The organism is Pseudomonas maioricensis (genome assembly GCF_022790535.1).
In the GTDB taxonomy this organism is placed as follows: domain Bacteria; phylum Pseudomonadota; class Gammaproteobacteria; order Pseudomonadales; family Pseudomonadaceae; genus Aquipseudomonas; species Aquipseudomonas maioricensis.
In genome coordinates this window covers 1-41,696 of record NZ_LOHG01000032.1, presented here as the reverse complement: position 1 = coordinate 41,696, position 41,696 = coordinate 1, and the positions used below count along the sequence as shown (strand labels likewise).

39 protein-coding genes are annotated in these 41,696 nt (G+C 59.0%); 13 read left to right on the top strand and 26 right to left on the bottom strand.

Going from position 1 to position 41,696, the window contains the following annotated elements:
• Positions 1-63: 63 nt before the first annotated feature.
• The 3 genes from AUC61_RS25935 to AUC61_RS25925 all read right to left on the bottom strand — a co-directional run bounded on the left by AUC61_RS25935 (position 64) and on the right by AUC61_RS25925 (position 2,072).
• The gene (locus tag AUC61_RS25935; protein WP_243249111.1) at positions 64-1,032 is read right to left on the bottom strand and encodes a L,D-transpeptidase family protein; all 969 of its coding nucleotides are present in this window, start codon (positions 1,030-1,032) and stop codon (positions 64-66) included.
• An 84-nt stretch (positions 1,033-1,116) separates the two neighbouring features.
• Entirely contained in the window at positions 1,117-1,410 is a 294-nt protein-coding gene (locus tag AUC61_RS25930) for a hypothetical protein (protein ID WP_122664605.1), read from the bottom strand.
• A gap of 56 nt (positions 1,411-1,466) precedes the next feature.
• Positions 1,467-2,072, bottom strand: coding sequence for an arylesterase (locus AUC61_RS25925; protein WP_243249110.1), 606 nt, complete (start codon positions 2,070-2,072; stop codon positions 1,467-1,469).
• A 10-nt stretch (positions 2,073-2,082) separates the two neighbouring features.
• Between AUC61_RS25925 and AUC61_RS25920 the strand changes: the two genes are divergently transcribed.
• The 3 genes from AUC61_RS25920 to greB are packed head-to-tail and all read left to right on the top strand — an operon-like array spanning position 2,083 to position 5,807.
• Positions 2,083-2,766: an ABC transporter ATP-binding protein gene (locus AUC61_RS25920; protein ID WP_243249109.1), complete on the top strand. Its 684-nt coding sequence runs from the start codon at positions 2,083-2,085 to the stop codon at positions 2,764-2,766.
• Positions 2,766-5,273 (top strand): ABC transporter permease, encoded by a 2,508-nt coding sequence (locus AUC61_RS25915; protein ID WP_243249108.1) that lies wholly within the window; start codon positions 2,766-2,768, stop codon positions 5,271-5,273. Before AUC61_RS25920 ends, AUC61_RS25915 begins: the two co-directional genes overlap by 1 nt.
• Before the next feature lie 36 nt (positions 5,274-5,309).
• The gene (gene greB / locus AUC61_RS25910; RefSeq protein WP_243249107.1) at positions 5,310-5,807 is read left to right on the top strand and encodes a transcription elongation factor GreB; all 498 of its coding nucleotides are present in this window, start codon (positions 5,310-5,312) and stop codon (positions 5,805-5,807) included.
• A gap of 135 nt (positions 5,808-5,942) precedes the next feature.
• On the opposite strand, the gene AUC61_RS25905 is transcribed toward greB, so the two are convergent.
• The 3 genes from AUC61_RS25905 to AUC61_RS25895 form a co-directional block, all read right to left on the bottom strand.
• A complete protein-coding gene (locus tag AUC61_RS25905; protein ID WP_243249106.1) occupies positions 5,943-6,245 on the bottom strand; it encodes a class I SAM-dependent methyltransferase in 303 nt (100 codons plus the stop codon).
• Positions 6,246-6,526: 281 nt separating this feature from the next.
• On the bottom strand, positions 6,527-6,961 hold the full coding sequence (locus AUC61_RS25900; RefSeq protein ID WP_243249105.1) for a DoxX family protein: 435 nt from the start codon (positions 6,959-6,961) through the stop codon (positions 6,527-6,529).
• Between the two features lie 97 nt (positions 6,962-7,058).
• Entirely contained in the window at positions 7,059-8,483 is a 1,425-nt protein-coding gene (locus AUC61_RS25895; protein WP_243249104.1) for an MltF family protein, read from the bottom strand.
• A 190-nt stretch (positions 8,484-8,673) separates the two neighbouring features.
• Between AUC61_RS25895 and AUC61_RS25890 the strand changes: the two genes are divergently transcribed.
• The 4 genes from AUC61_RS25890 to AUC61_RS25875 all read left to right on the top strand — a co-directional run bounded on the left by AUC61_RS25890 (position 8,674) and on the right by AUC61_RS25875 (position 12,028).
• On the top strand, positions 8,674-9,495 hold the full coding sequence (locus AUC61_RS25890; protein ID WP_243249103.1) for a TatD family hydrolase: 822 nt from the start codon (positions 8,674-8,676) through the stop codon (positions 9,493-9,495).
• A gap of 93 nt (positions 9,496-9,588) precedes the next feature.
• The gene (locus AUC61_RS25885) at positions 9,589-11,070 is read left to right on the top strand and encodes a methyl-accepting chemotaxis protein (protein WP_243249102.1); all 1,482 of its coding nucleotides are present in this window, start codon (positions 9,589-9,591) and stop codon (positions 11,068-11,070) included.
• A 344-nt stretch (positions 11,071-11,414) separates the two neighbouring features.
• The gene (locus tag AUC61_RS25880) at positions 11,415-11,648 is read left to right on the top strand and encodes a hypothetical protein (protein ID WP_422765745.1); all 234 of its coding nucleotides are present in this window, start codon (positions 11,415-11,417) and stop codon (positions 11,646-11,648) included.
• Positions 11,649-11,782: 134 nt separating this feature from the next.
• Positions 11,783-12,028 carry an acyl carrier protein gene (locus AUC61_RS25875; protein ID WP_243249101.1) on the top strand — a complete coding sequence of 82 codons (246 nt, stop codon included), beginning with the start codon at positions 11,783-11,785 and terminating at the stop codon, positions 12,026-12,028.
• A 58-nt stretch (positions 12,029-12,086) separates the two neighbouring features.
• Here the strand turns inward: AUC61_RS25875 and AUC61_RS25870 are convergent, their stop codons facing one another.
• The 6 genes from AUC61_RS25870 to AUC61_RS25845 all read right to left on the bottom strand — a co-directional run bounded on the left by AUC61_RS25870 (position 12,087) and on the right by AUC61_RS25845 (position 18,306).
• Positions 12,087-12,881, bottom strand: a complete 795-nt coding sequence (locus AUC61_RS25870) for an acyl-CoA thioesterase (protein ID WP_243249100.1) — start codon at positions 12,879-12,881, stop codon at positions 12,087-12,089.
• 270 nt (positions 12,882-13,151) lie between these two features.
• A complete protein-coding gene (locus AUC61_RS25865; protein ID WP_243249099.1) occupies positions 13,152-13,916 on the bottom strand; it encodes a CHAD domain-containing protein in 765 nt (254 codons plus the stop codon).
• 3 nt (positions 13,917-13,919) lie between these two features.
• The gene (locus tag AUC61_RS25860) at positions 13,920-15,938 is read right to left on the bottom strand and encodes a transglutaminase TgpA family protein (protein ID WP_243249098.1); all 2,019 of its coding nucleotides are present in this window, start codon (positions 15,936-15,938) and stop codon (positions 13,920-13,922) included.
• The gene (locus AUC61_RS25855) at positions 15,935-16,918 is read right to left on the bottom strand and encodes a DUF58 domain-containing protein (protein ID WP_243249097.1); all 984 of its coding nucleotides are present in this window, start codon (positions 16,916-16,918) and stop codon (positions 15,935-15,937) included. Before AUC61_RS25855 ends, AUC61_RS25860 begins: the two co-directional genes overlap by 4 nt.
• Complete coding sequence (locus tag AUC61_RS25850) at positions 16,888-17,805, bottom strand: AAA family ATPase (RefSeq protein ID WP_243249096.1); 918 nt, start codon at positions 17,803-17,805, stop codon at positions 16,888-16,890. Before AUC61_RS25850 ends, AUC61_RS25855 begins: the two co-directional genes overlap by 31 nt.
• A gap of 222 nt (positions 17,806-18,027) precedes the next feature.
• Complete coding sequence (locus AUC61_RS25845; RefSeq protein WP_027901763.1) at positions 18,028-18,306, bottom strand: hypothetical protein; 279 nt, start codon at positions 18,304-18,306, stop codon at positions 18,028-18,030.
• A 186-nt stretch (positions 18,307-18,492) separates the two neighbouring features.
• On the opposite strand from AUC61_RS25845, the gene AUC61_RS25840 reads away from it, so the two are divergent.
• Positions 18,493-19,548, top strand: coding sequence for a patatin-like phospholipase family protein (locus tag AUC61_RS25840; RefSeq protein ID WP_243249095.1), 1,056 nt, complete (start codon positions 18,493-18,495; stop codon positions 19,546-19,548).
• Between the two features lie 296 nt (positions 19,549-19,844).
• On the opposite strand, the gene AUC61_RS25835 is transcribed toward AUC61_RS25840, so the two are convergent.
• From AUC61_RS25835 to kdpF, 6 genes are all read right to left on the bottom strand, one after another.
• On the bottom strand, positions 19,845-20,534 hold the full coding sequence (locus tag AUC61_RS25835) for a response regulator (protein WP_243249094.1): 690 nt from the start codon (positions 20,532-20,534) through the stop codon (positions 19,845-19,847).
• 32 nt (positions 20,535-20,566) lie between these two features.
• Entirely contained in the window at positions 20,567-23,227 is a 2,661-nt protein-coding gene (locus AUC61_RS25830) for a sensor histidine kinase (RefSeq protein ID WP_243249093.1), read from the bottom strand.
• A 9-nt stretch (positions 23,228-23,236) separates the two neighbouring features.
• Positions 23,237-23,809, bottom strand: coding sequence for a potassium-transporting ATPase subunit KdpC (kdpC, locus tag AUC61_RS25825; RefSeq protein ID WP_243249092.1), 573 nt, complete (start codon positions 23,807-23,809; stop codon positions 23,237-23,239).
• A gap of 124 nt (positions 23,810-23,933) precedes the next feature.
• Positions 23,934-26,015 carry a potassium-transporting ATPase subunit KdpB gene (kdpB, locus tag AUC61_RS25820; RefSeq protein WP_422765744.1) on the bottom strand — a complete coding sequence of 694 codons (2,082 nt, stop codon included), beginning with the start codon at positions 26,013-26,015 and terminating at the stop codon, positions 23,934-23,936.
• Positions 26,016-26,025: 10 nt separating this feature from the next.
• A complete protein-coding gene (gene kdpA / locus AUC61_RS25815; protein ID WP_243249091.1) occupies positions 26,026-27,720 on the bottom strand; it encodes a potassium-transporting ATPase subunit KdpA in 1,695 nt (564 codons plus the stop codon).
• A 13-nt stretch (positions 27,721-27,733) separates the two neighbouring features.
• Entirely contained in the window at positions 27,734-27,823 is a 90-nt protein-coding gene (gene kdpF / locus AUC61_RS25810) for a K(+)-transporting ATPase subunit F (RefSeq protein WP_243249090.1), read from the bottom strand.
• Between the two features lie 352 nt (positions 27,824-28,175).
• Between kdpF and AUC61_RS25805 the strand changes: the two genes are divergently transcribed.
• From AUC61_RS25805 to AUC61_RS25790, 4 genes are all read left to right on the top strand, one after another.
• Positions 28,176-28,928 carry a response regulator gene (locus AUC61_RS25805; RefSeq protein ID WP_243249089.1) on the top strand — a complete coding sequence of 251 codons (753 nt, stop codon included), beginning with the start codon at positions 28,176-28,178 and terminating at the stop codon, positions 28,926-28,928.
• Positions 28,925-29,983: a sensor histidine kinase gene (locus AUC61_RS25800; protein WP_243249088.1), complete on the top strand. Its 1,059-nt coding sequence runs from the start codon at positions 28,925-28,927 to the stop codon at positions 29,981-29,983. The genes AUC61_RS25805 and AUC61_RS25800 overlap by 4 nt, the downstream gene beginning before the upstream one ends.
• A gap of 115 nt (positions 29,984-30,098) precedes the next feature.
• Positions 30,099-30,833: a XopAW family type III secretion system calcium-binding effector gene (xopAW, locus tag AUC61_RS25795; RefSeq protein WP_243249087.1), complete on the top strand. Its 735-nt coding sequence runs from the start codon at positions 30,099-30,101 to the stop codon at positions 30,831-30,833.
• Positions 30,834-31,147: 314 nt separating this feature from the next.
• Positions 31,148-32,410, top strand: a complete 1,263-nt coding sequence (locus AUC61_RS25790; protein WP_243249086.1) for an arsenic transporter — start codon at positions 31,148-31,150, stop codon at positions 32,408-32,410.
• A gap of 6 nt (positions 32,411-32,416) precedes the next feature.
• Here AUC61_RS25790 and pcaC read toward each other — a convergent pair whose 3' ends face one another.
• The 8 genes from pcaC to AUC61_RS25750 all read right to left on the bottom strand — a co-directional run bounded on the left by pcaC (position 32,417) and on the right by AUC61_RS25750 (position 40,069).
• A complete protein-coding gene (pcaC, locus tag AUC61_RS25785; RefSeq protein WP_122666151.1) occupies positions 32,417-32,827 on the bottom strand; it encodes a 4-carboxymuconolactone decarboxylase in 411 nt (136 codons plus the stop codon).
• A gap of 14 nt (positions 32,828-32,841) precedes the next feature.
• Positions 32,842-33,630 (bottom strand): 3-oxoadipate enol-lactonase, encoded by a 789-nt coding sequence (gene pcaD, locus AUC61_RS25780; RefSeq protein WP_243249085.1) that lies wholly within the window; start codon positions 33,628-33,630, stop codon positions 32,842-32,844.
• 132 nt (positions 33,631-33,762) lie between these two features.
• Entirely contained in the window at positions 33,763-35,115 is a 1,353-nt protein-coding gene (locus AUC61_RS25775; RefSeq protein ID WP_243249084.1) for a 3-carboxy-cis,cis-muconate cycloisomerase, read from the bottom strand.
• 16 nt (positions 35,116-35,131) lie between these two features.
• Positions 35,132-36,481: a 4-hydroxybenzoate transporter PcaK gene (gene pcaK / locus AUC61_RS25770; protein WP_243249083.1), complete on the bottom strand. Its 1,350-nt coding sequence runs from the start codon at positions 36,479-36,481 to the stop codon at positions 35,132-35,134.
• Between the two features lie 152 nt (positions 36,482-36,633).
• Positions 36,634-37,236 carry a protocatechuate 3,4-dioxygenase subunit alpha gene (gene pcaG / locus AUC61_RS25765; protein ID WP_243249082.1) on the bottom strand — a complete coding sequence of 201 codons (603 nt, stop codon included), beginning with the start codon at positions 37,234-37,236 and terminating at the stop codon, positions 36,634-36,636.
• 12 nt (positions 37,237-37,248) lie between these two features.
• A complete protein-coding gene (gene pcaH, locus AUC61_RS25760) occupies positions 37,249-37,968 on the bottom strand; it encodes a protocatechuate 3,4-dioxygenase subunit beta (RefSeq protein ID WP_243249081.1) in 720 nt (239 codons plus the stop codon).
• Between the two features lie 109 nt (positions 37,969-38,077).
• Complete coding sequence (gene pcaQ / locus AUC61_RS25755; protein ID WP_243249080.1) at positions 38,078-39,007, bottom strand: pca operon transcription factor PcaQ; 930 nt, start codon at positions 39,005-39,007, stop codon at positions 38,078-38,080.
• Positions 39,008-39,196: 189 nt separating this feature from the next.
• Positions 39,197-40,069 (bottom strand): helix-turn-helix domain-containing protein, encoded by an 873-nt coding sequence (locus tag AUC61_RS25750; RefSeq protein ID WP_243249074.1) that lies wholly within the window; start codon positions 40,067-40,069, stop codon positions 39,197-39,199.
• A gap of 122 nt (positions 40,070-40,191) precedes the next feature.
• Between AUC61_RS25750 and pobA the strand changes: the two genes are divergently transcribed.
• Positions 40,192-41,376 (top strand): 4-hydroxybenzoate 3-monooxygenase, encoded by a 1,185-nt coding sequence (gene pobA / locus AUC61_RS25745; protein WP_243249072.1) that lies wholly within the window; start codon positions 40,192-40,194, stop codon positions 41,374-41,376.
• Positions 41,377-41,696: the final 320 nt, after the last annotated feature.

Below are 41,696 nucleotides of genomic sequence, written 5' to 3'. Positions count from 1 at the left end.
AATATCAGCCGTTACCTGACAACGGATATGTACGCCAGAACAGCTACTCCAACGCAAGAACCATCACTGCAACGGAATCGAATCCTGCAGACTAGCAGCCACCGCAGCACCCGGCACCGCGATTTCAACCGGCATACCATCCTCAGCCGCAACCACATCACGTACCAGATCCCAATTCATGCGCAGGTTATTAGCCAGGTCTTCACGCTTGAGCAGCGCATTGATCACCGCCGTGTGCTTATCAACCACGGACGGGTTACCGTTGTCATCCACCGGCGTATGCGCCTCCAGATAAACCTTGCCACCGCTCAAACCAAACTTGTAAGGCTCGGCAATAATCCGCACGGTAGTCCCCACCGGCGCCATATCAGCCAGCTCCAGCACGTTGTTGTTATACATACGGAAGCAGCCGTGACTGGTGCGCATGCCAATACCGAACTTCTTGTTCGAACCGTGGATCAGGTAACCCGACATCCCCAGACCAAACTTGAACGGCCCCAGAGGATTGTCCGGACCCGCTGGCACCACGTTTGGCAACGGATCGCCATCAGCAGCGTGCTCTGCGCGGATCGAAGCCGGTGGCGTCCAGGTCGGATTAGGCGTCTTGGCGATCACCTTGGTGACGCCGATAGGCGACCCCCAACCTTCACGACCAATACCCAGCGGATAGGTGTGAACGACGTTCTGACCTTTTGGGTAGTAGTACATCCGGTATTCGGACAGGTTGATCACAATGCCCTCGCGCGGGCCGGGCGGCAGTATGAAACGGGTCGGCAGCACAATCTGGGTACCCGCGCCCGGCAACCAGGGATCGACGCCCGGGTTGGCCGCGATCATTTCCAGATACCCCAGATCGTACTTAGTGCCCAGGTCAGCGAAGGTATCTTCGTATCTGGCAGTAACGGTCTGTACCTGGCCGATGATGTCTTCGCCCGGTGGCGGCAAAGGGAATTCCAAAGCGGAAACGGAGCCCGCCGCACACAGTGCAGCAAGCGACAGGCAGCGGGTAACGGCTGGAATGCGCAACAACATCCGGAAATCCTTGGGCAATACGGCGGGTAGTGAAAGTGGCAAATTGTACACCCAGACCTGCTGGACCGGGAGCCAACCCGCAATTTACTCCATGAATCGCAATTCAGGCCAGATCGGTCTGGTGCCCCGCTTCTGCGCTTCGACGATGGCGCGACACAGCGAGCATAGCCGCTCATCACGGAAAACCTCGCGTGCGACCAGTGACCAGCGTGGCTGCGCGGGCAACAACGTCCCGCACAGCGTGCGGTCTACGGTGCCGCCCAGTTCAAGCTGACGAGCAACCAAATGCACCTTGACTTCCTGGCACGCGAACAGGTCGAGCTGCTCATCGGGCTCGATCATTTGATAGGCAAACAGCGACCAGGCGGGACGTGGCATGGAGGGCTCCAGATTGGGGGCGCCACCTTAGCCGAAAGCCCCCCGCTAGAAAAGCCTCAAAGCAGCGGTTTTAGCGTCGGCCAGACATTTTCCAGCAACTTTTGCTGGGCACCTGCCGCTGGATGCAATCCGTCAGCCTGCATCAGTTCGGGGACACCGCCCACGCCCTCGAGAAAGAACGGCACCAGCGGCACTTTCTTCTCGTCAGCAAGGTTGCTGTAAACCGCCTTGAATGCATTGGTATAGCGCGGCCCGTAGTTCGGCGGGATCTGCATCCCCAGCAAAAGCACCCTGGCGCCAGCGTCCCGGGAGCGATCAATCATCGATGCAAGGTTTTGTTGCAATTGAGTTGGCTGCTGGCCACGCAAGCCATCATTGCCCCCCAGTTCAAGGATCACCAGTTCTGGCTTGTGCTCTGCAAGCAGCGCAGGTAGCCGCGCCTGGCCTCCTGCACTGGTATCACCGCTGATAGAGGCATTGATCACTTTATCGGTGAAACCCTCTTGCTTCATGCGCTGCTCAAGCAAGGCTACCCAGCCTACGCGGGTATCCAGGCCGAAAGCCGCGCTGATACTATCCCCAACGATCAATACTGTGCCCGCCGCTGCGCCTTGTGACAGCAACAGCAAACCCAGGCCAGCACTTAAAAACCACGCACGCATCGGATTCTCCATGAGTGAAAGTATTCTCAGTGCTCTGAGCCTCAACAAAGTGGTCCCCAGCACCGAAGGTGACCTGACCATCCTGCACGAACTCTCTCTGGAACTAAACAAGGGCGACAGTCTGGCCATCGTCGGCGCGTCCGGCTCTGGCAAATCAACCCTGCTCGGCCTGCTGGCCGGTCTCGACTTGCCCAGCTCCGGTGCAGTGATTCTGGCGGGACGCAACCTGAGTGAGCTGGACGAAGATCAACGCGCCCGGGTTCGCGCGGAACACGTGGGTTTTGTATTCCAGTCATTCCAGTTGCTCGACAGCCTAAACGCGCTGGAAAACGTCATGCTGCCTATGGAACTGGAAGGCCGCAAGGACGCTCGCGATCAGGCCAGAGTCCTTCTTGAGCGTGTCGGGCTGGGCAAGCGCCTGACTCATACGCCCCGCCAGTTGTCCGGAGGCGAACAGCAACGGGTCGCCATCGCTCGTGCATTCGCGGCCGACCCCTCGGTGCTGTTCGCTGATGAACCTACCGGCAACCTGGACAGCCAGACCGGCGAACGTATCAGCGACTTGCTGTTCGAACTGAATAAGGAGCGCGGTACCACGCTGGTACTGGTCACCCACGACGAACGTCTGGCACACCGCTGCCGACGCCTGATCCGTCTTGAAGGTGGCCGTCTGGTCGCCCCACTGGAGCCTTGATGGTACGCCTGCCGTTTCTGCGCCTGCTCACCCTCGCCACCCGTCAACTACTGCGCGACGCCCGCGCGGGTGAATTACGGGTTCTGTTCTTTGCGTTGCTGGTCGCCGTAGCCGCCAGCACCGCCATCGGCTACTTCGGTGCCCGCCTGAATGGCGCGATGCTGTTGCGCGCCACCGAGTTTCTCGGTGCCGATCTGGTGGTGGAAGGCTCAAGCCCGGCCAAGCCTGAGCAGATCCAGGCAGGCGAAGCACTCAAGCTCGACCACGCACAAATCGTCGTATTTTCCACGGTCATTGCAACAGACGCCGGGATCCAGTTATCCAGCATCAAGGCGGTCGACGGTTCATATCCGTTGCGCGGCGAGCTGAAAAGCGCTGCCGACCTTTACCAGCCGGAAGAAGTCAGCCGTGGCCCGAAACCCGGCGAAGCCTGGGCCGAGTCCCGGCTGTTTCCGGCAGTGGATCTGAAAGTTGGCGACGATATTGATGTGGGTTCCAAAACGCTCAAGCTGACTCGCGTTCTGACCTACGAGCCTGATCGTGCCGGTAACTTTTATAGCCTGACGCCGCGGGTCATGATCAACATGGCCGACCTGCAAGGTACCGGAGTCGTGCAGCCCGGCAGTCGCGTCAGTTATCGGGAAATGTGGAGCGGCCCGCCTGAAGCGCTTGCCGCGTATCGCAAAGCTATAGAGCCTGGCCTGGAGCCGCATCAGGAAATCAAGGACGCCCGTGACGGCAGCCAACAGATTGGTGGCGCGCTCGGCAAGGCTGAACGTTATCTGAATATGGCCAGCCTCGTTGCGGTGCTGCTTGCCGGTGTCGCGGTTGCGCTGTCGGCTGCACGTTTCGCCGTACGCCGTTTTGATGCCAGCGCGCTGATGCGCTGCCTGGGCCTGTCGCGCAATGAAGCGTTGGTGCTGTTCAGTTTGCAGCTGGCCATGCTCGGCCTGCTCGCGGCATTGAGCGGCGCATTGCTGGGCTGGCTGGCGCAACTGGCGCTGTTCGGTCTGCTGCATAACCTGCTGCCAGCTACTGTTCCGCCAGGTGGCTTGATGCCCGCCTTGGCGGGTATCGGCACTGGTCTGGTCGCACTCGCAGGTTTTGCCCTGCCACCGCTTGCAGCGTTGGGCCGTGTTCCCCCGCTGCGCGTACTGCGCCGTGACATGCTGCCAATCCCGGCCAGCTCATGGCTGGTGTATGGCGCCGCCCTGCTCGCCCTGGGTTTGATCATGTGGCGCTTGAGCCTTGATCTGGTGCTGACGTTTGCCTTGCTCGGTGGCGGCGTAATTGCTGCGGTAGTGCTTGGCGGCTTATTGTTGCTGGCCCTGAAAAGTCTGCGACGCCTGTTGGCCCGCGCTTCTCTGCCATGGCGCCTGGGACTGGGGCAGTTGCTACGCTACCCCATGGCTGCGGCAGGGCAGTCTCTGGCGTTTGGTTTGATTCTGTTGTCCATGGGCTTGATCGCACTGCTGCGCGGCGAACTGCTGGACACCTGGCAAAACCAGCTACCCAAGGATGCGCCAAACTACTTCGTGCTCAATGTGCTGCCGGATCAGAAAGACGCCTTCAGTCAGCAGATCAGCAAGCTTTCACCTCATGCAGCTCCCCTCTATCCGGTGGTACCCGGTCGTCTGTTGAACATCAACGATAAGCCGGTGAGCGACTTCGTGACCAAGGATTCCCGCGGGGAAAACGCCACACGCCGCGACCTGAACCTGACCTGGTCGGCAACCATGCCGGAAGGCAACACTCTGACCGCGGGCAACTGGTGGCCTGCCAACGGTGAAACCAGCACAACTCCAGGGGTTTCGGTAGAGACCAAACTGGCCGAGAGCCTGCAGATCAAGCTGGGCGACCGGCTGAACTTCATGGTCGGCGGCATGAGTCGCGAGGCCGTCGTCACCAGCCTGCGTGACGTTAACTGGGACACCTTCCAGCCGAACTTTTTCATCATCTTCCAGCCAGGCACCTTGCAGGATCTGCCTACCACCTACATGACCAGCTTCTATCTGCCTGCTGGCAACGACAAACAGATCGTCGAACTGTCACGCACCTTCCCGGCTATCAGCATTCTGGGCGTCGAAGCACTGCTGGCGCAGGTACGCAGCATTCTGGATCAGGTCACGCTGGCAGTGCAGTTCGTTCTACTGTTCGTTCTGGCAGCCGGCATCGCCGTGCTGTTTTCCGGATTGCAGGCGACCCTTGATGAGCGCATTCGCCAAGGTGCGCTCGTACGGGCTTTGGGTGCGGAACGAGCATTGCTGATCAAGGCACGAAGAATCGAGTTCGGCCTCCTCGGCGCAGTCAGCGGTCTGTTGGCTGCACTGGGTTGCGAATTGGTGACGTTCGCGCTGTACCGCTACGCCTTTAACCTGGATTGGGCTCCTCACGCCTGGCTGCTGTTGCTGCCAGTGATTGGCGCGTTGCTGGTCGGTGGTGCAGGTGTATTCGGTACCCGCAGAGCACTGAATGTCAGCCCGCTGACGGTGTTGCGCGATGGCTGATAGACTGCGCGCCCGTGTTTCATACAACGACAATCCATGAGCCGCTATCGCCCTCCCCGCACCGCTGGCACCGCGCTGATCACTCCCGAGGGTGAAGCGCGGATGCGTGCCGAGCTTCATGAGTTATGGCATGTACGTCGCCCACAGGTGACTCAGTCGGTCAGCGAGGCGGCGGCCCAAGGCGATCGCTCGGAAAATGCGGAATACACCTACGGCAAAAAAATGCTCCGCGAGATCGACAGTCGCGTGCGCTTCCTTACCAAGCGGCTGGAAAGCCTGAAGGTCGTCGACGCTCACCCGAGCGACATCAACAAGGTTTACTTCGGCGCCTGGGTGACCATTGAAGATGAGGACGGCAAGGAATCGCGCTACCGAATCGTCGGCCCTGACGAACTGGACCTGAAGCTGAACATGATCAGCATCGATTCGCCGTTGGCCCGCGCCCTGATCGGCAAGGCGCTGGACGCTGAAGTGAAAGTTCAGACACCAACCGGCGAACAGCTTTGCTACATCGTGGCGATTGATTACCTCTGAAAGAGCAGCTCAACCACCGCGCTGTACCTCACCCGCCGACCCTGTAGGAGCTGCCGAAGGCTGCGAAGCATTTAACCTGACACGCCGCCATCGCAGCCTTCGGCAGCGCCTACAAAAATCAGGCGCTCAGACACCTCAACACCGCGTAATCAAACCCTGCCGGGCAATGCGCGTCAGATCACGCACCACTTCTTCCACACGCTCGGCAGACGGCGCCTGAACCACCGCCAGGTCGAACTCGTTGTCTTTGAAGCTGGCCAGAGACTGTAGCGGATCGACGAACTGAATCAGAAACGCGTGAGGTCCGCCGTTGCGACGTGGACGACCGTCCAGGTAACGCAGCAAGGTGGGCTGGTGTGAACCGCACAGCAGAATTTTCGGGTTGCGACGGGAGAACTGGGTGGCAATCGGGGAAATGCGAACGACGGGGTGGCTCATGATGTTTTGTCTCAGCCTCAAATGCTCCGCTGGGCAGCGGTGAGAGGCAACACCGAACCAACGCTTTAGCGGTATTTCGAAGCCCCTGAGGACTTCTATCGACAAGCTTCATGCCTGTCTGGCGCCCCGCAAGTAGTTGTTTAAATCGGCGCATGAGCAGCATCGTAGAGAAGCAGCCCGTTGATTGTCAATTGCCATTAACACGCGTCTGATTAGCTTCTGAATAAAAAAGACCCGCACTGGGCGGGCCTTTCAAGCACTGCATTGATCAGTTGTGCGGATCAGTTGCCGATAGTGCGGTCAATGGACAGCTTGCCTGCCCCTTCGATAAGCACTGCAATCACGCCACCCAGCAGCGCCAGTGCAAACTCGTAACCATTATTGGCCATGAACAGACCGTTGCTGATGTGCACCGAGAAGATTGCCACCACCAGCGTAGCGGCCAGCACCAATGCTGCGGGACGTGCCAGCAAGCCCACCACCAGACCCAGACCACCGAAGAACTCCGCGCTCCCGGACAACAGCGCCATCAGATAACCCGGCGTCAGACCCAGGCTCGCCATGTATTGACCAGTGCCTTCCAGACCATAACCACCAAAGGCGCCAAACAGTTTCTGGCTGCCATGGGCGACAAAGATGATGCCAACCAGAATCCGTACAACTGTCAGGCCGTAGCCAGCACGAGTGGTGAAAAGCGATTTGATCTGAGTGTTCATGTGGTGCGTTCCGTGAATGAAGGTGATGGCGCCATAATAATCGGATTCACAAATGTAACAATCGCAAAAAACTCGCCATCAATATCTATTTTTTCGATTACTTCTTGACGGTAACTTTATTGGAAGACGAGCTTTCCAGTGAGTCCCGTTCCCGATCAAACGCCAGATAGTACTTATTGACACTGTTAACGTAGCTCACCACACCCATACCTGCCTGATCCATGGCCACCCGCTCGGTCTGGAAGAACCATTGATCCGGGTTGAGGCCTCGCCGCCTGGCTTCTTTGCGCATGCCCTGCACACGCTCCGGCCCAAGGTTATAGGCCGCCAGGGTAAACGCCATACGTTCACGCTCATTGAATCTGGAACTGGCGAAAAACTTGCGCCGAATCAGGGCCAGATACTTCGCCCCGGCCTGCACATTGCTATCGGTGGACTGGATGTTGCCTACGCCCACCCGCTTGGCAGCGGACGGCGTGATCTGCAACAAACCGGTTGCCCCGCCGCTGCCCTGCGCTTGCGGCTCAAGCCCTGATTCCTTGAAGGCCAGCGCGGCCAGATTCAACCAGTCCATGCCCTGCGCGTCAGCATGACGCTGCAAGGTCGGGCGCAACTCCTCAAGACGTTGGCGATCCGCACGGGCCAGCGGGTTGTGCACTTTGTAGAGGTTTTTGTAGGCCTTCTGGAAAGCCAGATCCTGATTCGCAGGCGGCTTGTAACCTTTCAGGAAACCGTTGATGGTTGCGCGCAGCATCGTGGCATCCTGACGCACAAACCAGTTCATGTCGCTGTTGGTGCTCAACGTCAACGAACGGTCCACTCGCAGTTTGGGCATAACCCGGGCCCAACGCTCGGCGATGGGCTGCTCGACTACTGTCAGGTGAAAGATGCCCGCCTGAACCATCTCCAGCACGTCCTCTACAGCAAGACTGGGATCGACCCACTCGATTTTCACCGGCGCCAGTTTGCGCAGGGCCAGTCGCTGATTCAGAAGATGCACCGCCTCATCGGCCGCGCTGCCCGCGGACAGGCTCAAGGTTCGTCCGGAAAGTTGCTCGATATGCTTGAAGCTGCGCGCGCCCCTGACGCCGACTAAAACCAACGGCACATGACTGATGATCGGCTCGCTGGCTTCGATGCCTTTGGCTTCACGGGTATCAAGCAGTTCGCCTGGAGCAACAAGATCGCCTTCGCCCCGCTGTAAGGCGGTGAGCAACTGGTTCTTGGCTCTGGGGATGACTTTGAAAACGACTTGCTGACCATTCCGGGAATGGCCGTTGAGGTATTTTTCGAAAGCTTGCAGTCGATGGTATTCGACGCCAATTTCCTCTCCTTTCGCATCGCCCGAGCTGTTGCGACTCTGATTAACGAGCACGCGCAATACTTTGCTGCTGCGAATAGCCGGCAGATCGCGCACAGCCGTTTTGTGCTCGGCAACTTGTGGCCCTGCCTGACGGGCGCTGACCGAAAACGGTAATAGCACCAGTGCGAAAACAATGAGGTAACGGGAGGCTCGGATCATTCACTCTCCAGGGAAATGCCGGTCGAAAATATAAAAAAAGAGATTTGTGAAGCTGGGCAGATGAAATTCACTTCATCTGTTTTTTGCGAAAACCTGTCAGAAAAGCAGCTCAAGAGGCTGATTGTATTACCTTTTATTATTAGAACCGAAGCTCTGATATCCTCAGCGGTCTTCGGCCAGAGGTAGCACCATGCAACTCATCGACATCGGCGTCAATCTGACAAATGCCAGCTTCGACTCGCAACGACAGGCGGTGCTCGATCGCGCCTATGCTGCAGGCGTCTGCCAGTTGCTGCTGACAGGCACCAGTGTCGAGGGCAGCGAGCAGGCTTTGAAGCTCTGTCATGAACTGGATGAAAGCGCTCAGCGGCTGTTCAGTACCGCAGGGATTCACCCCCATTCAGCGGTTGACTGGAACAGCGACAGCGAGCGCCAACTACGAGCCCTGCTGCTGGAAGATCGTGTGCGCGCCGTGGGCGAATGCGGGCTGGATTTCAATCGCGATTTTTCGCCGCGTCCTCAACAGGAGAAAGTTCTTGAGGCTCATCTGGCGCTGGCAGTGGAGCTGCAGATGCCGGTGTTCCTCCACGAGCGCGATGCGAATCAACGCTTACTCGAAATCCTCCGCGATTATCGTGATCGTCTGCCCGCGGCCGTGGTGCACTGTTTCACCGGGGAACAACGGGCGCTCTACAGTTATCTGGATCTGGACTTGCACATTGGTATTACCGGCTGGATTTGCGACGAGCGTCGTGGCACTCACTTACACCCGCTGGTTCGCGACATTCCCCGCGGCCGGTTGATGCTGGAAAGCGATGCGCCCTACCTGCTGCCACGCACCCTGCGCCCCAAACCCAAAAACGGTCGCAATGAACCCGGCTTTCTTCCGGAAGTCCTTCGTGAAGTCGCACTGCATCGCGGCGAAACACCTGAGGATCTTGCCAGCCACAGCAGCGCTGCCGCACGCGAGTTTTTCTCATTACCCCAAATACCTGCCGCCGCTCAAGAATAGGTTGATCCACGTCAAGGAACGCTTTGTTCAGTGGGAGATGATGATGGCACCTTGCTGCATTTCTCCTGCTGACTCACCAAAGAAGACCTTCATATGGGCACCTGGCTTAGCAATCTTTCTCTGAAGTACAAATTCTGGGCCGTCAACGCGGTGGCGTTTTTTACCACCTTGATGCTGGTCATCTACGCCTTGCAACTGGAGCAACAGGCGCGGGTCGACAGTGCCCGGCAATCAGCCCAGGCCGAGGCCCGACTGCTCGGCAACTGGCCGGTGTCTCAGCCGCTGCCCACGCATCCGCAGCTGTTGATATGGAACGCCGGACAAACACCGACATTCAAGGACCAGCCGCTACCCGAGCTCGCCTCCGGCACAGACTGGGTGCCTTTGAACTCACAACCGGTGACGGACCAACAGCCCCTGATTGGCGCTCAGCTCGTGGCTCGACCTGACGGGCAAAAAATCGCCGTGCTGGCTTTTGCCCCAAGCCTGATACAAGTACTCGAGGACCGCTTCGCCAACTATGCCATCGCGGTATTCGTATTGATGCTGGCGATGCTCGGTGCCTCGCAGTTGCTGATCCGCTTTCTGCTGAGCCAGCTCAACACCCTCAAGGACGTCATGCTGCACGTGGAAAAAAGTGGTGACCTTTCGGCTCGCGTGCCGTTGACCGGCGAAGATGAAGTGGGCCAGATGGCCAAGGCGTTCAATGCCATGCAGGCAGGTTATCAACGCGTCGTCAGCACCGTATCCCAGACCGCAGCACGTCTTGATCAAGGCGCGGCGCATCTGGCAGCAGGCATGAGCGACGTACGCCATGGCATGCTGGGTCAGCAGAGCGAGACTGACCAGGTGGCCACTGCCATCAATGAAATGTCCGCAACGGTTTACCACATCGCCCAACACGCCAGCACCACCCGGGATCAGTCCCGGACGGCTGATACCCTGGCGGGCGACGGCAAAGCGGTTGTTGATCGTGTTCAAACCTCGATTGCCGGCCTGTCCAGCGGCGTACAACAGACCGCAGGCATGATCCAGCGCCTGGCCGAAGACAGCCAGAAGATCAACGGTGTGGTCAGTGTGATCCACAGCATTGCCGAACAAACCAACCTGCTGGCATTGAACGCAGCGATCGAAGCAGCCCGGGCCGGAGAAATGGGTCGCGGCTTTGCCGTGGTGGCCGACGAAGTACGCAATCTCGCGAAACGCGTGCAGGTCTCCACCGATGAAATCACCACCATGGTGTCGGCGCTGCAATCCGGTACACGGGATGCCGTGGACTTCATGCAGGACAGCTCGTTCAAGGCGGACGAGTGCGTGCAGCAAGCGCATGAGGCCGGTGAAGCCCTGGCGGCCATTGCCGACGCGGTGGCGCAAATGCGCGAGAGCAATACGCAGATTGCCGTTGCCGCACAGCAACAAAGCCAGGTTGCAGAAGAAATGAACCGTGCGGTGGTCAGCATTCGCGACGTGACCGAACGCACCGTTAACCAGACCGTAGACTCAGCCAGCACCAGCGACGAACTCGCCACCCTGGCGGGCGAGCTGAGCAAAGCGATCGGGCAGTTGAAGCTTTAAAGCCGAACTGGCTGGGCGTTCATTTGCATCGCCCTCCCGGCTAAAGCCAGTACTCCTCAATGGCGTAGCACCTGTGGAAGCTCGCCCGCGACAAGAACACAGCGGTGTGTCAGGCCTGACGTCTCGCGAACAAGTTCGCTCCTACCACGCAACGCGCTGGTCAGACCTATCGCTTCACGGTAGGAGGCAACTTGTTGGCGAAAGGGGCTGGCGCGGTGTGTCAGGTCTGACTCTTCACTCCTGTCTCCCTCCCTATTACACCGATAGTCAGGCTTGATTCGCCGCCACCGCGAGTCAGGCCTACTCTTCAGGCATTCACACAGTTTTTGTAGAGGAATGCAGTCATGGGCAAGCGCTTACTCAATCTCCAAACGTGGCAATGGCGTGGCTACACCGACAATCATCGCCAACTGCCCAATCTTTCTCTGTACCTGATTACTGTGCCGTTTTTCATTCTGGCGGTGCTGCTGATGCTCGATGGCGTGTTTTCCCTGAGCCTGTCTTCGCTGGCCATTGGCATGATCGGGCTGATCGCAGCGCTGGGCATCCACTTGAAAACCAATAACCCGAGCCCTTAGATGGGCGGCGCGGCCCGTTTGTCGGAACGCGCTGATTTTGAGGGTTAACCTGTTACTTATGACAGTTGTCCGATCCGGTGTTTAGGCACAGCATCAATGGCGTCGCACCCCTGAATACAAAGTGGAGGCAGGCCATGGAAAGGTCGGAAATAAGTATAAAGTTCAAGCAAATTGTTGCTGATGAACTCGAAACTGATGTCGATGTCGCTGAACTTCAGGACTACAAGACATTCCGCACACTGGGGGCAGATTCCATCAATGTTTTAAACCTGGTAGTAGAAGCTGAAAAGGAGTTTGACATTCAAATACCCGACGAAGACGTCGAGAAGCTGGACACCATTGGGAAAACGATCGATTACATTCAGCAAAAAGCAAAATAGCTCAGGCCATCGCGGGCAAGCCATAGATTTCCTGCTCACCCGCGATCAAGCCGCACTCTTACCCAAACACGGTCACCGTCTGCCGACTGATCGCAATCAGCTCGCCCGTCGGCGACCAGAGCATCGCGGCGGTGTGTCCGTAACCGTCGCGGGCATGCTCAATCACTGCCTTGTACGAGCACCAGTCACGTGTACTCAATGTCGGCATTGGCTGAACGAATTCGATGGTCCAGGTCAATGAACTGCCCGGCGCGGGTTTGCTCAGGTGAGGCAACAGCGCCGGTGGCCAGGTGTCGACCAGCGCCAGTACGTGCGCTTCGCTGCAAGGCCCTTCTTCCATGTCGCGAAACCGCACATAACCGCCAATGGCCGGGGATGGCGTGTTGCTGAATGGCATCCCGCCCAACGCCCAACGCAGCTCCATGAACCGCAGGTACTCGGGCATCATGCCGCTGATAAAGGGCAGTTGCGGACACTCTTCCAGCGGTTTGAGCGTTGGCGCAGGATCAGCCTTGACCGAAATCACCGACTCACGGGACGCACCGAAGCTGCCCTGAATCAGCGTCATCACCTGACCATTTTGCGTCGCGCGCCCTAGCACTTGGCTGACGGCTTTGCCTTCACGCAAGACTTCTACTTCAAACGCTATGGGAACGCTTGGCTCAGCAGGCCCCACAAAGGTGATCGCCAGCGAGCGCACGGGTCGTCCCTCAGGCACTTTGGCGCGCATCGCCTCGTATTGCAGCGCCGCCATCAAACCACCAAAACTGGCGCGGCCCTGCGCCCATTCAGCCGGGATTGTCACGGCCAGCGAATTGCTGTGCACCGCGTCGATCAGCTCGGAAAACTTCATGTAGACCCCGTAGTACCGGTAATAAAAGACCCGCACAGTGGCGAGTCAGCAGACAGGGATTGATCTTAACCAGCGCCCCTGCGCTGCGCATACGTCATATCGGCCATAGTTGCGGCCGGATCAACGCCATGATGTCTCTAGGCGAATATTGAATCTGTAGGAGCTGCCGAAGGCTGCGATGGCGGTATCACAGGTTGAATGCTTCGCAGCCTTCGGCAGCTCCTACAGAAAGCGCGTTCAATCTGTGATTTGTGTGTTCCGTTATGCGCGTCAACCGAAGCAGGTCTTGCTCAAGCGCAACAGCGCCACATCGGCCTTCTTCTCGGCCCGCACAATACCGGTTTGCCAGCCCGCGATGCACGGTGCCAGATCACTTTCCTGCCCGGCTTGAGCCAGCCATTGCAGATGATCGTGCCAGTCACCCAATGCGCCTTGAGCGGCTTTCAACCGCGACTGCATTTTCTTGGGTTGGTGGCTCAACTCGGGGTAAGCCTCAGCGGCGTAGCGCACCCGTTTGATAAGCAAGCGCAGTCGATGTCGATCATGAGCCGGGTCGGCAATGGCTTCGCGGAGTTTCTTCCACTGTTTGTCCATGCCTTTCTCAATCGTTTTGCGCAGACCACGCAGCAACCGCTGACGCTGCTGCGCTCGCAAGAAACCAGGGAACTGGTCCAGCGTGCCGAACAAGCGATTCAGCTCGGTAGAGGTAGCGACCTGCCCATAGGATTTGTTGACCTTATTGATACGCACAGTCGCGGCTTCCGTCAGGCCCTGATCAGCTAGGTGCGCGGCAAGCACCTCCATGTCACGCAGCGGCGTCGTCAGCTCTCCTACCGCTTTAGCCGCAGCCTCCAGCTGTTCGACACCGGCGATGCCGCGTAATGGGCGCAGCAGGCTGCGCAAACGACGCACCGTAGTGCGCAGGTCATGCAGGGCTTCCGGGTCAGTGGAGGCAGCAAGACGCGCCTGACAGGCCAGCAGTTTTATCTGCAAGCCCAGGACTTGAGCAACCAGATGGTCAACCATCGATGACATGAACTAATCCTTCTCGTTAACCGTGGGTTCTTTAGCCGCCGACATACGCCAGGGCAGACGGCGCCGCAGGTACTTCAAACGCCGCCGCAATTCGCCCGGTGAGGAATCGCTACCCGCATAACGTTGCGCCTGGAACTCTTTAGCAAACGCACCGATAGCGGCGGCATGCACAGGCAACGACAGCGCCGCACGTCGCGAGAACTCTTCAGCGCCCTCGCCAGGCAAACGCCGTAAACCGTGGCGGGCCAGCAGTCTTTCGAACACGTTGAACAGGCGAAGTTGCGAATCACTTTCCCGCTGCCAGGGCTTGAACACCCACAACGCAAACAGCCCCAGAATCAGACCCAGCCCACCAATGAAGGCCGGCGTTTCCAGCCCCGAGAACCAGCGATTGAGCACCCGCAACTGCTCCTGCCCCTGATAGCCGAGGACCCAGCGCTGCCAGCCATAGTTGAGATTGTCCCAGCTCAGGCGCAGCGAATTGAGCCATGCGACATTGCGATAGCGCAGGGCCGACATGGGTGAGTCTTCGAGAAATGCTTCATCTGCAGCAAGTGCCTGTTCAAGGCCTTGCTCGATGCGTTGCGGCGCGACGGCAGCGGTCGGGTCAACGCTGCGCCAGCCTACACCGGGCTGCCAATACTCGACCCAGGCGTGTGCATCGAACTGGCGCACGGTCAGGTATTGCCCGTCCGGGTTCAATTCGCCGCCCTGATAACCGGCCACCACCCGTGCTGGAATCCCCGCAGCGCGCAGCACAAAGGTCATGGCCCCGGCGTAGTGCGCACAAAAACCACGGCGGCTGTCGAACAGGAAATCATCGATGCTGTCAGGCCCCAGCGTCGGCGGCTTGAGGGTGTAGTGATAAGGCTCGCGGGCGAAGTAATCGAGCATCGCCTGTGCCAGGGCTTCAGGTTTGGGGTAGCGTCGCGCCAGATCACTGGCCCATTGACGCGCCTGCGGGTTGCCTTTGCCGGGCAACTGCAGGTCCTGGCGTTGAATGTTCTCGTTGAGCTGAGCCTCACGAGTAGCGTCCGGCCAGGAGGTGACGTTGTAAAGCAACGACTGCTCAACCGGTCGACGCCGCTGCAGACGGAAATCATTCATCTGGCGCACATCTGCCTGGTCGCTTTCGCCTATATCAAGGCTCGACAACCAGGGGCGACCACTGGGTTCCATCACGATGCTGTAACTCAAGGGATCACCGCGTTTCTGCCACTGCGGAACTTGCACCGTTTGCGCTCGCAACGACTGTGACCAGCGCCGACCGTCGAACTGTTCAAGCGTCAGCGATCGCCAATAGAGCTGGTTACGCGCCGGGATTGGCCCTTCAAAGCTGGCGCGAAACACCAGCGCAGCGGACTTGCTCAGCTCGGCCATATCGCCTGGCGCCATGCTGTCGGAAAGTCCCGTCAGGCCTTTGTTACTCGGCTGCGGCAGTGACCAAAGCGGCTCAAGACGCGGAAAAAACAGGAACAACAGAAGCATCAGCGGCACGGCCTGAAGCAGCAACTTGAACGCCAGCTTCAAGCTATTGACCTGACCGCTCGCCTGACTGGATGACTGCAAGCCGATCAATGCCGCCAACAATGTGCTGACCGGCAACAAGGTAAACACCGCCCACAGCAGGTTGTCCTCAAACAGATAGCCGACCGCGACGCAGAAAAAACCAAGAAAAATCAGCACCAGCGCATCACGTCGATTCTGCATTTCGAGCATTTTCAACACAAATGCCGCCACCAACAGAGCCGCCCCCGCCTCCAGCCCGACCAGACTGCCGCGTGCCAGATAAACACCGCCCGCGGTGCCGACCAGTAGCCCGCCTTTCACCCAGGAACCGGGATGACGGGCACGCATGCGGAATATCTGCACGCGCCACAACGTACAGGCCAGCCAAAGCCCGGTGATCATTGTTGGGATGTGCTGAATGAACGGTACGACAACCAGCGCCTGTGCCAGCAGCAGCCAGGTCAGGCTGGCACGGGGGATCGGCAGGCTCAGCCCGGAGGCGGCGTTACTCATTGCCGCACGCCATACAGCGCCAGTGCCCGCAGACAGGTTTCGCGATGCTGATTACCACTGTCGACTGCTGACAGGAACCCCGGCAGACGCAAGGCAAAAGGTTGCTGACGCTGCGACAGAATCACCACCCAATAGCACAGGCGCGACAGCCTCTCCTCGATATCGCCGCCCAACGCCATGAAATCCAGGCACAGGTCATGACCGCTCAGGTCGGTGAAATCCTTGAGCAGCAAGCCTTGGCCGCGGGAGTAAGCTTTCCAGTGCAGACGACGCCGGTTGTCACCGGGCTGATAAATGCGCAACCCCTGATAATCGTCCACGCCGGGCCCTTGGGTGGCCAGGCCCTGATCCTCTGCATGAGGTTGTACGCCCTTGAGCAGCGGCATCGCGCCTGCAACCGGCCGAGGATAAATCAGCGCAGTCTGTTCGAGGTCGAGCCAGCTCCAGGTGCGCAGAATGCTCAAGGGAAAAACGCTTTCGATCCGCAGCCTTGGAGCCCTTAGCCAGCCCCGGCTCTGCGCAAGCAAGGTCAATTCCACTTCAACTCGCTCCTCGGCAGACACATCGACCTGCTGCACCGACGCGGCGTCCCATCCCAACGATATCGCCTGATGAGCGCGGCCATCGGCTTCAAGGCGCAGACTCAACTGCACGGTCTCGCCAACAAATACCGGACGTGACACCCCTGCGCTGATCACCAGACCGCTGAGGTTACGGTACGTGTGCAAAATCCCCAGAATGGCCATCGACAACAGCAGAAAGGTCAGCCCGTAGGCCAGACTGTTCTGATAATTAATGGCCACCAACAACATCAAAAACAGCACCAGCGCGAAGCTGCCACCGGTACGGGTGGGCATTATAAAGATGCGCCGATGGTCAAGTCGGACCCTTGAAGCCGGTGGTATACGGCGCGCCAGCCAGCGCTGCCAGAACGGTCTGAACTGTTCGATCAAAGGGCTGGCACCTCTCGCAGCAACCATTGCACCAGCGCTCCGCCGCCATTCCCGGTAGGGTCGGTACGCTCGCGCAAACGGTGACCGACCACAGAGGGCAAAATCGCCTGCACGTCTTCGGGTATCACATACTCGCGCCCGGCCAGCAGCGCCCAGGCCCGCGCGGCGCTCAGGATTGCCAGGCTTGCGCGGGGTGAGAGTCCGTAAGCGAACTGCGGCTGCGCGCGGGTTGCATCCACCAGCCGCAGCACGTAGTCCACCAAAGCGTCGCTGACTCGTACCTGCCGGGCCATCGCCTGCAACGCCCTCAATTCGGCATGATTCAACAAGGGTTGCAACCGGGGTAACAGCTCCCGACGCGACTCGCCCAGCAACAACGCCTTCTCCGCTGCACGGGTCGGGTACCCAAGGGAAAGGCGCATCAGAAAGCGGTCCAGTTGCGATTCGGGCAACGCAAAAGTGCCCCCCTGGCTAAAGGGATTCTGGGTGGCGATGACAAAAAACGGATCAGGCAGCAGACGCGTTGCGCCTTCAATGGTGACCTGCCCCTCCTCCATCGCCTCCAGCAATGCGCTCTGGCTTTTGGGGGTGGCGCGATTGATCTCGTCGGCCAGCACCAGCTCAGCGAAGATCGGCCCGGGATGAAAAGTGAATTGCCCGGTTTCACGATCAAACACCGAGGTACCGAGGATGTCTCCCGGCAACAGGTCCGACGTGAATTGAATCCGCTGAAAGCTCAAACCCAGCACTATGGCCAAGGTGTGGCTAAGGGTGGTTTTGCCCATGCCGGGCAAGTCTTCGATCAACAAATGGCCACCGCCGAGCAGGCAGGTCATTGCCAGTCGGACTTGCGGCTCTTTACCCAACACCACCTCGTTGACGGCGTTGAGGCACTCATCGAGTTTTCTGCCCATCGAAAACACTCTCCAGGCGACTGCCTATGGCTAAAAACAGGACTGCTGTGCAGTCACAATAAAGATAGCGTAGGTGTTTTCGCTAGGGAGAAGAGGAAATTGCTTAGATGGAACCGAGAGGCACAGATTCTGTAGGAGCTGCCGAAGGCTGCGAAATTGATTCGCCTGAACAGACGCCTTCGCAGCCTTCGGCAGCTCCTACAGGGGAGTAGCGGGGATTAATCAGCGACCCGCGCGGGATTCACGAATATAGAAGCGGGCTTTTTCAGCTTTCTCGGTGCAGCCTTCAAATGCTTCGAATTGTTGCTGAGTCTTGGCACCGGTCAACAAAGACAAGGCTTTCGAGTAGCTGACAGTACCGGCAAAACCTTCGGCCTTGGCCAGATCGAGCTCCTTCCAGGCCGAATCAAGCTGCGTCCCGCAACTTTCGCGATAACCGGTTTTACCCGCGCAACCAGTGAGAACCAGAGCAAACAAGGGCAGGACAATCCAGGCTTTCATCGGTGTTACCTCAAGAAGAAATATCAATTGTGCAGCTTTGACGGTGACACTGACTGAAAGTGCCATTATCGGGGGCGCAAGCGTAACTGTTTTATACGGCAATAGAGCCTTCACAGCACGGTAATCAGTTACGAATATGACCCGGTTTGGGCGTATGGTGAATCAAACTGACTCTGGGGGCCTTTTATGAAGAAACGTGTAGCACTGGTGCTGGGTTCTGGAGGCGCTCGGGGTTATGCGCATATCGGCGTCATCGAGGAGCTGGAGCGGCGCGGTTACGACATTGCGTGCATCGCAGGCTGCTCGATGGGAGCGGTGGTGGGCGGGGTTTATGCGGCTGGCAAGCTCAAGCAATACCGGGAATGGATAGAAAGCCTCGACTATCTGGATGTGTTGCGCCTGGTGGACGTCAGTTTCCGTCTGGGAGCGATCCGGGGCGAGAAGGTCTTCGGCCAGATAAGAGAAATCGTCGGAGAGATCAATATCGAAGATTTGCAAATCCCCTATACCGCAGTGGCCACCGACCTGACCCATCAACAGGAAATCTGGTTTCAGGAAGGTTGCCTGCATCAGGCGATGCGAGCCTCGGCGGCGATTCCCAGCTTGTTTACGCCCGTCATGCAGGGCAATCGCATGCTGGTGGATGGCGGCCTGCTCAATCCCTTGCCCATCGTCCCGGTAGTTTCCAGCCATTGCGATCTGATCGTCGCCGTCAATCTCAACTCGACCACTCAAGGGCATTACCAGTTGCCGGTGATTGAACGCCCGCCTGCGGTAAAGCGCCGTGTCGACTCGCTGATCAGTTCGCTGGGTTCAAGACTGCCGTTTCGCCGCAAGCTGGACGCCGCTGGCAACGAGTTGCACCTGCCGCAGAACACCCCCAAGGCCAGCGCTGCGACGATTGAAAATCCCTGGCTGGAATCCGCCGACCCTCAAGGCCAGCAACCTGCGGCGGCCCCGCAAGGCGAGAGCGCGCCAAGGTCGGCCACAGGTTCGGTAATCATCGACAACGTCGGCCCGGCTTCGCTGCTGGACCTGATCAACCAGAGCTTTGAGGTGATGCAGACTTCATTGGCGCAATACAAGATCGCCGGGTATCCGCCGGACATTCTGATCAATGTGCCTAAACGCGTGTGTCGGTTCTTCGAGTTTTACAAAGCTCCGGAGCTCATCGCTCTGGGTCGGGAGATCGCCAGCGATACGCTGGATCGTTATGAGGCGGAGCATCGAAGCAACGGCTGAAATGCAGATTTTTTGGCCTGGCGCACCGTCAATATTCAAGACCGTCATATTTGTTGGGGCGAGGCTTGCCCGCGATGCAGACGACTCGGTTTATCAGCTACACCGTGTCATCGTTCATCGCGAGCAAGCTCACTCCTACAGGCGAGTACCTGTATCTGAGCGGCGCCTGAGCCGAACCGCATCCGGACGATAAAGGATAACGCGGTGTGTCTTCCAGCCGTGTCTAATGCATCGCGGGCAAGCCTCGCGCCCACAAGCCCGCATTTCAATCCTGGAAAATTTCAGCCCATTTCAAGTCAGCTTTCCCGCAGCCTGTATCCCACCCCAGCCTCAGTCACGATAAACCGCGGCGCGGCCGGATCGTCCGCCAGTTTCTGGCGTAAATGACCGACCACAATGCGCAAATAGTGAGTGTCTTCGGTATGGGTCGGGCCCCAGATATCCTTGAGCAACTGCTGCTGAGTTATCACCCGGCCAGGATGCCGCGCCAGTTGCGCAAGCACTGCATACTCTTTGCGAGTCAGGGCCACCTCAACGCCCTCGAGCAATACCCGGCGATACGCCAGATCCACCGTCAGCGGACCAAACAGTAGAGCCGCACCCTGCTGCTCGCCCATTGGCGCCTGACGCAACAAGGCACGAATCCGGGCCAGAAACTCCTGAATACCGAACGGCTTGGTCACATAATCGTTGGCCCCGCCATCCAGCGCCTCAACCTTCTGGGCCTCGCTGGCGCGGACCGAAAGTACCAGCACCGGCACCGTGGACCACTCGCGAAAATCACGTAGCACCTGCTGACCGTCCATGTCAGGCAAGCCCAGATCGAGCACCAATAAATCAGGTTTACTCAGTGCTGCCTGACTCAGGCCCTCGGCACCGGTCCCGGCTTCCAGCACTTTATAGCCTTGGGACGCGAGGCTGATGCGCAGAAACTTGCGAATCTGCGGTTCGTCGTCGATCACCAGAATGGTCGCGGTCTGACTCATGAATTACCCTGATTCTTTAACGAAAAGCAGGCTCAAGAGAGCAGCTCTGCTTCACTTTCGCCTTGAGGCTGAGCCTGCAGCGGCAAATATAATGTGATGCACGTGCCATGACCATCAATGCCCTGCCCGACGCTGATCCGCCCGCCGTGCGCACCCACCATGCCCTGACAGATGGCTAAACCCAAACCGGTGCCCTGCCCGCCACGATCGCCCCGGGCAGCGGTGTAGAACATGTCGAAAATCTTCGCCCGCTCCTCTTCGGGAATGCCCGGCCCCTCATCGCTGACCGCAAAGAACAGCTCGCCGTCGATGGCCCCGGCTTCCAGCTCCAGGCGCCCGTTGGCAGGTGAAAAACGCGCAGCGTTCTCCAGCACATTGACCAGCGCCTGTTCGATTAACGCCGCATGCACATACAGCAACGGCAACTCGCCAGGCAAGAAAGTCGTCACTTGCAGCGGGACCATTACCGCACGCAGCCGGTTCAGCGCGCTGCCGACGATGTCACCCGGTGAAACCCAGTCACGAGCCAGTTTCAACGCGCCGTGTCCGAGCCGGGTCATGTCGAGCAGGTTCTGAATGTAGCGGTCCAGACGCTCGGCTTCGTCGCGGGTGCCTTCAAGCAGTTCCCGACGGTCTTCCAGAGGGATGGCTTCGCCCAGCGCCAACAGGCTGTCGATGCTGCCGCGCATGGCCGTCAGCGGGGTGCGCAGATCATGTGAGACCGATGCCAGCAGCGCACTGCGTAGCTGCTCGGTTTCGCCATGCAAACGCGCCGCTTCCAGATCATCTGCCAATTGCGCCCGAGCCAGGGCCTGAGCCAGCGGCTGGGTCAGCGCGATCAATAGCCGACGCCGCTGCGCGCTGAAATCCTGGCCTGCGTGGGCACTGACACCCAGCAACGCCAATGGCCCGTCCTCGCCTGACAAGGGGTACCACCACCAGCGACTGGACGGCAGCGTGCCGGTGCCGTGACCAGCCGGCTGATCATGTTGCCAGGCCCAGTCAGCCGCCGCGCGCTCAGGCTCGGAGAGCTGAGCGATACCGCTTTGCACTTTCCAGCCATTTGCGCCGTCACGGTCAAGCAGGCAAATGTCCAGCTCCTGCCAGCCGCTCAGGTGCTGTCCGGCAGCACTGATCACGGCCTGACGATCGGTCGCTGCAGTCAACTTGCGCGACAGGTCGAGCAACTCGCTGGTTTCTTCCTGTGTTTCGCGCAGCGCCTGCATTTGTCGACGCTGGCGAGCCGCGAGATTACCGGTCAAAGCCGACATCAACAGGAAAAACAACAAGGTCAGCACGTCTTCTTCGCGCTGAATGCTCAGGGAGAAGCTCGGTGTTATGAACAAAAAGTCATAGGCCAGAAACGACAGGATCGAACACGCCAGCGCGGGTCCCGTACTGGTCCGTACCGCCACCAGCAGCACTGCTGCCAGAAACACCAGCGAGATGTTCGGCAAGTCAAGCACGCTGGACACCGCCCAGGCCAGAGCACTGGCCAACAGCGTGGCCATGACCGCGAGTAAATAGTCCTGCCAGCGTGCAGGACGCGAAGAACGCACACGAGGCTGATCCGGCAAAGGCTCACTGTCCAGCACACTGATTTCCAGCCCGTGGGCTTCACGCAGCAAACGTTCAGCCACCCCGCCACCGAACCAGCGACGGCGCAGTCTTGGCTGCGACTGGCCGACCAGGACCACACTGGCACGCCGTTCGCCCGCATGCTGGATCAAGGTTCTCGCCACTTCCCCGGCACGCAACAGCACCACTTCCCCGCCCAGCCTTTCGGCCAGTTGCTGAGCGCTTTGCAGGCGTACACGATTTTGCTCGTCAAACGGCCGACCATTGTCGACATGCACCAGGCTCCACGGCAGATGCCGACGCTGAGCGACGCGGCTGGCGTGACGCACTAGACGATCGGCATGCGCATCACCATCGACGGCAACCAGCAGGCGACCTCGAACAGCCGGTGCAGCCTGCCCCAACTGACGATAGCCCTGAGCCAGGTCGTTATCGACCTGAGCCGCGGCCGTCTGCATCGCCAGTTCACGCAGGGCGGTCAGGTTGGTCTGGGTGAAAAACGCGTCGATGGCCGCACGCGCCTGCTCCGGCACGTACACCTTGCCGTCGCGTAAACGCTCCAGCAGCTCTCGGGGTGGCAGGTCGATCAGCACCAGTTCGTAGGCTTCCTGCAACACCCAGTCCGGCAAGGTTTCCCGGACCTGCACGCCGGTAATGCCCCGCACCTGATCATTGAGGCTTTCCAGATGCTGAACGTTGACCGTGGTGTAGACGTCGATACCGGCAGCCAGCAACTCCTGAATATCCTGCCAGCGTTTTGCATGGCGACTGCCGGGGGCGTTGCTGTGGGCCAGTTCGTCTACCAGCACCAGTTTCGGCTTGAGCCTGAGCAGGCCATCCAGATCCATTTCTTCCAGCGTCACGCCACGGTATTCCGAGCGAATCAACGGCTGCTGCGGCAAGCCGCCCAGCAGCGCTTCGGTTTCGGCACGGCCATGGGTTTCCACGACTCCGGCGATCAGCGCTACACCCTGGCGCAACTGGGTATGGGCGGCCTGCAGCATGGCGAAGGTCTTGCCCACCCCCGGCGCAGCACCGAGAAACACTTTAAGCCGACCGCGCCCGTCTCTGGGCATCTCGGCTAGTAACGCATCGGCACGGCCGGAATCACTCATATTGCTCACTCAAAGCTGTGCTTGTTGTTGCGCAGACGGTAACTCATTCAGGCTGCGATTCAAGTTCAAAACGTTGACCACTGGCGGGCCGATCAATGGCCGCGAGGTATTGGCTTCGATCAGGCTCTGGACTTTATCCAGGGACAGCTTGCGCGCTGCGGCAACCCTGGCAATCTGGTATGCCACGGCCTCTGGTGAAAGATGCGGATCAAGCCCGCTGCCTGAAGTTGTCAGCAGCGCCAACGGCACCGGCCCCTGACCTTGTATCGCTTCTTTGGTCACGTCTTCGCTGATCCGCGTGGCGAGTGCCGGGTTGCTGGGCGAAAGGTTGCTGGCACCGCTCGCTACCGTGGCAAAGGCACCCGCTGAAGGGCGCGAGTGAAACCACTCGTCTCCCGCGAACGATTGAGCGATCAACTGCGAGCCGCGAACCTTGCCGTCGGCATCATGAATCAGGCTGCCATTGGCCTGATCAGGGAAAGCGACCTGAGCAACACCGGTCACGATCAGAGGATAAGCGACGCCGGTGATGAGGGTCATCAAGACCAGAAGACTCAGAGCGGGACGGATGATGATGGACATGGTGAGAATCCTTATTCAGTAAGTGAACCGGGTTTCCTGTAGGAGCTGCCGAAGGCTGCGAATCGATCTGCCTGACACACCGCCTTCGCAGCCTTCGGCAGCTCCTACCTAAAATCCGTCCGGTTTAAACCAGGTGCAGCCCGACCAGAATCATGTCAATCAGCTTGATGCCCACAAACGGCACCACGATCCCGCCCAATCCGTAGATCAACAGGTTGCGCCGCAGCAATTGCGCCGCGCTGGCGGCCTGCACACGCACACCACGCAAGGCCAGCGGGATCAGCACCACGATGATCAAAGCGTTGAACACGATGGCCGAAAGAATCGCGCTCTGTGGGCTGGCCAGTTGCATGATGTTCAGCACAGCCAGTTGCGGATAAATCGCCGCGAACAGCGCAGGCAGGATCGCGAAGTATTTGGCGATGTCGTTGGCAATCGAAAAGGTCGTCAGCGCGCCACGCGTCACCAGCAATTCCTTGCCGATCTGCACCACGTCCAGCAGCTTGGTCGGGTCGCTGTCGAGATCGACCATGTTGGCCGCTTCCCGCGCGGCTTGCGTACCGTCATTCATTGCCATGCCGACGTCGGCCTGAGCCAGCGCCGGGGCGTCGTTGGCACCGTCACCACACATCGCTACCAAACGACCGTCGTTCTGTTCGGCTCGAATACGCTCCAGCTTTTTCTCTGGCGTGGCTTCGGCCAACACATCATCAACCCCGGCCTCAGCGGCAATCGCCGCAGCGGTCAGCGGGTTGTCACCGGTCACCATCACGGTACGAATGCCTAGCTTGCGCAGTTCGGCAAAGCGTTCGCGAATGCCCGGCTTGACCACGTCCTTGAGGTGAATCGCGCCGATCAACTTCTTGTCGATACAGACCAGCAACGGTGTGCCGCCGGTCTTGGCGATGCCGTCGATTTCCCGTGCCAACGATGCGGGCAAGTCAGTGCGCTGCATGTCGACAAACGCCAGCAACGAATCCACAGCGCCTTTGCGATACACGCGGTTCTGATAGTCCACGCCCGACAACCGGGTTTCAGCACTGAATGGCACGCCCGTTACGTCAGCAGGTTTTGGCTCAACCATCGGGTGCAGATTGCGCAGGTACTCGACTATGGATTTACCTTCCGCCGTATCGTCAGCCAGGGAAGCCAGCAGCGCGGCTTCGCTGAGTTCTTTCGGGGTAACACCCGGCGCTGCATAGAGTGCACTGCAACGACGGTTGCCGAAGGTGATGGTGCCGGTCTTGTCCAGCAGCAGAACGTGCACATCCCCCGCCGCTTCTACGGCACGCCCGGATTTGGCGATCACATTAAGGCGCACCAGACGGTCCATCCCGGCGATACCGATGGCCGACAGCAAGCCGCCAATAGTGGTCGGAATCAGCGTGACCAGCAGCGCCACCAGGAACACCAGCGGCAAACTGCCGCCCGCGAAATGGGCGAAGGGTTGCAGGGTGACCACGACCAACAGGAATATCAGCGTCAGGCCGATCAGAAGGATATCGAGCGCCACTTCATTCGGGGTTTTCTGCCGTTTGGCGCCCTCCACCAGCGCGATCATCCGGTCCAGCGTGGACTCGCCGGGGTTGCTGCTGATGCGCACCAGTAACCAGTCTGAAACCAGCCGGGTATTGCCGGTCACCGCCGAGCGATCACCGCCTGACTCGCGAATGACCGGCGCGGACTCACCGGTAATCGCCGCTTCGTTGACCGCCGCGATACCTTCGATGACTTCGCCGTCACCGGGGATCATTTCCCCGGCTTCGACGCGAACCACATCGCCTTTGCGCAGCAGGCTCGCGTTGACCACGCTGAAGCCTCCCGACTCGTCACGACGGCGCGCCTTCAAACCTTCGCTGCCCGCCTTGAGGCTGTCGGCCCGAGCCTTGCCGCGACCTTCAGCCAATGCTTCAGCGAAGTTGGCAAACAGCACGGTGAACCACAGCCACAACGCAATCTGCACCGCCAAGCCAGTGGACACAGCCGGATCGGGAATCAGGCACAACACGGTGGTGAGGATCGCAGTCAGCTCCACCACCAGCATGACCGGTGAGCGTGCCAACTGACGGGGATCGAGTTTGACAAACGCCTGGATCAGCGCCGGACGCCACAGCGCTGCGAAACCGGTTTTCACCGCCTCGGTCACAGGTTGCGCTGGCGCGGGTTTTGATTCGGGCGATGCAGGTTTGGCAATATGCATATTCATGGTCGGCTCCTCAGAAACCCAGACTCAAATGTTCGGCAATCGGCCCTAGAGCCAGGGTCGGCAGGAACGTCAGGCCGCCGACAATCAGGATCGTCATGGTCAACAAGGTGACAAACAGCGGGCCATGGGTCGGGAAACTGTTCAGGCCCAGCGGCGCACTCTTCTTCATCGCCAGACTGCCAGCCAGGGCCAGTACCGGCAGGATGTAGCCGAAGCGGCCGATGAACATCGCCAGACTGAGCATCAGGTTATGGAACACGGTGTTGGCACTGAAACCGCCAAACGCCGAGCCGTTGTTGGCAGTGGCCGAGGTGTAGGCATAGAGCAACTGACTGAAACCGTGCGGGCCAGGGTTGCTCACCGACGCCATCGGCCCCGGCAGGCTCGCGGCGATGGCACCGAGTACGAGCACACCAACGGGCATCACCAGCAAGGTCGCAACCAGCAGCTTGACCTCGTTGGCTTGCAGTTTTTTGCCCAGATATTCCGGCGTACGACCGATCATCAAACCTGCAAGAAACACCGCGATCAGTACATTGAGCAGCATGCCGTTAAGGCCCACGCCGACGCCGCCGAAAATCACTTCGCCGACCATCATGTTGGCCAGTGCGACCATGCTGCTCAGCGGGTTCAGGCTGTCATGCATGCCATTCACCGAGCCGTTGGACGCTGCCGTGGTTGCCGTGGCCCACAACACCGTGCCGGTGGTCCCGAAACGGCTTTCCTTGCCTTCCAGCGGCGCCGTCTGTTCCACGTTGGCAATATTCAGCGCCGGATTGGGCTGGTACTCGGCCCACATCGACACCGCACCGCCAATCATCAGCAGCACCAGCATGCAGGCCATGATCGCCCGGCTCTGGCGCATGTCCTTGACGTAGTGGCCGAAGGTAAATACCAGCGCCGCCGGAATCAGCAGGATCGAAGCCAGCTGAAACAGGTTGCTCCATGCGGTCGGATTCTCGAACGGGTGCGCCGAATTGACGCCGAAGAAGCCACCGCCGTTGGTACCCAATTGTTTAATCGCAATCTGGCTGGCAGCCGGACCCATGGGCAGGCTTTGATCAGCGCCTTGCAGGGTCATTGCGTCAATATAGTGAGCGAAGTTTTGCGGTACGCCCTGCCAAACCAGCAGTAACGCCAACACGACGCACAATGGCAACAAGCCGTAGAGCGTAACGCGGGTCATGTCGGTCCAGAAGTTGCCGAGGTTCTGCGTCGAACGACGGCTGATCCCCCGGCAGAACGCCAACAGCACGGCCACACCGGTCGCGGCGCTGACGAAGTTCTGCACAGTCAGGCCCGCCATCTGGCTCAGGTAGCTGAGCGATGCTTCACCGCTATAGGCTTGCCAGTTGGTGTTGGTGACGAAGCTCATCGCGGTGTTGAACGCCAGGGACCATTCCATGCCCGGCAATTGCTGCGGGTTCAGGGGCAGAGCGCCCTGCCCCAGCAACATCGCGAACAGCAGCAGAAAACCAGCGAGGTTAAAAGCCAGCAAGGCCCAGAGGTAATCCTTCCAGTTCTGCTCGACAGTAGGGTCAACGCCCGACAGGCGATAGCAGATGTTTTCAACCGGTCGCAGCATCGGCGTGAGCCAGGTGCGTTCGCCTTCCACCACTCGGTAGTAAAAACGTCCCAACAATGGCGCGGGCAAGAGCACTAATGCCAGGAAAGCCAGAATCAGTAGATAGTCATAACTGTGCATGGCAGCTCGTCTCCTAGTTCCGGCCTGCGCGTAGCAGCGCAACCAGTAGGTAGATGAACAGCCCTGCGGCTAACAACAGTGACACCCCGTCCACAACGCTCATCGAAATACTCCGTCTCTACGGCGATTGCCGCGTGTGGTTAATTGTCGGGATTGAGGGTGTAAAGGAACGAGAGCGAGGGGGTTAGTGCGGCGTAAAGATGGCGTAAAGATCGCGGCGTGCGGCGGTTTGGAACGAATGGCATGCATTGGAATTGGCCATTCATTGGTTTCTGTGTACGCAAAAAAACCTCTACACCCAAAACCTTTGTACCAACTCCGATACAGACCAGACACGCCCCCGACATCCCCCCACGCCACCCTTTCGCCGCGCCTCCCGGCGAAGTAGCATGGCGGGTAGCGTTGATCATCAATAGCGGCCAGTGATGGCGGCATCACCAGGCAGCAGTCGCATCATGCAATCAACTCCCGACACCACCGCTGAAACCCCACAGAACAACGACCAGCGCTGGAACACCCGCGCCCTGATCGTCGACGATGACATCCCTATCCGCGAACTGCTCTGCGATTACCTGGCGCGCTTCAACATCCAGTGCCGGGGCGTGACCGACGGCACCGAAATGCGTCAGGCGCTCGAAGAAGAGAACTTCGACGTCATCGTCCTCGACCTGATGCTGCCCGGCGAAGATGGCCTGTCGCTGTGCCGCTGGCTGCGCGGGACCTCGGACATCCCGATTCTCATGCTTACCGCTCGCTGCGAACCCACCGACCGGATCATTGGCCTCGAACTGGGCGCTGACGACTACATGGCCAAGCCCTTCGAGCCCCGGGAGCTCGTGGCGCGCATCCAGACCGTGCTGCGCCGCGTGCGCGATGATCGTAACGATGAGCGTTCCATCGTGCGCTTCGATGCCTGGCGGCTTAATAGTGTGCTGCGCCAGTTGACCGCTGCCGATGGCCTCGTGGTGCCCCTGTCCAATGCTGAATTCCGCTTGTTACGCGTATTCCTCGAACGCCCTCGCCGGGTGCTGAGCCGCGAACAACTGCTTGATGCCGCACGCGGTCGCTCGATTGAAGCGTTTGACCGGAGCATTGATCTACTGGTCTCGCGCTTGCGGCAGAAACTGGGCGACGATCCGAAAAACCCGCAGTTGATCAAAACCGTTCGCGGTGAGGGTTATCTGTTCGATGCAAGGGACATCGGTTGATCCGCTCTGCTGACACACTGTTCGCCCGCCTGTTCGGGGGGGCATTGATCGCTATTCTGCTTGCACATTTGCTGGCGTTCATGTGGTTCAGGTTGTATGGATTCCCGCCGCCACCGCCCCCCATGCACGAGCAGTCAGGGCAGCAGATGAGCGCGCCTCCCTTCCAAGGCTCGGATGACCGCCCTCCGCCCGATCACAAACCGCCGTTTTTCCGAGGGCCGGTCGTGCCGCTGATCTTCCAGTTGATCACTCTGGTGGTTGCTGCGTGGTATGGGGCCAAGGCCTTGAGCAGGCCGATCCAGCGTCTGAGCAACGCTGCCGAAAGGCTCAGCGAAAACCTCGACAGTCCGCCCATGGAAGTCACGGGCCCGAGGGAAGCACGTCAGGCGGCGCAGACATTCAACCTGATGCAGCAACGCATCCGCGAACAAGTGCAGCAGCGCGGACGCATGCTCGCCGCGGTTTCCCATGACCTACGCACACCGCTGTCGCGTCTGAAGTTGCGGGTCGAACAGATCGACGAGCCAAAGCTGCATGGGCAGATGACTCAGGATCTGAACGACATGATTGGCATGCTCGACGCCACCCTGACCTACCTGAATGAGCAACGCACCAGCGAAATAGTGCAGTTGTTCGACTTGCAGGCGCTGATCGAGTCCCTGGCTGAAAATGCTCAGGACAATGGTGATGACGTTCAATCCACGGGCCAGTGCCCGCCGCTCAAGACGCAACCCATGGCATTGCGCTCGTGCATCAACAACCTGATTGACAATGCCCTGCGTTATGCCGGTCATGCACGGGTCGAGATTCATGATGAGGCGCAGCAGGTGAGCGTCAGGGTCATCGATCACGGCCCGGGAATCCCCGTCGAACATCATGAAACCGTGTTTGAGCCTTTTTTCCGTCTGGAAGGGTCGCGTAATCGCAACTCCGGCGGCGTCGGCATGGGCATGACCATCGCCCGTGATGCAGCCCGACGCATGGGCGGTGAATTATCACTGGCGCAGACACCCGGTGGTGGCCTGACTGCCCTGGTGATCTTGCCGCGGTTCTGACAGGACCACGTATCTGCACCGATACAAAACCCACATACCCTCGACATCTGCCATCTGGATGCTTGATAAACCGGTGCACCGTCGCCGGATCAATCAACCTGAGGGAGTCAGTCCGATGATCAGTGGCGTCAGTAACAGCTATTCGAGCTACACCAGCTCAAGCGCGAGTACCGCCGCGAGCAAGAAATTCCAGGAGCAATTGCTGGCCAAACTGGACACCGATGGCGACGGCAGTATCAGCAAAGATGAGCTGAGCGCTGCAAATTCGTCTTCCGACAGCAAGGACGGCATCACCGTCAGCCTGAGCAAAGCGTTCAGCGACCTGGACGCCAATGACGATGACAGCCTCGACGCCGATGAACTGGCGGCAATCACGGCACCGCCACCACCTCCGGGCGGTCAGCCAGCGACCGATGTTGCCGAGGATCTGCTCAGCGCGCTGGACACCGATGGCGACGGCACGATCAACAGTGACGAACTGACCGCAGGCTTGAGCAGCGCGGGCAGCACCGCCGACAGTGCCCAGGTGTTTGATGCGCTGGACACCAATGAAGATGGCACTGTCAGCCTCGAAGAACTGACCGCCAGCCTGCAACCACAACAGCCTCCTGCACCGCCGGTGGTAACGCAGGAGACCAGCGATCAGTTGTTCAGCTCACTGGACGCTGATGGCGACGGCAGCATCAGCGCTGACGAATTGACCAGCGCGCTGAGCGCCACCTCAAACGGCAGTACCAACACCGACACCAAAGCCTCTCAAGCCTTGAGCCGCATGGTCGCCGCGTTGACCGAGCGTTACGACACGAACGGCAATAAGCCGGTCGGCAAGTATCTCGATACTGCTGCGTGATGCGAGACCTTTGCCTGATAGATCTCTGTCAGGCAAAGCACAACACCTGTAGCGCCTCCGTAGTCCAGACGCCACGCTGTCGCGCAGAAACTAGGGGCCTGTAGGAGTGAGCTTGCTCGCGATAGCTGTCGATATGTTAAGAATATGTCGTCTGACCTGACGTAATCGCGAGCAAGCTCACTCCTACAAGTCCAATGCTTGCCACACGAAAGCCGCGTTTCAGCACCATCAAAGCGCATTCCAAATCTGCCTTACTGACGAACTTGTCCTCATCACCACCGGTCTGAGAGGAGCCTGCCTCTCGAGTACCACAAATGTCCGCATTCGACCCTGCAACGGTTATCTGGATCGTCGCCGCCATAGCCATCTGCGGCGTGATTACACGGCCATGGCGGGTGCCGGAATTTGTCTGGGCGCTGGGTGCGGCCGCACTGCTCACGGCGCTGGGATTTATCCCTCTGCACAAGGCGCTTGGCGCGGTGGCGGAAGGTGGTGACGTCTACCTGTTTCTGATCGGCATGATGGTCCTGGCCGAACTGGCCCGACAACAAGGCCTGTTCGACTGGCTGGCCATGCTGGCTGCCAAACATGCAAAAGGCTCGGGACAACGCCTGTTCGACCTCGTGTTTCTGGTCGGCACACTGGTCACGGTGTTTCTGTCCAACGATGCGACCGCCGTTGTTCTGACCCCCGCCGTGTATGCCGCAGCCCGTGCCGCCAAGGCCGAACCGCTGCCTTATCTGTTCATCTGCGCCTTTATCGCCAACGCGGCCAGTTTTGTACTGCCTATCTCCAACCCCGCAAACCTGGTGATATTCGGCAGCAACATGCCGCCGCTGACCACTTGGCTCTGGCATTTCAGCTTGCCTTCGATTGCCGCCATCGGCCTGACCTATCTGGTGTTACGCCTTGCACAGCGCACTCATCTGCGCAAGCCTCTGGCCACGAACATCACCTTGCAACCGCTGTCCAGCGGTGCACGTCTGACCGCGTTCGGTATTGTCCTGACCGGCATCGTCTTGCTGAGCGCATCGGCATTCGGCGTGCAACTTGGGTTGCCCACGTTTTGTGCGGGTATCGCTACCGCCGCACTGATTCATATCCGCCAGCGGCTCAACCCTCTGCCAGTGATCAAGGCGGTCTCCTGGGGAGTGTTGCCGCTGGTGGCAGGTTTGTTCGTGCTGGTAGAGGGGCTGGCACTGACCGGCGTTATCGATCATCTGGCCCATGCGCTGAAATCACTGGCCGACCATTCTGCCACTCAAGCCAGCTGGGTCGCAGGCGTGAGCGTGGCGATCGCCAGCAACCTGATCAACAATCTTCCGGCCGGCCTGATCGCCGGGTCAGTCGGCCATATCACACAGCTGCCGACAGCGACCACCAGTGCATTGGTGATCGGCGTCGATCTTGGCCCCAACCTTTCGATCACCGGCTCGCTGGCAACCTTGCTCTGGTTGATTGCCATACGTCGCGAAGGCGAAAACGTCACCGCCATGGGCTTTTTCCGGCTGGGGATTCTGGTCATGCCACCCGCGTTGATTGCAGCGCTGGCAGCGCTCGCGTTGACCCATTCATAGCAGGCATCAAATGTTCGGGCTGCTCTGCTGCAACGACTCGACGCCCATTTCATCCCAGACTTCCTCTGCCAGATGAAACGTCGCGTTGGCGGCTGGGATACCGCAGTAGATTGCGCTCTGCATCAACACTTCCTTGATCTCCTCACGGGTCACGCCATTGTGTTTGGCGGCCTTGAGGTGCAGGCGCAGCTCGCCTTCACGGTTCATACCGATCAACATGGCAATGGTCACCAGGCTGCGGGTATGGCGCGGCAGGCCGGGCCGGGTCCAGATATCACCCCAGGCATGGCGGGTGATCATTTCCTGAAACTCTTCGTTGAACGGCGTTAGCTTCTTCAGGCTGTTGTCGACGTGGGCATCGCCCAGGACAGCGCGGCGCACTTGCATGCCGGCTTCGTAACGTTGTTTTTCGTCCATTTGAGACTCCGGATTCAGGCTAGCAAAAAAGTTACGACACGTTCGCCAAATGCACTGCCCGCTTCGATACTGGAAAGATGCGCGGCATGGAACTCGGCGTACTCGGCACCTGCAATGTGCCCGGTGAGGAAACGCCCGTCAGTTGGGGTAGTGACAGCGTCCTGAGTGCCACAGACCACCAGCACCGGTAGCGTGATCGCTTTGATCTGATCACGAAAATCTGCGTCGCGTACCGCTGCGCAGTTGGCGGCATAGCCCTGAGGTGAGGTCTGGGCCAGCATGTCCACCACCGGCTCAACCTGTTGCCGCGCGGCCTTGGCAAATTCAGGGGTGAACCAGCGCGCAACCGACGCCTCACGCAAGGCTTGCATCGCGGCTTTGCCATCGCGCAAAACGGTTTCGATACGCGGGTTCCAGACATCGGGATTACCGATTTTCGCGGCGGTGTTGCACAGCACTGCACGCTGCACACGCTGCGGCGCATTGATCGCCAGCCACTGGCCAATCAGACCTCCCATGGACAGCCCGCAGAACAACACGCTCGGCAGCTGCAAGGCGTCCAGCAGTGCCAATACATCGCGACCGCTCTGCTCGATGCTGTAAGGCCCTTTGGTCACCAGCGATTGACCGTGCCCGCGCGTGTCGTAGCGCAACACCTGAAAGTGCTCCGTGAAGGCCGGCATTTGCGAGTCCCACATTTTCAAGTCGGTGCCCAGCGAGTTGGACAACAACAAAACCGGCGCACCTTGCGGGCCATCGAGTTGGTAATGCAGATTGCCGTCGGAGAGTTGGATGAAGGGCATTTTGGCTCCTGTGAATTGAAGATTGAATCTGGTTCCTGTGGGAGTAGAGCTTGCTCGCGATACATAAGACGCAGCTAACCGACATACCGCGTTATCGTTTATCGCGAGCAAGCTCTGCTCCCACAGCTCAAGTTAAGTTTTCGCCAGGGCCACCGCCCTCTCCACCCACTGCTGCGCAAGGCCCAGGTAGTTGGCGGGATCAAGCAGATGGTCCAGTTCAGCGGACGAAAGCTCGGCACTGACCTGTGGATCGGCGCCAAGCACTTCGCGCAGATGCAACCCCTCCTGCACGGCGCGGCGGCAGCTTTGTTCAATCAGATGATGCGCGGCGTCACGCCCTATGCGCCGGGCGAGCGCGATACTGACCGCTTCAGCCAGCACCAGCCCTTGAGTGGAATCTAGGTTGGTCAACATCTGTGCGGCATCAACCTCCAGCGCTGGAATCACCTGCAAAGCCTGCTGCAACGATCCCGACACCAGGCAGCACAGCTCAGGCAGGGTTTCCCACTCGGCGTGCCACAACCCCAGGCTGCGCTCATGTTCCTGAGGCATGGCCGCGAACATCGTGGCGACTAGTCCCGGCGCACGCACGGAAGCACTGATCATCACGGCCGCGCCCACAGGGTTACGCTTGTGAGGCATGGTAGATGAACCTCCCTTGCCTGCCGCTGCGGGTTCAAAGACTTCACCGACTTCGGTTTGCATCAACAGACTGATATCGCGGCCGACCTTTCCCAGACTCCCGGCGATCAGGCCCAGCCAACCGGCAAACTCCACCAGCCTGTCGCGCTGGGTGTGCCACGGTTGCTCGGGCAAGCTCAGTTGCAGCTCATGGGCCAGCGCTTCAGCAACAGGCAATGCCTGATCGCCCAACGCCGCAAGGGTTCCGGACGCGCCACCAAACTGCAGGCTCAGCAGCCGAGGTTTCAGCTCCTGCAAGCGTTGCCGATGACGCGTGACCGCGCCGAGCCAACCGGAAATTTTCATCCCGAGGGTGACCGGCGTCGCCTGCTGCAACCAAGTACGACCCGCCAGCGGTGTAGCGGCGTAGCGTTGAGCCTGTCCCGCCAGAGCATCCGCCAGCGTCGACAGATCACGTTCCAACAGCACGATGGCGGCGCGCAGTTGCAACACCAGCCCGCTGTCCATGACGTCCTGGCTGGTTGCTCCCATGTGTACATAACGCTCAGCGGTGGGGTTGTGCGCAGCGATCTTCTTGCCAAGCGCCTTGACCAGCGGGATCGCTGAATTGCCGGCATTGCCGATTGCAACCGCCAGTTCAGCAAAGTCGAACAGCTCGGCGCGGCAACTGGCCTGGATATCGTCAACCACTTCAGCGGGGATCAACCCGGTGCTGGCCTCAGCGCGGGCCAGCGCTGCTTCGAAATCAAGCATGCCTTGCAGCCGTCCGTGATCAGAGAAGATTTCCCTCATCTGCGGCTGGCTGAAATACGCGTCGAAAAGTTGCTGGCTCGTTGTGTTCAAAAGCGTGCTCCAAAATTCATGTGGCGTCCGAGTGGCTGACCCAGCCCTTGACCAATACAGCAAGAGCCGCCAGTGCTGCGGGCACCACCAGCGCAGTCAGAACCTGCTCGAAATTCCAGCCCAGCCCCAACAAGGTGGCGCCCGCCCAGGCACCGAGAATTGCGCCGAACCGACCGATGCCCAGCATCCATGAAACGCCGGTGGCACGACCTTGAGTCGGATAGAAACGCGCCGCCAGCGAAGGCATGGCCGATTGCGCGCCGTTGATACACATGCCGGCCAGCAGCACCAACGTCGCCAGCACGGCGACGTTACCTAGGCTCTGCCCTACCAGCCAGGCAAACACCCCGGCCAGAAAGTACGCACAACCAATCACCTTGTGCGGGTTGTACTTGTCCATGGCCCAACCGACGCCGACCGCACTCAACACACCGCCAAATTGAAACAGAGCCCCGATGAAGGCCGATTGTTCCATGCTCGCGCCACTGTCACGCATCAGGGTCGGCAACCAGCTGGTCAGCAGATAAACAATGACCAGGCCCATGAAGTAAGTCAGCCACAACAACAAAGTACCGGCGCTGTAGGTGCCGGAGAAGATGACTTTCAAGACGTTACGGCTGCGCACGGTTTTCTGCTCTGGCACGCTGAAGTCGTTGGCGGCATTGACTTCCTGACGGGAGATCGGCGCCAGCACCTTGCGAATACGATCGACACCCAGATTGTGCACGACCAGAAAACGCGCCGATTCCGGCAGCCAGATCATCAGCACCACGGTCAGGACCAGCGGCAAAATACCGCCGAGCATCAACAGGCTGTGCCAGCCCATGGCCGGAATCAGCTTGGCAGAAACAAAACCACCACAGGCCATGCCGAGGTTGAAGCCGCAGAACATGCTGGTCACCAGCAATGATTTGAGGCGCTCCGGGGTGTATTCGGAGAGTAACGTGGTGGCATTGGGCATTGCCGCACCCAGTCCCAGACCGGTCAGCAAACGCAGGATCAGCAGTTGATCGATGTTGCTGCTGTACGCCGACAGCAGGCTGAACAACCCGAAAAGAAAAACCGCCACCACCAGCACGACTTTGCGGCCAAACCGGTCCGCCAGCGGACCCGACCCCAGCGCACCGAAAACCATGCCGATCAGCGCAGCACTCATGACCGGACCCAGGCTCGCACGGTCGATGCCCCACTCCACGCTCAACGCCGGGGCAATAAAGCCCATGGCTGCAGTGTCGAGGCCATCGAGAAAGACAATCAGGAAACACAAAATGACCACTCGCCACTGATAACGGGACAAGGGTTGAGCATTGATAAAGGCCTGCACATCGAGTGTACCGGCCTCGGGCACGCGAGCCGAAAGCGTCATGGGGGTTCCTTTTATTATTATTTAAGTCTTTTTTCTGTAGGAGCTCACCGACGTTACGAGGCCAGCGATGACGGATCATCTGACACACCGCATCGCTGGCCTCGTAACCTCTGTGAGCTCCTACAGGGTCCTGCGTTTGCTGGATGAAACCATCAAAAATCGAAGAATACCGTTTCGTCTTCACCCTGCACGCGGATATCAAAACGGTACGCCAGCTTACCGTCGACCGTGCAGCGTTTGGCGATCAGGGTCTCGCGACGGATCGGCTGTTCGATCAGGTTCAATACCGGGTCCTTGGCATTGGCTTCAGCTTCGTCGTCGAAATACAGACGGGTCTGCAGATGGATATTGATCCCCCGGGCAAACAACGACACGTTGATGTGCGCCGCCATGGGCACGCCCGCCGCGTTATGCACAGTGCCTGGCTTGATGGTGTTCAACAACCATTGGCCATCTTCGCCGGTGGCCGTGCGGCCAAAGCCGTTGAATGGCTTTTGCGGGTCATAAATCGGGTCGTACCGCCCCTCGTGGTCAGCTTGCCAGAACTCGATAAAGGCATCGCGAATCAGGTGGCCGTTACCATCGAAAACATTACCCAGAAGCACGATATGTTCACCCGGCGCATTGGGCAGAACCATTTCATGGGTGATTTCCAGGTCGCGGGGCGGATTGCCCGCAGCTTCCAGCGCCAGGCCGATATGCACGTACGGGCCAGCAGTTTGTGAAGGAGTTTCAGGCAGCAATTGAACCGGCATGTCATAAGCTCCTTAGCGGTTTTCGAAGTGCGTCGCGCGCTGACCACGCAGGACGATATCAAAGCGATAAGCCAGACAATCCATCGGATTAGCCATGCCCATGTCGAGGCGTGCGATCAGGCTTTGCACCGCGTCCGGGTTGGCAATGGATTTGACGATCGGGCACAGCGGGATCAACGGATCACCTTCGAAATACAGCTGGGTGATCAAGCGTGTGGCAATCGACGGACCACTGATCGACACATGGATATGCGCCGGACGCCAGTCATTGGGGCCATTGCGCCAAGGGTACGGACCGGGTTTGACGGTACGAAAACTGTAATTGCCATCACGATCGGTCAAGGCCCGGCCTACACCACCAAAGTTCGGATCGATGGGAGCCAGATAGGCGTCGCGCTTGTGGCGATAACGGCCACCTGCGTTGGCCTGCCAGATCTCTACCAATGTGTGCGGGATCGGCTTGCCGTATTGATCGCACACCCGCCCGGCCAGAATGATGCGTTCGCCAATCGGCAGGCCACCGTTGTTGAAGTTCAACAACAGATCGTTGTCGTGCTCGCCGAATTTGAGATGGGAAAAGTCCGGGCCAGTGGCTTCAGATGCAGACTGCGGAATGCTGACCAGCGCCTGGCGCGGAGAGCGCAGGATTGAGGTCTTGTAATCGGGGGTCAACGCTTTGGGATGCCAGTTTCTGTCACGAATGACAAAACGGCTGCTGCTCGCATCAGACATGCGGTTCACCTTGGTTCTTATAGTTAGGAATATTGACTGCTGCCCGCAGTCTCTCCCGACCTAACCAAAACCTGAACTGAATAATTGAACTGCATCCATAACCATATGGTTATGGATGATCGGTCTGACCATACGCTTTGCCGACTTCCTGCAAGACAGCGACGCACCATTGCGCCGCTCTGGACAGCGGCAATGCCGGGTTGCTGCAAATGCCCACCGAACCACCCGGCTCACGAATGCCCAACTCCAGTTCGTGCAGATCACCGGCTTTCAGATCCTGCTGCACGGCATCAAAGGGCGCGATCCAGATCGCATCGCTGCATTGCACGTAGCGACGGCTCAGGGTCAGCGACAGGGTTTCCAGGCGTTGGCGCGGCGGGCTGATACCGCATTGCACAAACAGGCTGTCGGCGAACTTGCGAATCGTGGTTCCAGCCAGCGGCAGCACCATTGGGTAGCTTTCCAGGCTTTCACGACGCAACTCGCCTCCCAGCAATGGATGATCGCGGCGCACCACGAGGGTCATGGATTCGCTGTACAGGTGCTCGAAGGTCAGGCCTTGAATCTGCGGGCTATCGGTCATCCGCCCGACCACCAGATCCAGCTCGCCGACCCGCAATTGCGACAGCAGATAGGCGCTGGGCCCCGTCATGACGCTGACGATTAGCGCTGGATGACGCTCATGCAGACGGCGCACCACTTCTGGCACCAACAGGCTTTCCACCGTCGACAACACCCCGAGCCGCGCGGTCACCGGCTCATGCTCACCGGAGCGCAGACTGTTTACCCCTTCGCGCAGCGACTGCACGCTGGGCCCGGCGAAGCGCAGAAATGCCACCCCGGCCTCGGTCAGCGCCGCGCCGCTTTTACTGCGCTGGAACAGCTGGGTTTCCAGCAGGGTTTCCAGTTCCTTGAGGGTTTTGGACAAGGCAGGCTGGCTGATCGCCAACTGATCCGAAGCACGCGCAAGGCTGCCCTGCCGGGCCACTTCGAGGAAACACACCAGATGACGGAATTTGATTCGGGTATCGATGTTCAATTAGGTGGTCGCCTTACACTTTTACGAATTCGTGATTATTTCTGTAGGAGTGAGCTTGCTCGCGATTCGGCTTCTTGATCGACGAACTTATCGCCAGACCTGACGCCATCGCGAGCAAGCTCACTCCTACAGGTCCTACATTTGCCCCGAGACACTGCGGGGCCATGGACACCGGGACAGCCCTGGAGATTATCTCTGCCCCCGAAACTGCCTGGGCGACTGACCGGTGCAGCGCTTGAAGAATCGGGAGAAGTACGCAGGCTCCGAAAAACCCAGCCGGTCCGAAATCTGATTGATGGTCAGGGTGGTGTAAACCAGATCACGCTTGGCTTCCAGCAACAGGCGCTGATTGATGATCTGCAGTGCAGACTGATCGCTCAACCGTCGACACAGGCTGTTTAACCAGGCGGCGCTGATGTTCAGTTGCTCCGCATAGCGTTCAATCGACCAATGCTGGCGAAAATGAATGCCCGCCAGCCGATTGAACGCCTGCAAATGTTCGCGGCCCTTTTCGAGGGACGGTGTGCCGGATGACAACGGCTCGATGCTGCGCCGCCCCAGCCAGATCGACAGCATGGTGACCAGCGCATTCAGCATCGCATCCCGGCAGGGCTTGTGCTGGGCATACTCTTCACTGATCGCGGCAAATAACGGATCCAGCTGGGCGCGTTGCTCGCGGTCCACCGCATGGCAAACCGCGACATTCAATGCCGGAGCCGTCAGCGCAGTATTCAACTGCTCGGCCAACGGCTGCGCGAGGCTCAGGATGTAACCCTGAATATCCGGCGAAAAACTGAAACGGTGCACGCTCAACGCCGGGATCACTTGCAGCACAGCAGATTCCACCTTCCGGGTGGAGCCTTCCACATGCAGGGTTGCCTGCCCGGACTGCACGTACAGCAACTGCACGAGGTCGCTGTGGGAGTGAGTTTGTATTTCCCAGCCGTGAAGCTGACTGCGCTGCGGAATCGACTCGCAATGCAGCAGATCGGGGGTCGGCCACAACGTGGTTTCCCCGTATAGCTTGAATATCGGCACACTCTCAACGCTTGAACCACGCATGCATGCCCCCCTTCACGAGTTACGAAAAGTCCAGAAAATACCGCGAATAATGGCTTCTTCTCTTGCTACAGGCCACTAAAAATACAGAACAGACAAAAACAACAAACGAAGCGGGTCCTGTCATGAAAACTAAAGTTGCCATTATTGGCTGTGGGCCCTCCGGCCTTTTGCTTGGCCAATTGCTCCAGCGTGCCGGTATCGACAATGTCATCGTCGAACGCAAAAACCCCGAGCACATACTCTCCCGAATCCGCGCAGGCGTGCTTGAACAAGGCACCGTTGATCTGCTGCGTGAAGCAGGCGTCAGCGAACGGCTGGACAGCGAAGGCCTGCCCCATGACGGATTCGAACTGGCTTTCGATGGTCGCTCCGAACGCATTGATTTATGCGGGCTGACAGGCGGCAAACATGTCACGGTCTACGGCCAGACCGAGGTCACCCGTGACCTGCTGCAAGCGCGTACTGAGGCAGGCGCGGTCATCTTTTTCGACGCCAGCGATGTTCAACCACACGCCATGAAAACCGACGCACCGTACCTGACCTTCGAACATGAGGGCCAACGGATTCGCCTTGACTGCGATTACATTGCCGGATGCGATGGCTTCCATGGTGTGTCACGACAATCGATCCCCGCAGAGGCACTCAAGGTATTTGAAAGGATCTATCCGTTCGGATGGCTTGGAGTGCTGGCTGATACGCCGCCGGTCAACGAAGAGCTCATCTACGCACGTCACGAACGCGGCTTTGCCTTGTGCAGCATGCGCTCCAAAACCCGCACCCGTTACTACATCCAGGTGGAGGCTGGCGAACAGATCGAGGAGTGGTCTGACCAGCGCTTCTGGGATGAACTCAAACAGCGCCTGCCAACCACGATTGCCGAACGCTTGATTACCGGTCCGTCCATCGAAAAGAGCATCGCCCCGCTACGCAGCTTTGTGGTCGAACCCATGCAGTATGGAAAGCTGTTCCTGCTGGGCGACGCGGCACACATTGTGCCGCCTACCGGAGCCAAGGGGCTGAACCTGGCGGCCAGTGATGTGAATACGCTGTATCGCATTCTGCTCAAGGTCTATCGCGAAGGACGCACCGATTTGTTGCAACGCTACTCGGACATTTGCCTGCGCCGGGTCTGGAAAGCCGAGCGGTTTTCCTGGTGGATGACCTCGATGCTGCACCGCTTTCCGGACAGCGACGCTTTCAGCCAGCGCTTGCAACAGACCGAACTGGATTACTTTGTCGGTTCGGACGCTGGCCGCCGCAGCATTGCGGAAAACTATGTAGGTTTGCCGTTCGAGGAGATCCAGTGAGCGGCGGTGCGCTGAACAGTCCGACGCAGCGCGCTGCACCGCAAAGCAACTGAAAATCAAGGAAAAATTCGGATTTTTGTGGCTGTTCATTTCGTGATCATCGGCCAAAAACCGCAGCCCATATGGCTTTGGCAATGTTATCCACAGACATACCCCCACTTTTCGTGGACAACTTTTGTCTGGTTTTGTGAAGTGGATTCGGGGAGGCATAAGTGCCCCCGATTGGCAATGCAAGATCTGCGATACAACCCAGAAATCTGTAGGAGCTCACGAGCACCGCGAGGCAGCGATGGCGGTGTATCAGACAAACCGCCATCGCT

Bases quoted from the DNA above. Each gene is read 5' to 3' on its own strand.
- AUC61_RS25840 (WP_243249095.1), top strand. From the start codon at position 18,493: ATGAAGAAACGTGTAGCACTGGTGCTGGGTTCTGGAGGCGCTCGGGGT.
- AUC61_RS25805 (WP_243249089.1), top strand. From the start codon at position 28,176: ATGCAATCAACTCCCGACACCACCGCTGAAACCCCACAGAACAACGAC.
- pcaD (WP_243249085.1), bottom strand. From the start codon at position 33,630: ATGCCCTTCATCCAACTCTCCGACGGCAATCTGCATTACCAACTCGAT.
- AUC61_RS25915 (WP_243249108.1), top strand. From the start codon at position 2,766: ATGGTACGCCTGCCGTTTCTGCGCCTGCTCACCCTCGCCACCCGTCAA.
- AUC61_RS25845 (WP_027901763.1), bottom strand. From the start codon at position 18,306: ATGAAAGCCTGGATTGTCCTGCCCTTGTTTGCTCTGGTTCTCACTGGT.
- pcaK (WP_243249083.1), bottom strand. From the start codon at position 36,481: ATGACGCTTTCGGCTCGCGTGCCCGAGGCCGGTACACTCGATGTGCAG.
- pcaC (WP_122666151.1), bottom strand. From the start codon at position 32,827: ATGGACGAAAAACAACGTTACGAAGCCGGCATGCAAGTGCGCCGCGCT.
- AUC61_RS25900 (WP_243249105.1), bottom strand. From the start codon at position 6,961: ATGAACACTCAGATCAAATCGCTTTTCACCACTCGTGCTGGCTACGGC.
- pcaG (WP_243249082.1), bottom strand. From the start codon at position 37,236: ATGCCGGTTCAATTGCTGCCTGAAACTCCTTCACAAACTGCTGGCCCG.
- AUC61_RS25865 (WP_243249099.1), bottom strand. From the start codon at position 13,916: ATGTCATCGATGGTTGACCATCTGGTTGCTCAAGTCCTGGGCTTGCAG.
- kdpC (WP_243249092.1), bottom strand. From the start codon at position 23,809: ATGTCCATCATCATCCGTCCCGCTCTGAGTCTTCTGGTCTTGATGACC.
- AUC61_RS25835 (WP_243249094.1), bottom strand. From the start codon at position 20,534: ATGAGTCAGACCGCGACCATTCTGGTGATCGACGACGAACCGCAGATT.
- AUC61_RS25750 (WP_243249074.1), bottom strand. From the start codon at position 40,069: ATGCGTGGTTCAAGCGTTGAGAGTGTGCCGATATTCAAGCTATACGGG.
- AUC61_RS25905 (WP_243249106.1), bottom strand. From the start codon at position 6,245: ATGAGCCACCCCGTCGTTCGCATTTCCCCGATTGCCACCCAGTTCTCC.
- greB (WP_243249107.1), top strand. From the start codon at position 5,310: ATGAGCCGCTATCGCCCTCCCCGCACCGCTGGCACCGCGCTGATCACT.
- pobA (WP_243249072.1), top strand. From the start codon at position 40,192: ATGAAAACTAAAGTTGCCATTATTGGCTGTGGGCCCTCCGGCCTTTTG.
- AUC61_RS25885 (WP_243249102.1), top strand. From the start codon at position 9,589: ATGGGCACCTGGCTTAGCAATCTTTCTCTGAAGTACAAATTCTGGGCC.
- kdpF (WP_243249090.1), bottom strand. From the start codon at position 27,823: ATGAGCGTTGTGGACGGGGTGTCACTGTTGTTAGCCGCAGGGCTGTTC.
- AUC61_RS25850 (WP_243249096.1), bottom strand. From the start codon at position 17,805: ATGGGCAGAAAACTCGATGAGTGCCTCAACGCCGTCAACGAGGTGGTG.
- AUC61_RS25895 (WP_243249104.1), bottom strand. From the start codon at position 8,483: ATGATCCGAGCCTCCCGTTACCTCATTGTTTTCGCACTGGTGCTATTA.
- AUC61_RS25855 (WP_243249097.1), bottom strand. From the start codon at position 16,918: ATGGTTGCTGCGAGAGGTGCCAGCCCTTTGATCGAACAGTTCAGACCG.
- AUC61_RS25880 (WP_422765745.1), top strand. From the start codon at position 11,415: ATGGGCAAGCGCTTACTCAATCTCCAAACGTGGCAATGGCGTGGCTAC.
- AUC61_RS25830 (WP_243249093.1), bottom strand. From the start codon at position 23,227: ATGAGTGATTCCGGCCGTGCCGATGCGTTACTAGCCGAGATGCCCAGA.
- AUC61_RS25875 (WP_243249101.1), top strand. From the start codon at position 11,783: ATGGAAAGGTCGGAAATAAGTATAAAGTTCAAGCAAATTGTTGCTGAT.
- AUC61_RS25920 (WP_243249109.1), top strand. From the start codon at position 2,083: ATGAGTGAAAGTATTCTCAGTGCTCTGAGCCTCAACAAAGTGGTCCCC.
- kdpB (WP_422765744.1), bottom strand. From the start codon at position 26,015: ATGAATATGCATATTGCCAAACCTGCATCGCCCGAATCAAAACCCGCG.
- pcaH (WP_243249081.1), bottom strand. From the start codon at position 37,968: ATGTCTGATGCGAGCAGCAGCCGTTTTGTCATTCGTGACAGAAACTGG.
- AUC61_RS25925 (WP_243249110.1), bottom strand. From the start codon at position 2,072: ATGCGTGCGTGGTTTTTAAGTGCTGGCCTGGGTTTGCTGTTGCTGTCA.
- AUC61_RS25870 (WP_243249100.1), bottom strand. From the start codon at position 12,881: ATGAAGTTTTCCGAGCTGATCGACGCGGTGCACAGCAATTCGCTGGCC.
- kdpA (WP_243249091.1), bottom strand. From the start codon at position 27,720: ATGCACAGTTATGACTATCTACTGATTCTGGCTTTCCTGGCATTAGTG.
- AUC61_RS25790 (WP_243249086.1), top strand. From the start codon at position 31,148: ATGTCCGCATTCGACCCTGCAACGGTTATCTGGATCGTCGCCGCCATA.
- AUC61_RS25890 (WP_243249103.1), top strand. From the start codon at position 8,674: ATGCAACTCATCGACATCGGCGTCAATCTGACAAATGCCAGCTTCGAC.
- xopAW (WP_243249087.1), top strand. From the start codon at position 30,099: ATGATCAGTGGCGTCAGTAACAGCTATTCGAGCTACACCAGCTCAAGC.
- AUC61_RS25935 (WP_243249111.1), bottom strand. From the start codon at position 1,032: ATGTTGTTGCGCATTCCAGCCGTTACCCGCTGCCTGTCGCTTGCTGCA.
- AUC61_RS25930 (WP_122664605.1), bottom strand. From the start codon at position 1,410: ATGCCACGTCCCGCCTGGTCGCTGTTTGCCTATCAAATGATCGAGCCC.
- AUC61_RS25860 (WP_243249098.1), bottom strand. From the start codon at position 15,938: ATGAGTAACGCCGCCTCCGGGCTGAGCCTGCCGATCCCCCGTGCCAGC.